Below are 57,671 nucleotides of genomic sequence, written 5' to 3'. Positions count from 1 at the left end.
ATTTCATTGAAAATCATGAATATTTCAAAAGAAAATCTCCCTATAAAGATGAAGCAAATGAATGGTTTGAAGATAATGATGAAAGGGCTGTTTTCTTTACCAAAGGGGTTTTAGAAACAATAAAAAAATTAAATTGGATACCTGATATCATTCATTTACATGGATGGATGGCCAGCTTTTTACCAATTTATTTGAAAACAAATTATGCTAATGATGCATTCTTCAGTGATATAAAAGTTATCACTTCGGTTTATAACCAAGGAAGTAACGGGATTTTTAGCAATAATCTTAAAGATATTTTGGAATTTGATAATATAGATACAAGTAAATTAAATTACTTAACTGATAATAAATACGTAAGTATTATCAAAGAAGCCATGAAAGGATCCGACACTATTGTAAAAGGCGAAGAAGTTTTAATTGACGAATTGGAAGACATGTTTAAACAATCAAGCAATCCTAAATTTGATTTTATTCAAAATGAAGATGTCAAAGAAATTTATCACGTCACCAGCGAAATAAAGATCCAAGAGTAAAACAACTATGAAAATATTTAAGTCTCAAGTAAAGTTATTAGCTCTAACTTTACTTCCAACCTTTTTTTTATTAAGTTGTGAAAACGATACAACAGATATTGGAGCTAACCTAATACCTGATAAATTAGAAGGAAATAAAACATTTGTTGATCTGGTTGCGTATAATATTTCTAACAACGATACTATTCGAGCAGATTATAACACTCTAGGAAGTGGTTTGATCGGCATTTATGAAGATAATACTTTTGGGAAATCAAAAGCCTCTTTTAATATTCAAGTAAGACTAAGTACAGCCGATGAAATCAAGGGGACTATCCAGCAAGTCGATTCTGTTGTATTAAGCCTTAATCCGGCATTCAATTCCTCTTCTTACAAAGAAAAGAAAATCATTTTAAATCCTGGAAGTACCAGTGGTGTCGATACTATAAAATACGTTAAAAAATATACATTAGCTTCCTATTTAGGTAAAGCAGGTAATTCCATGGAAGTTAATGTAAATAGGATTAATACATTTTTGGAATCAACTTCTTCTAAGTTTTATTCCAATAAAACAGTTGATGTTGGCGATAAATTAGGAAATGCACTGTTAGGTGATTCACTGACCAGTATATCGGTAAAAACAAGTGATGGAAAAGTTATTTCAGAACCTACTGCTGCTGGATATAGAATAAAATTATATCCCGATTATTTCTACCAATATTTTTTCAGTAAAAAAGGAAGTGCAGATATTAGTGATAATTCACGATTTATTCAGTATTTTAAAGGAATTAAAATACAACCGGTCGATGAAAATTCTAAATTCATGTTCAATTTCCCGGTAAGCAAAATGACCTTAATTGCTTATTATAGATATAAAGATCAATCATCAGATAATTTTACACCTGCAACTTATTCATTTACCATGAATTCGGCTTATAATTCAATGGTAGGAGAATATAACTTTTATAATCGTAATACTGCCAGTTCCCAATTTAAGCAGCAAATGCAGAATCCGGATAAGCTGTCAGGTGAATCCATTTTATTTTTACAAGGTATGGGAGGGCCTTCCATTCATCTTAAATTAGATGATTCACAATTAGAAGCTATAAAAGATTCGGTACAAAATCACAATTGGGCTATTACCGGAGCAAAATTGAAATTTTATCTTACAGAAAACGTACAGTCAAAACCTGATTATATATACGGATATAATTATACTCAAAAGAAGTTTTTGCCTGATTTAACTTTTTATTCCGGTTTAGCGGGTTATTTCTTCAATCCAAAGTACGATTTTGAAACTAATCCCCAATATTATACACTGAATGTAACCAAACAAATCAAAGATATTGTAGAAAAAAATAAACCTAATGATGAAATACTTGTAGAAATGGGTAATTTTATAACTCGTTCTACCAACAGTAATGAATATTTAGGATATTCAAAGACGACAAGAGCTTATGAACCTTTCCGATTAACTTTTTATGGTAATAAAAATTCAGGAGATAAAAAGTTAAGATTAGAAATATTGTATACCAAAAATTAAATATATATTTAATATAAAAAAATATAAAAACATTAAATTATGTGTGGAATAACTGGATATATTGGAAATAAAAAAGCCTTACCCATAATATTAAACGGTCTAAAAAGGTTAGAATATAGAGGTTATGATAGTGCGGGCATAGTTTTAAATGAAAACGGAGCCTTTAAATTAAGAAAAACAAAAGGTTCAGTATCCGATTTAATAGCTAAATGTAAAGATTTAAACTCAGAAGCAACTGTAGGAATAGGCCATACAAGATGGGCTACCCATGGAGTTCCCAGTGATATAAATGCACACCCTCATATATCAAATAACGGAAAATTAGCAATTATTCACAACGGTATTATTGAGAATTATGGAACTTTAAAAATAATGCTTACCTCTAAAGGATATACATTTAAAAGTGAAACCGATACAGAAGTATTAGTGAACTTGATACAGTATATGCAAGAGACACAAAACGTAGATTTATCAACAGCTGTCAGATATGCTTTAAATGAAGTTGTAGGTGCTTATTCCATAGCAGTTATGGAAGTAGATCAACCGCAAGAAATCGTTGTAGCAAGATTAAGTAGTCCTTTAGCAATTGGTATAGGTGAAAATGAATACTTCGTAGCATCAGATGCCTCTCCTTTCATTGAATTTACCAATGAAGTCGTTTATCTTGAAGACGGAGAAATGGCGACCATAACTCTAAAAGGAGTAGATGTATATAAAATAAAAGATAATTCTAAAGTAAATCCACAAATTCATGAACTAAAAACGAGTTTAGAGAAGATTGAAAAAGGAGGTTATGAACATTTCATGCTAAAAGAAATCCATGAACAACCCAGATCTATTATGGATACCATGCGTGGAAGGCTATTAGTAGATGAAGACATAATTCAAATGGCGGGAATATGGGATTATCAAGAAAAATTTTTAAATGCAGAAAGGATAATAATTATTTCATGTGGAACTTCTTGGCATGCTGGTTTGGTTGGAGAATATCTTATTGAAGATTTAGCCAGAATACCGGTTGAAGTAGAATATGCCTCTGAGTTTAGATACAGAAATCCGATAATAACAGATAAAGATATCGTTATTGCAATATCTCAATCAGGAGAAACAGCAGATTCAATTGCTGCATTAAAATTAGCAAAAGAAAAAGGGGCATTTATTTATGGTATTTGTAATGTTATCGACTCTTCAATAGCACGTTTAACTGATGCCGGTTCCTATACTCATGCAGGACCGGAAATTGGTGTTGCTTCCACCAAAGCATTTACTGCTCAACTTGCCCTTTTGGCAATGATAGCACTTAAATTAGCTAAACATAAAGGTACTATAAGTAAAGAGCGATTCAATAGTCTAATCATAGAGTTGGAGACTATACCGGAAAGGGTAGCAGAAGTGATTAAAAATACAGAAAATCAAATTAAAAAGATTGCAGAGCAATACGTTGGAGCAGGAAACTTCTTATATTTAGGTAGAGGTTATAACTATCCTATCGCTTTAGAAGGTGCTTTAAAATTAAAAGAAATATCCTATATCCATGCAGAAGGATATCCGGCAGCAGAAATGAAACACGGACCTATAGCATTAATTGATGAAAATATGCCGGTTGTTGTCATTGCACCTAAAAAAGGATATTATGAAAAGATTGTAAGTAATATACAGGAAATTAATTCAAGAAAAGGAAAAGTAATTGCAATTGTTACCCAAGGCGATACCGTAGTTAAAGATATGGTAACCGAATCCATTGAAATTCCTGATGTTTCAGAATGCTTTACACCGCTATTATCCGTTATACCTTTACAATTGTTAGCATATTACATAGCTGTATTGCGAGGGGTTAATGTAGATCAGCCTAGAAATTTAGCAAAATCTGTTACCGTTGAATAAACACTAGATCATGAATTATTAAATATATAAAAGACTTGATTACCAAGTCTTTTTTTATTAGAAAAAAGAATGGATTATCGATATATATTCAACAAAAATCATAAAAATTCAGTAACTTTAAAATTAAAAATACGCATAAAAATAGATTAATTTTACAAAAAATAATAAATTATGAATAAAAAAGTAATCTTAATGATTCTGGATGGATGGGGAATAGCCACAGATAAAAGTGTATCTGCTATTGACCATGCTCATACACCTTTTATGGACAGCTGTTTTCAAAAATATTCCAATACCACCTTAGTAACTTATGGATTGGATGTTGGATTACCTAAAGGTCAAATGGGAAATTCAGAAGTTGGGCATATGAATTTAGGTGCAGGAAGAGTGGTTTATCAAAATTTGACGAAGATAAATTTAGCCGTAGAAAACGGAACCTTAGGAAATGAAGAAGAATTAAAAAAAGCATTTGAGTATGCTAAACAAAATAATAAACCGGTACACTTCATCGGGTTAGTATCCAACGGAGGTGTTCACTCACATATAAGCCATTTAAAAGCACTAGTAGAAGCGGCAAACTCTTCGAATGTGCCTAATGTTTTTGTACACGCTTTTACCGATGGGAGAGATTGCGATCCGCAAAGTGGTAAAGGTTTTATAAAAGATACGATCGAATTTTGCAAAGATAACAATGCAAAATTAGCTTCTATTGTAGGCAGATACTATGCTATGGATAGAGACAAACGTTGGGAAAGAGTTAAAATAGCATATGATGTAATGGTAAATGCTGAAGGAAATAAAACAGAAGATCCTTTACAAGCTATACAGCAATCGTATGAAGACGGAATTACCGATGAATTTCTTATGCCTATCGTTGTAACTGAAAATAATAATCCGGTAGCCAAAATACAAGAAGGAGATGTGGTGATCTGTTTTAATTTCCGTACCGACAGACCGAGAGAAATAGTGGATGTTTTATCTCAACATGACCATCCGGAAGTTGGAATTAAAAAATTGGATTTATATTTCGTTACTATGACGGAATATGATGAAACATTCAAAAACATTCATGTCATATTCAAAGAAGATACGATTAAAAATACAATCGGTGAAGTGATAGCAAATGCTGCTCTAAAACAAATCAGAATTGCCGAAACCGAAAAGTATCCACATGTGACATTCTTTTTTTCAGGAGGAGAAGAAAAAGTATTTGAAAATGAAAAAAGAATTTTAGCCCCATCTCCTAAAGATGTGCCAACATATGATTTAAAACCACAAATGGCTGCATATGATATAAGAGATGCTATTATTCCCGAATTAGAAAAAAAAGAAGTGGATTTTGTATGCCTCAATTTTGCCAATGCGGATATGGTAGGTCATACCGGAGTATTTGAAGCAGCAGTTAAAGCAGCAGAAGTAGTAGATGAATGTGCCGGAGATATTTGTAAAGCAGCGTTAGAAAATGGATATACAACTCTGATTATTGCAGATCACGGAAATTCTGATAAAATGAAGAACGAAGACGGCTCACCTAATACTCAACATACTACTAATTTAGTCCCTTTAATTGTAGTTGATAATCAAAAATACAATTTAAAACAAGGTAAACTAGGAGATATAGCTCCTACCATTTTAACATTAATGGGCTTACCTATTCCATCAGAAATGACAGGAAATGTTTTAATTGAGAAATAATTAGGAAAAATTTAAATTATAAAAAAAAGAGATATTTATAATATCTCTTTTTTTATTGTTATAAATAGTTGCTAAAATATAGAACAGTATGAGAATTAATTTCCGTTTATTTTTATTAAATAGAGATAAAGTTTGTCAAAATAGGACTATTTATTTTTAACAAGCATTTAACTAATGTAAAAATACTATCTACTTTCAAATACGTAAATTTGTAAAATTTGAAAAATTCACTAAAAATCATTATTATTATGTCATTTAGAGCACGATTAGAGGTAGCCGGAAGAAAATATAATATTATAAATGTAAATTATTCATTAGCGCAAGAAACAGATCCAACCGGGCGACCATCAGCACAAATTAGAGGAGGAAGAATTGAGATAACTCTAAGATCAACTAATGAAACTCGTTTTTTTGAATGGATGACTAATAGCTATGAAAAGAAAAATGGCAAAGTAGTCTTTACAAAAAAGGATTCTAACACCCCCTTAAAAGAATTAAATTTTACAGACGGTTATGTAGTAAAATATAAAGAAAAATTTGATTCCTTAGGATTAGGTAGATCCTCGATTACAGAAACATTTACCATATCAGCAAAGGCTATAAGTATGGGATTAGGGGAACATGTCAATGAATGGATAGGATAAAATCCATGCTTATTTTATACATATACAAATAAAAAAAAGCAAATCAATAAGCCGGATTTTGTCATTTTCATTACTGAAAAGCCTTGTTATTTATCTAGAATAAGAATTACTCCTTATTTCAATCTGCTTACCCCCCGGCATCGGACGGATAGCCCTTATCAATCCGGTATACATAGCATTGCACCTCACAGAGTTTACCTGATTTCACTACAGCCGAACTGTACTTCCTTTCTGTTGCACTGGTCCTCATCTTACGATGGACGGGCATTACCCGCTGTGATATCCTTTGGTGTCCGGACTTTCCTCTTCTATAAAAAATAGAAGCAACAAGGTTGATTTGCTTTTTACAAAATTACGATATTTTTCAATATTCAAAAATGGACTTAAAATATTAGTTGTTTATATTTGCTTTTAAATTTAGGAATGAATGGATTTAGACGAATTACTGGAAGGTAAAATATTTTTAATAGATAAGCCGTTAGATTGGACTTCATTTGATATAGTAAATAAAATTAAATGGAAAATAAAAAAGCAATTTAATTTAAAGAAAATCAAAGTAGGTCATGCGGGAACATTAGATCCCAAAGCAACCGGTTTATTAATTGTATGCGTTGGTAAAGCAACCAAACAAATACAACAAATTCAAGATGCATCCAAGATCTATTCCGGAGAAATTAAATTAGGAGTAGAAACTCCTTCCTATGACCTAGAAACAGAAGAGTTTAATCCCAAAGAATACAATCATTTAAAAATTAAAGATATTGAAGAGGCAGTACAGGATTTCATAGGGGAATCCATTAGTCAAAAACCTCCGGTATTTTCTGCTTTAAAAAAAGATGGGAAAAGATTGTATGAATTTGCAAGGAAAGGAATAGCTATTGAAGTTCCCTCTCGTGAAATTTCCATTTACGATTTTAAAATCACTAACATTAATCTGCCTTATGTGGAATTTTTAGTCCATTGCAGTAAAGGGACCTATATCCGTTCATTAGCTCACGATTTTGGACAAAGCTTAGGAGTTGGAGGGTATTTGACTAAATTGCGAAGAGAGAAAATTGGAGATTATGATGTCAAAGATTCAGATAATTCCATAATAACTTAACTTAACTTTTTGATAGTAAAGTCGATTTATTTTATCGTGCAATAACAACTTCAATACCTAAATCTTCGAATCTTTCAACATCTCTTTTTTTAATGCCTTCATCGGTAATTAAGACATGTATTTTATCCAAATCAGTTATTTTACCAAATCCCCTTTTACTAATTTTAGTAGAATCTGCTAAAACAATAACCTTTTCGGAATTTTGAATCATCAATTGATTCATTTTAGCCTCCATAGTACTTGAAGTAGAAAGTCCAAAATCAAAATCGACCCCATCGCCGCCAATAAAAAGTTTACTGCAAGAATAATTACTGATCATTAATTCCGCATAAGGCCCCATAACAGACCCGGACTTAGTTCGAACGTCTCCTCCCAGTTGTATTACATCAAAATTTGGATTACCGTATAATAGCATAGCCGATTTTAAAGAAGAGGTAAGAATGGTTAACTTAGTATAATTATTTTCAATTACCTGAGCAACCATCTGTGTGGTAGTTCCTGATGAAATCGTAATAAAATCATTATCTTCAATAAAATTAAGAGCCGCTTTGGCTATTTTTGATTTCTCTTCAACCTGTAGCGTTTCCTTTTTATTAACATGTCTTTCCTTAACAATAAAAGATTCTCGAGTTGCTCCGCCGTGGGTTCTGTATAATTTACCGATCTTCTCCAGATGAGTCAAATCTTTTCTAATGGTAACGGCAGACACATTTAATTTTTTACATAATTCAGTTACAGAAACATAATGATTGAAATTTAATTCTTCTAAAATTTCCTGTTGTCTTATATTATTTATGTTATTGTTCTTCATAGGTAGATATATAATGACATGGATGAAATTAAATGTAATACTTTATGATTCAAATTTACGAAAATATTTGAATTGTCAGAAGAATGTAACATAATTAGTTTCGATATTGAAAATAATTAAATTAATATATAAATAATTGTTAATCAATAACAAAGATAATAAATTAATTCTATTTAACCTATTTTTATACTAAAATTATTTTAATATTTATAAAAAAAAATTTTGTTTTATTATTGTTTAGTTTCGATTTAGTAAATACATTTGTTACGTTTTAATTATATAAAACACGAAGCTCAAAAAAATAAAATTACAAATCAAAACTAAATTAAAGATTATGGATTCAGTCATTGCAACAAAATTTATAGGAGAATTACTAGGTTCTTTTTCATTAATTGCCTTAGGATGTGGGATTAGCATGAATCTTACCTTAGACAAATCATACGGAGAAGGTAATAAGGCAGCATTAAGCGGGCCACTTGGCTGGGGTTTTGCTGTAGCTATGTCGGTAATTATTTCTTCACCATTTGATACGGGTGGGCATTTCAATCCGGCAGTTACCATAGCACAATGGACTGCAGGAGTTTTAGATCCTAAATTTGTTCTTCCGTATATAACAGCGCAATTTATCGGTTGTTTTTTAGGGGCTCTGCTTGTTTCATTTGTATATAGAGGTCATTTAACTGCTACTTCTTCAGATTCAAGTAAACTTTTAAGCGTTTTTGCAACCAATGCGTCTATTAGAAAAAATAACTCAATTCAGAATTTCTCGGCTGAAGCAATAGGTACTTTTTTCTTAGTATTTATAGGACTATCCATGAGTGCTAATCACGGAGGAGTAATTATTGAAAATTCAACAGGTATTCCTCAATTTACTCATTCGATGGTAGGATTTGGATCTTTAGGAGCATTACCTGCCGGATTTATGATATTTGCAATCGGTATGGCTTACGGAGGGGTTACCGGATGGTCTTTAAACCCTGCCAGAGATCTAATGCCTAGATTAGTTCATCAAATCCTCCCTTTAAAAGGCAAAGGAGATAGTGATTGGGGATATGGAATTGTGTACGCTTCCATTGCTCCAATAGTAGGGGGATTACTTGCTGCAGGACTGTACTTATTAGTTAAAGATTATTTTAATTAAAATAAAAACCTGACAATATGTTTTAAAACAATCAAATCAATTATAAAACCATAAAAAATAAAAAAATGAAATTTTTCATTGATACAGCAGATTTAGAGCAAATTAAAAAAGCTCAGGATCTAGGAGTTCTTGATGGAGTTACCACAAATCCCTCCATTATGGCAAAAGTTGGAATAACCGGAAAGGACAGCATATATGCTCATTATAAAGCAATATGTGAAATCGTAAATGGAGATGTAAGTGCAGAAGTACTTTCAACCGATTACGAAGGAATCATTAAAGAAGGAAAAGAATTAGCAGAAATTGACAAGCAAATAACTGTTAAAGTTCCTATGATCCATGATGGGATAAGAGCCATTAAATATTTTTCAAGTAAAGGAATTAAAACTAATTGTACCTTAGTTTTCTCACCCGGTCAGGCACTTCTTGCGGCAAAAGCAGGAGCTACCTATGTATCTCCCTTTATAGGAAGATTAGATGATATATCAACAGACGGTTTAAACCTGATAGCTGAAATAAGAGAAATATATGATAACTACGGTTATTCTACCCAAATACTAGCCGCATCCATACGATCTTCCATGCACATTATCAATTGTGCGAAAATAGGAGCTGATGTAATTACTTCTCCTTTAGCTCCCATACTTGATTTACTAAAACACCCATTAACTGATATTGGATTAGCCAAGTTTTTAGAAGACTCTAAAAAACTTTAAACTTAAATAAGAGACCATATCAATCACAAACCACAAAAAATAAAAAATAAAATGTCTAAAGAAAGCATTAAATCAGCTTTAAAACAAGCTACTGAAACAAAGTTTCTAGAAATAGAATCCAATATCTTAAAGGATGTACCGCAAATATTTAAGGAACAATTTCCCGGAAAAAAAGCAATTATTATAGCAGATCCTAATACCTATAGAGTAGCAGGAAAAAAAGTTCATGAGGCATTACATAAAGCCGGATTGGAAGGAGAAGAACCGTATATTTTAGATGATCCTAATTTATATGCAGATTATATATTTGTAGAGAAAATAAGAGATTATTTAAAAGATAAAGACGTAACACCTATTGCGGTTGGTTCAGGAGTTATAAACGATCTTACGAAACGAGCAAGTTCCGAACTAAAACGACCGTATATGTGTGTTGCTACTGCCGCATCCATGGATGGATATTCTTCGGCAGGAGCATCCATAACCAACAAAGGAGCAAAAATCACTCATGCCTGTGAAGCTCCCCAAGCCTTAGTAGCTGATATTGATATTATTGCTGCTGCTCCCCCTTTGATGACCGCTTCCGGATATGCAGATTTATATGCTAAAGTAGTATCCGGAGCAGATTGGATTTTAGCTGCAGAATTAGCCGATCCCAATCATCCTAAAAAAGGTATTGAGCCCATGACTAGTGCATGGAATATAGTACAAGATGGATTGGCTGAGGCATTGCAAGATCCGGCAGGAGCAAAAAATGGAAATCCAAAAGCCATTGAATTATTAACAGAAGGATTAATGCTAGGCGGTTTCGCCATGCAATCCATGGAATCATGGGGGGCAGGAGTAAGCCGTCCGGCATCCGGTTCTGAACATCAATTCAGCCATCTTTGGGATATGGAGCATCACACATTCAAAGGAGAAATGGCTAAAAAATTCGGTTTATATCCTAATCAAGATGAACAAGCCCCTTCTCATGGATTTAAAGTAGGCATTGGCACATTGGCAATTACCGCTTTGTATGAAGTAATGTTAAAAGAATCTATAGACCGGCTTGATGTTGAAGCGGCAGTTGAAAAATGGCCGTCCCTGGAAGCTCAATTAAAAGAGATAGACGAAATGTTTGCAGGGACAGAAATACATCCCTTTGCTGTTGCCCAAACTACAGATAAATACGTTACCAAAGAGGAATTAAGGGAGCAGTTAAATAAAATTAAAAAGAATTGGCCGCAATTAAAAGAAAAACTAAGAAATCAAGTTATACCTTTTGAGGAAACAAAAAAACGATTGGCAGCCGTAGGAGCACCTGTTGAACCGGAAGAAATCGGTATTACCAGAAAAAGACTCAAAGATAGTTTTTACAGAGCACATAAAATCCGAAGCAGATATACAATTTTAGATTTTGCTTACAGAGCAGGATATTTTGATCTATGGATTGAAGAATTATTCAGCGAAAAAGGAGCATTAAAAGGAAAATAAATTAAAAGGATATTCATGTAATAGAAAAATTACATGCTTATACTTTATATCTTTTAAATATAAATTGTATGAATAATTATATCACAGATATAAAAAAGACTTCAAATGTTCTTTTAGAAAAAGTAAAAAAGCTGAAGCATGTAGCTTTGGATATGGATGGAACGATTTACAATGGCTCAACCCTATTTCCCTATACAGTAAGCTTTTTAAATCAGCTTAAAAGATTAGGCATAAGCTATTCATTTCTTACCAATAATCCGTCTAAAAGTATTTCAGACTACCTGCAAAAATTAGAAGGATTAGGAATTGATGCTTCAGAAGAAGAAATGTACTCATCCGCAGTAGCAACCATAGATTACTTAAAAGCGAAACATCCACAAATTAAAAAATTATTCATATTGGGAACCCCCAGTATGATCAAGCAATTCAATAAGGCAGGATATATATCTACTGAAGACTCAGCACAAGATGAGCCCGATGCGTTAATTGTTGCTTTTGATATGACCTTAAATTATGAAAGATTATGCAGAGCAGCTTGGTGGGCGAAACAAGGAAAAATTTATATAGCAACCAATCCCGATAAAGTTTGTCCGACCGACAAACCGGTAGTTTTAGTTGATTGTGCTTCTATATGTTCATCTATAGAAACCGCTACGGGAAGAAAACCGGATATAGTGTTGGGTAAACCACAAAAAGAAATGTTAGACGGCATATTGTCAGCGAAAAATTTAGAGCCGGATGAAGTGGCTATGGTAGGAGATCGCATTTACACAGATATGATGATGGCTCATAATGCCGGAGCTTTTGGAGTATTAGTACTAACCGGAGAAGCTACGTTGGAAGATGCAGAAAAAGCTGATCCTGAATTGGATATTGTCTTGCCGAGCATAGAGGTATTAGGCAACCTGATAGAATATTCACATATAAAATAAAGCTATGAAAAAATATGCTCAAATAAAAGAAGAAGCATTCGAAGGCAATAAATTATTACCCCAATTGAATTTAGTTTTATTTACCTGGGGTAACGTAAGTGTCGCAGATCACAATCAAGGAGTTTTTGCTATTAAACCTAGCGGAGTGCCCTATGATAAGTTAAAGGTCGATGACATGGTGCTGGTTGATTTTGACGGTAAAGTGGTCGAAGGTAAACTTAGACCATCATCAGACACACCCACCCATGCCGTTTTATACAAGCATTGGAAAGACGTTAACTCAATTGTACACACCCACAGTACCTATGCTACCGCTTGGGCGCAATCTTTATTGGATATTCCCATATTCGGTACAACCCATGCAGATCATACCATTTCTGATATACCTTGTGCTCCGCCTATGAGTGATGAGATGATCCTAGGAGACTATGAATACCAAACAGGTTTCCAGATTCTCAATATTCTTAAAGAAAAAAAATTAAGTCATAAAGAGATGGAAATGGTATTGGTAGGAAGCCATGCGCCCTTCACCTGGGGTAAAACAGCTGAAAAAGCAGTTTACAACAGCGCGGTTTTAGAAAATGTAGCGAAAATGGCTTATTTAACAAGGCAAATAAATCCCCAAGCCCCGAGATTGAAAGAAGCATTGATCCATAAACATTACGAAAGAAAACATGGAGCGAATGCTTATTATGGACAAGAAAAAAACAAATAATTACTATAAACCAACTGAATAAACAAAAAAATGATGAGCATTTCAAACAATTTAGTAATCGGTGTTGATTACGGAACTGATTCAGCAAGAGCCATATTAATGGATGCTGAAACCGGCGAAGAATTAGCACTCTCAGTAAAAGAATATCCGAGATGGAAAAAAGGTATGTACTGCGATCCGGTAAATTACCAATTCAGGCACCATCCCTTAGACTATGTTGAAGTATTAGAATATATAATTAATGAAGTAGTCAGTACAGTTCCGGTAGCAAAAGAAAGAGTTAAAGCATTAGCAATAGATGTTACCTGCTCTACTCCGGTAGTAGTAGATAAAGAAGGTACACCCTTAGCATTACGAGAAGACTTTTTAGATGATCCCAACGGGATGTTTATCTTATGGAAAGATCATACAGGAATAAAAGATTGCGAACATATCAACGAATTTTCCAAAAAATGGCATACCGATTATACCCGATATTCAGGAGGAGGTGGAAATTACTCTGCAGAACATTTTTGGGCTAAAGCTCTTCACATATTCAGAAAAGATCCCAAAATAAAAGAAATCGGGCATTCTTTTGTAGATGCCTGTGATTGGCTCTCCAATTTAATTATAGGGCTAAAAAAACCGGAAGACTTGAAAAGAAACATATGTACAGCCGGATTTAAAGTGTTGTGGAATAAAGAATGGGGAGGATATCCACCTAATGAATTCTTTAAAGAATTAGATCCCGTTTTAGATGGAATTGTAGACACCTTTTCAAAAAAAGTGTATACCTGTGTAGAAACGATAGGAAATTTATCAGAAGAATGGGCTAACCGATTAGGATTAACCACAGCAGTTAAAGTAGCTGCCGGAAATATTGATGCTCATGCAGGAGGAATTGGAGCAGGAGTAAAAAATAAAGCTATTGTTCAAATTATCGGGACATCCACATGCGATATTATTGTAGGACCTAAAAGTGAAAATAATCCGTTAATTCCGGGGATATCCGGTCAGGCAGATGATTCCATAATTCCCGGAATGGTAGGTTACGAAGCAGGACAATCCGTTTACGGGGATTATTATGCTTGGTTTAAAAGGGTTTTAATGTGGCCGTTGAGGGAAATATTTGCAAAAATCGAATATATAGATAAAGAAACCAAAGATAAAGTAATTCAGGAAGTTTATGATAAAATGATTCCTGAATTGGCCAGACAAGCAAAGCTCATACCGGCAAAAGACAGCCATATTATAGCCACTGACTGGATAAATGGAAGAAGGACTCCCAATGTTGATTATGAATTGAAAGGTACTATCACAGGGTTGGCATTATCCAGCAGTACTCCTTTACTGTATAAATCCATAGTAGAAGCAACCGCATACGGGTCAAGGGCCATTGTAGAACAATTTATAAACAATGGAATTGAAATAGAGGAAATTATCGCAGTAGGAGGAATTTCTCAAAAGTCTCCTTATGTAATGCAAATTTTATCAGATGTTTTAGGCAAGCCTATAAAAGTTATCGCAACCAGAGAAGCATGTGCCTTAGGAGTGGCGATGTGTGCAGCTGTAACCGCCGGAATTTATTCTAAATTGGAACATGCTCAAGAAAAAATGGGAATGGGAATTTCAACAATTTACTATCCTAACGAACAAAATCACCAACATTACAATGTTGAATATGAAAAATACAAACGGTTAGAAAAAGTAAAAGAGCTAACCGGAAAACCATAATATTTCGGAGACGGAGGATAGTAAAAAAATAATGATCGCCGTCTCCAATCAAACGAAACTTCAAACTAAACCCAAAAAAATGCAATTATCCAATAATTTAGTAATAGGATTAGATTATGGTACAGATTCCGGAAGAGCAATTTTAATGGATGCAGAAACCGGAAAAGAATTAGCCTTATCAATCAAAGAATATCCAAGATGGAAAAAAGGATTATATTGTAATCCTGTAAAGACCCAATTTAGACAACACCCTTTAGATTATCTCGAAGTTCTCGAATATATCGTTAAAGATGTTTTATATAAAGTGCCGGGAGCAGCCGCTCGCGTGAAAGCCATCAGTACGGATATGACCGGTTCAACCCCGGTAGCGGTAAATAAAGAAGGTACCCCGTTGTCTTTGTTGCCTGAATTTGCCGAAAATCCTGATGCCATGTTTATTTTATGGAAAGATCACACAGGGCAAAAAGAAAATGAATATCTGAATGACTTTGCGAAAAAATGGCATATAGACTATACTAAGTCTGCCGGTTGTGGAGATTATTCCACAGAACACTTTTGGACCAAAGCATTACATATATTTAAGATCCGCGAAATAAGACAAGCCGCCTATTCTTTCGTCGAGTCCAGTGATTGGTTGCCTGCCATACTTTGTGGGTTAACTAAGCCCGAAGAGATCAAAAGAGGAATGGGCATAGCCGGATCTCGGGTAATGTGGAACAAAGAATGGGGGGGATATCCTCCCAATGAATTCTTTAAATCATTGGATCCGTCTTTAGATGGCTTAGTAGATACGTTTAACAAAGAAGCATATACTTGCGATCAAGTCGCGGGAACGATCACCAAAGAGTGGGCTAATAAATTAGGTCTTCCGGAACATGTACTTATTGCCGTTGGTAATTTAGATTGTCATGCAGGTGCAGTTGGTGCGGGAGTAAAAGATAAAGCTATGGTGGAGATAGTGGGGACTTCCACTTGTGCCATTACCGTAGGACCTAAGAGCTTAGGGAATAAATTAGTACCGGGAATTCCTCAACAAGCTGATGATATTATTCTTCCCGGTATGGTAGGTTTTGAAGCAGGTCAATCGGCTTTTGGAGATTTATATGCCTGGTTTAAGAGATTGCTAATGTGGCCTTTAGATAACATAATGCTAAAATCGAATATTGGAGATCCGGAGACACGACAAAGTTTAAGAGATGAAGTTTATGCTGAAATGATTCCTAATTTGGCCAGACAAGCGAAAATCATTCCTCCCAAAGACAGTCAGATTGTATCTACCGATTGGATTAATGGCAGAAGATCTCCTAATGTAGATTATGAATTAAAAGGAACGATAACAGGAATAGCTTTATCCAGTGTAGCTCCTTTAGTTTATAAATCTTTAGTGGAAGCAACTGCTTACGGGGCTAAAAATATTATTGACCGTTTTATTGACAACGGAATAAAACTTAAAGAAATTATTGCCGTTGGGGGAATATCTCAAAAATCACCATACGTAATGCAAGTCATGTCGGATGTTATTGGAATGCCTATTAAAGTTATTGCAACCCGTGAGGCGTGCGCTTTGGGAGTTGCCATGTGTGCTGCTGTAGTTGCGGGAGTATATAAAAATTTACCCGAAGCACAGAGTAAAATGGGAATGGAAATTTCAAATATCTATTATCCTAACCAAGAATATAATAAACATTATAATCAGGAATTTAATAAATATTTGAGTTTAGAAAATATCAAAGAGATCATATAAATTAGTTTTCAAGGGTATTGGAGGATCTGTCTCTATGAGCATATAGAGACAGAACTCACCCTTAAAAAATTATATAAAAGAATAATAATAATTCAATAATCAAATTTTTCACAATATTGCTCTGAATAATTGAAGTAAGTGCAATTAAAGCGTAAATTTGAAATCCAAAATTTTATAAAGTACAATGACTGATATTAAAACATTAAATAGAGCAGCAGACAATATTAGAATATTAGCTGCATCAATGGTAGAAAAAGCAAAATCAGGCCATCCTGGAGGAGCCATGGGGGGTGCTGATTTCATTAATATATTATATTCGGAGTTTTTGGAATATGATCCCAAAAATCCTAGATGGGAAGGAAGGGACCGATTTTTTATGGATCCGGGACATATGTCGCCCATGTTATATTCAGTTTTGGCATTGGCCGGAAAATACTCGATGGATGACCTTAAGAACTTTCGTCAATGGGGAAGTGTTACTCCGGGACATCCTGAGTTAGATGTTGAAAGAGGAGTTGAAAATACTTCCGGACCTTTAGGACAAGGTCATGCTTATGCCGTGGGAGCGGCAATAGCTGCAAAGTTTTTGAAAGCTCGATTAGGAAATTTAATGAATCAAACCATCTATGCCTTTATTTCTGACGGAGGAATTCAAGAAGAAGTTTCACAAGGGGCAGGAAGGATAGCCGGACATTTAGGATTGGATAATCTGATTATGTTTTATGATTCCAATGGAATACAACTTTCTACTCAAGTAAAAGAAGTTAATCAAGAAAATGTAGCTGCAAAATATGAAGCCTGGGGTTGGAAAGTAATTACTATAAAAGGAAATGATGCTTCAGAAATACGTAAAGCCTTACATGAAGCAAAAGCAGTTAACGACAGGCCTACTCTTATCATAGGAAATACTATCATGGGAAAAGGAGCCGTGGATGCCAATGGGCAATCCTTTGAAAATAAAGTATCCACACACGGTCAACCATTAGGGGAAGCCGGAGGTAGTTTAGCAAAAACCATTGAAAATTTAGGAGGTGATCCGAATAACCCATTTATTATTTTTCCTGAAGTTCAGGCATTATATGCAAATAGAGCCAAAGAATTAGAAGAAATAGTAAAAAATAAAAAAGAAATAAAAGATCAATGGGTAAAAGAAAATCCTGAATTAGCCGAAAAAATGGAAAAATGGTTTTCGGGTGCTGCACCAAATATCAATTGGTCTGAAATTACACAAAAACCCAATGCCGCTACAAGAGCAGCATCTTCAACGGTGTTGGAAACTTTAGCTAAACAAGTTGACAACATGATTGTATCTTCTGCCGACTTGTCAAATTCAGATAAAACGGATGGCTTCTTAAAGCATACCCATCCATTTACCAAAAACGATTTTTCAGGAGCATTTTTACAAGCAGGGGTAGCTGAATTTACTATGGCTTGTTTATGTGTGGGAATGAGTCTTCATGGAGGTGTAATTCCTGCGTGTGCCACCTTTTTCGTTTTTTCTGATTATATGAAACCTGTAGTTAGGGTTGCCGCATTAATGGAACAGCCGGTTAAATTCATTTGGACTCACGATGCTTTCAGAGTGGGAGAGGATGGGCCCACTCATGAACCTGTGGAGCAAGAAGCACAAATACGTTTGATGGAAAAACTGCAAAACCATAAAGGTAAAAATTCCATGCTAGTCTTAAGACCGGCAGACGTTCAGGAAACAACTGTTTCTTGGAAATTAGCAATGGAGAATACACATACTCCAACAGCTTTGATTTTGTCTAGACAAAACATTAAGGATTTACCGACTAAACAAGATCGATTTAATGAATCCTTACAAACTTCTAAAGGAGCTTACATAGTACAGGAAGATGAGGGATATGAAATAATTTTACTGGCTTCCGGTTCAGAAGTTTCCACTCTGGTGGAAGGAGCTGAATTACTAAAAAAAGACGGTATAAAAACAAGAGTTGTATCCGTACCATCAGAGGGATTATTCAGATCACAACCTAAAGACTATCAAGAGTTGGTTTTACCTAAAAATAAAAAGAAATTCGGATTAACTGCAGGGCTTCCCGTTACTCTTGAAGGATTGGTTGGAGAAAATGGAAAAATCTGGGGAATGAATTCTTTTGGATATTCTGCTCCGGCTGCTGTTTTAGATCAAAAATTAGGATTTACCCCTGAAAATGTATATAAACAGGTAAAAGAAATTTTGGGTTAATTAGGTAATTAGTACCTATGTTGTAATCATACTAACTCTATGAATTCAAGAAAGGAGAATTAATATTTTAATTCTCCTTTTTTCTATATAAAAAAAATCAGAATAATTTATGTAAACTAGTTAAATATTAGGGTTTATGTGTGATAATAGAACAAAATAAATTAAAATATATATTATATAAAATAATTATATTCTTTTTTACGTTATTTTAATTATATTGATTATCTTAATATGATAAGACATACATTAGGTGCTTATTATTGTTTATATAAATTTTAGTTATGATTTAAATGTGGATATTTTTAATCAAGACACCAGGTATTAATTAAAAAAAGTAATTTTAACAAATAATCTAAAATTATAAAAAATGAATCTTAAAAAGTGTGTATTATCCGGTATTCTTTCCGGATTTATTCTTAGTAGAATTTTTTAATCATGTAGCAGCGACGATATTGCTGATTCTAATATTAATTTTTTTGTTCCGTACGATTTCTAAACAAGTTAGATAAGGGGATATCTGTAAAGCCTAACAGGTGAAACAGATATCGATGAAAAACGATGTTCCACGTAAGGAAAATGAAATTAATTTTAGGAGATAAGTTTTCAAAAGCGGATTTAATGAAAGGAACAATAATTGAAAAAGCGATTTTATATCCCGGATCTTTATTAAGAGGAGAGTCATTTGTTAACGGAAACTATGAACCATTAATCCTAACGAATTCTTTTAATGTGGTTATTATTATATCTTACGATCAATGGGGTCAAAGTAAGTATTAAAAAAGATGCTTTACCTAAGGAAAGTGAAGTTTCACAAGCTCTAACCTAAGTAAAAACTTGTAATTCCGGTTATTTTTCTGAGAATTATATTCCGGCTAATTATACGTAAAATAGTGAGAGAGTTACTACGGTTGATAGTTTTAAGAAAATTATCAATTTACATGTAAAATCTAATTTTTCATCCCTTGTAAATTCCACTTTTGATTACTATTATAATAATTCCGTTTTAAAAGCATCCAGCTATTTTTTGGTAAAAACTAAGACAAACAGTTTATTCAGCGGGTATAGATCTTGTTAATTGGACGAATTAGGTAGAAGGTAATATAAAAGCATAGGAAATTGGTTTGTATGAACCGGTATATATCAGCAATATAGATTATGGTAGGGTAGCTTATTTATTAATTGAAACAAATAAGTCAGCGAAGAATACCGGTATAATGGTAAAAGGTGCAGTTGATTACAAGATAGGAAAATTAACATCAGGAGAGAATTATTTAAAGAATGAAGAATTGAAAAAACTGTTTAATACAAAAATATGAATGTCTCCGTGTTAGGTGGGCCTTCCAATTGAGTCATTTCCTATGACGAATTTATTAATTATATGAATTTATATGGAAAAGATGTCATCATTTCCTCTTCTGCACCAATTTCATATATTTTTCGTCGTTTGAAAGACAATACAAAGGTCGAAATCGTGAATAATTACGAAGAAGTCAGAAAAGAACTCCAACAATTATGCACCAAGTTTAAATTTTAGCTTCAATACTTTTCGTGGTATTGAGGCTAATTTTAATAAGGAGTATTTGTTTTGTTATAAGGTAAATATTCGTATTATCATCCAACTATGATTTTTGCCTTGATATTTTATGGTTTGGAAGTGTTTCCACATGTTTAATGCGAAATTAAAATTCTCTTTTTTATATAAATTATTATATAACAAAATATTTAATATATATTGATTTATCTAGTATTTGTTGCGTTAATAGAACAAAACAAAATAAATTTTAGTTAATTGTAAAATAATTTATTAAAATCTACGTTAATACAGTATTAATTAAAAATAAAAACTAGCTATGAAAAAATTAATGCTTTTGTTTTTGCTAATGGTTATTATATATTCATGCAGCGATTCTGATACTAATGATTTAAATCTAACTACAGATCAAAACCTAATTGAAAATCCAACATTTTCAATAAAATTTGTCAAAGCTTCCAATGGATCAACCATGAATAATCTTCAGGTAGGAGATTCTCTTGTATTAACTTATAAAATTACTGGTGCCACTATTAAACCGGATGAAGCATTTACTATCATGCCTCAACCAGGAGGTCCTATTTCTCATCAAATGTTAGGAGAAGATTATGATCTATATTTTAAAAATAAAAAGGTCGATAATATTTATACAGTTGAAAACGAAGGTAAATTTACTCTATATATTAAAAAAGCAGGTAATTTTAGTCATACCTATTGTGCTTTTATTGTAAATGCTAAAAATAATGAAATTCCTAAAAAATTGATTTCGAAGAGTGAACTATTTTTTAACTCTGTGAGAATTGTTGCATATAATTATGAAATCAGGCTTAGGAAATCGTCTACTTGGCATCATTCTTTAAATGGTGTATTTCATAAACTTTATATAGATACAGGAAATGAAGTGTATGATAAATATCTTGAGAATCTAAGCTATAACGTATATTATAATTCGCGAAGTTTCGAACAATCTAATTTTCGCAATAAAGAGAACAGAGATTTTTATGATGTTCAAAAAGTTGAAGGAGGAAAAAGAGCATACATAATAAATACTATTGATAAAATTATTTTCAAAAAAGATGTAAATGGGATAATAACCAATATCGAATACAAAAATATTCCTGTAGTATCCTATGGAAGGAAAGATGATTGGGGAACAGAAGGAAATAATAATCTTTAATAATAATAATCTAAAACTATACAGAAATGACTTTAAAAAAAAATTTAGTATCCGTTCTGATTTTAGGATTTATCCTTGGTAGTGTGTTTAACTCTTGTAGTAGCGACGATGATGCGGTTTCCGGTAGTAGGGGATTGCGTGAAGTGAAATTTCATTCCGAACCGGATATGGAAATATCTACAAAATTTACAGGAAATACAAGTATAGATGCTGATGGTGTACCTCGTAAAGAATACGAAATCGTTACGCGTCGTTACAACGAATTTTCGGTTGCAGATCTCATGAGTGAAGCAAATATTGAAAAAACAATCTTATACCCGGGAAGCATACTTAGAGGAGAATCTTTTTTAAACGGAAAGTATGATCCGGTAGTTCTTCATAATTCATTTAATCCGGTTACCTTGTTTCTAACAATTAATGGATCTAACAGAGAAATTAAAAAAAATGTCGTTCCTAAAGGTAGTGAAGTTTTTCAAGCATTGACGGACTTAACATTAGGAAATTCAGCCTTTTTCTCATCTAAATATATTCCGGCAAATTATACATATGAAAGTGAAAAAGTTACAACGGAGGAAAGTTTTAAAAAGACAATAAATCTGCATATAAAAGCAAGTTTTGCCGGTATAGCAAATTCTTCTTTTGACTATGATTATAATAAATCAAATGTGAAATCATCAAGTTATATCTTGGTTAAGTTAAGACAAACCGTATATTCTGCAGGTATAGATCCGGTGCACTGGTCAAACTGGGTACAAGGAGATATTAGTCTTTTAGATAGCGGTCCTTACGAACCGGTATATATCAGCAGTATAGATTATGGTCGAGTAGCCTATTTGCTGATTGAAACTAAAAAGTCTTCACAAGAAACCAGTAATATGGTTAAAGGAGCTGTAGACTTTAAAATTGGTAGAATTTCTGTAGGCGGGAATTATCAAAAGAATGAGGAATTTAAAAAGTTGTTTAACTCCAATAAAATAAAAGTTTCTGTGTTGGGGGGTCCTTCAAAAATTGTCACCAATTATAATCAATTCATGGATTATATGGAGCTATTTGGAGAAGAAAATGCAATTTCTTCATCTGCGCCTATTTCATACACCATACGACGTTTAAAAGACAATACTCAAGTGGATATTGTTAATACATATGAAGAGGTTAAAAAAGAATACAGATAAAATAATTTATTAGCATTTAAATTTAGCTTCAATAATGTTTAGAGTATTGAAGCTAAATTTTTTTTAAAAAAAAGCATTTTATTAAATTGAAAGCATATTGGCCTATTGAAAAATTTTCTTCATTTTTCTTTAATCAATTTAATCTATTGATAATTATATAACTAAAAAAAACATATTGCTTAAAAGATACAACATAGATAAACCTTTATTTTTAACATCTTTTCCGATAAATTATATAATTTAAAAACCTTTGTTAAATTTATAGCTTAAATCAATTTAATAGATTAAAATCCATATAAAGGAAATTTTATTGAAATTAAATTTATTATTAATTTAATTGATAAATTTTTTTATATTTGGAAACAAGATATAAATAATAATTATGATTAGGATTTATTACGATAATTTCTATAAATTGATTCAATTTATAGATTTAATTATATTAAATTCATTATAATATATGTTTCTTTATTTTAAATAATAACAAAATTGATAAAATATTGAAAATAAAGCTACAATTTCTATAAAATAAATACATAATACATATAAGATTATCTTTATTTTGTAACCAATTTTTTGAACTATATACATCATATGAAAATAAAAAAAATTACTCTCACATTGCTGACTTTGATGACTCTATATGGATCATTAGAAGCACAAAATAGAACACAGGTAGAAAGACCCAAGTTAGTAGTTGGTATCATTGTAGACCAAATGCGATGGGATTACCTATATCGATTATATGACAGATATGGAAATGCAGGTTTTAAAAGACTCTTAAATGAAGGATTTTCATTTGAGAATTGCATGGTAAATTATGTTCCATCATTTACAGCCATAGGACACAGTACGGTTTATACCGGATCGGTTCCTTCCATACATGGAATTGCAGGAAATGATTATATAGAGCAAAACACCGGCAGGAGCATTTATTGCACAGAAGACTCCAAAGTAAAAGGGGTAGGATTGGATGATCCGGAAAACAAAGTAGGGAAAATGTCTCCGTATAATTTAAAAGTATCAACAGTTACCGACCAGCTTAAATATGCTACCAATTCAAGATCAAAAGTAATAGGTATTTCTTTAAAAGACAGAGGAAGTATATTACCTGCAGGACATGCAGCAGATGCCGCCTATTGGTTTGATGCAAAAAGCGGAAGATGGATAACCAGTACCTACTATATGAAAGAATTACCGAAATGGTTAAAAGAATATAATTCTAAAAATATGCCGGAAAAATATTTAAGTAAAGATTGGAATCCAACATATCCCATTTCAACTTACATACAAAGTCCGGATATCAAAATGCTGGGTAAATATGAAGTAGGATTTAAAGGATATGAAACTCCATCTTTTCCAATGAAGACTTCCCAAATGATGAAAACATTAGGTGTAAGCTTGATTCAATACACACCCTATGGAAACACGACCACGACAGATATAGCTAAGTTGGCGATTGATCATGAAAATTTAGGAAATAACAAAACAGGAGATACCGATTTTTTAGCAATAAGTTATTCTTCTCCCGATAAAATGGCTCACCATTATTCAATCAATTCAATACTAACGGAGGATTCCTATATAAAATTGGATCAAGAATTAGCAGATTTGTTTAGCCATTTAGACAGTAAAGTAGGAAAAGGAAATTACCTGGTTTTTCTAAGTGCCGATCATGCAGGAATACCTAATGCAAATTTTATGAATGACAATAAAATGGCCGGTGCACTTCGAAGATTAACTCCGTACGAAAAGAAAATCAATGAATATTTGAAATCAAAATACGGAAGAGACGATTTAGTTAGAAGTTTTAATAACTATCAAGTAAATTTCAACTATACTGCAATCAAACAAGCCTCAATAAATTTAGAAGATCTTAAACAAACCTGTATTGATTATCTTCAAACCCTGGAAGGGGTCTTATATGCCGTTGATATGAAAAAAGCATCCATAGCAACAGTTCCTCAATATATTAAAGAAAAAATCATTAACGGGTATAACAGAGAATATTCCGGAGAAATACAGATTATTTTAGATGGAGGATCTTATGATTTTGAATACTATGATCCAACCAAAGGAGGTACGCATGGTACTTGGGGACCGGATGATGCGCACATACCTTTTATTTTAATGGGCTGGAAAATTCCTCACGGAAGCACTACAAAAGAAGTTTATATGACAGATATTGCTCCTACCATATCTGCATTATTAAAAATACAAATGCCTAACGGTGCCATAGGTAAACCCGTTGATTACATAATGAAGTAATATTAATTAAGTTTATTTCCTCTGAATTAATTAAACAATCTACAAATGTTCAGAGGAAATATTTTGAAGTTCTTGCAATTATGAATAGAAAAAATTTAATTGGTCTGTTATTTCTTATCGTTTTAGTTAGTTCTGTTAAAGCTCAAACACTCGAAATAAAAACAGGAACGAATACTGAGGATAATATAAAAATAACCATGGGAGGTCGAATAGCTTTTGACGGAGCTGTTTATTTTGATGATAAAACACCATTGGGTAACGGAATGACTATATCTGATGTGCGATTAACCTCCAAAATGCGATATAAAAAATGGGATGCAAAAATAGATTTTGGTTTTTCCGATAAAAAAGTAAATACCAAAGACATCCATTTAATTTATAATATTAATGAAAATTCCTGGGTTAAGTTGGGATATGCCGGAGAGCAACTCGGGTTGGAAAACTGGGAAAGTTCTGCATGGCTAAAATTTATGACGGCAGCAGCTAGTTCACAAGTTTTTGGTTCGGGGCGACAGCTGGGTTTTACCTATGTAAAATGGAATAAAAGAATATATTATAGCGGTGGCTTTTATACAGATAGCGATGCAATAACTAACAGCAAAGAAGGAAATCAAGGATATGCTTTTGTAGGTAAATTTTCAGTTGATCCTGTCAGTACTAATGATAAATTAGTTCATATAGGAATATCAGGAGAGTATAGAAACGGTAATCGTGATGGTTTGGATGATAATAAAAAAACCAAACGGATTATGAGTTACTCCGGAAATTTAAATACAAATGTTGAAAAAAAGAAACCCTTAGACATAACCATCACTAACGTTAAAGATCAGTACAGATGGGTGACGGAATTATTAGCGACTGCCGGACCTGCTTTTTTGCAAGGCGAATATTATTCGATTCATATCAATAGAAAAGCAAATAATCATTCGTATAACGCCGATGGCTTTTACGTGCAATCGGGTTTTTTAATACTTGGAGACAAAACCTATAAATATAATTTAGGGGACAGACGATTGAAAAAACCGGGAGATCATACTTTGGAAATGGCTATTAGATATGATTATACAGATCTTAATGATGGGATTTATAATGGGGAAATTTTAAAAGGGGGGAGAATGAGTGATTTATCATTAGCAGTAAATTACTATCTAAATAAATACATAGGTTTTAAAGTTAATTATTCCTACATTAATTTAGGACCTTATAACAATTATGGAACCAATAAAGAAAACATTAACTTAATTCAAGGAAGGGTTATGGTTGTGTTTTAAAAGTTTCCTAAAAACTATCAAATGATACTGTCATTGAATTTATTAATGGTAAAATCATAGCCTTGAAGGTTTCCAATATATTTAAAATTATTTGAAACATATCAATCTATAAATATTTATTTTTTAGATAAAATAGTATCAGTATAAAATAAAGTATAAAGCTAACTAGTAAATACCACAAAAAAAGCAATTACTATGATAATGAGAACGAATTAAGCTTTATCCAACTTTATAAGTTGGCAATAATTATAGATTCTAAATCTTTTTCAATAAGTAATTGCTCTTTAAATAAAACCTTACTTCCATTTTTATAAAAAACGGTTGCAGGTATACTTCCTTCCCATAGTGGATCAATAGCAGGAATCCATTGATCCATATTTTCGAGATCATTTAGAAGATAAACTTCGGTTGAAATGGAATATTTACGTATAAACTTTTTAACAAATTCAATATTTTTAACAGGATTTAAATTTATTAAGATCATTTTATAACCAACGTTATCCTTAAACCTTTCATTTACTTTCATAAAGGAAGGGATTTCAACAACGCAAGGCATACACCATGTAGCCCAAAAGTTAACGACTAAAAATTTATCATTCTCTTTCTCAATAATATTTTTAAAATCTGAAAAAGTGATTACTTTAATATCCTTGATTACATCTGTCGACGTCTTAGGCTGAGCTTTACCAATAATCGTAAATACTAGTAAAAATAAGCAGATATATATTTTTTTTATCATAAATTTATTAGAAAAGACGTAACATATCCTTTACAAATTTAATTATATCTGCACTTCAGTACATTACTTATTTATTCATTTCATCATATTGAGATTCATGAATAGGAAGAGACATGGGATTAGTTTCATCATAATAAATAGACAAAGAATCACCCACCTTACTTTTATCTTCAGGCATTTTCTTTATAATGGTTGAATGTAAATTACCTTTGTCATCTCTGTAAACGATATTCCAAACATTAATTTTTTCGTTAGCAATGGATACACCGCTTTGTTCTCCGGTAATTTCTGCCTTAGCTTTTTTTGAAGCAGCAACATTCATTACATTTTCAGGTGCAATAATAGTTGCCGATTCTTTTTTGTTTAATTTTGAACAGCTGTAACAAGCTAACAGAACTAAAATAATAGTAAAATAACTGATTTTTTTCATTTTTTTGTGATCATTTAATTATTCAATTTCAAAAGTTGTTCCTTCTTTTCCATCTTTAAGATTAATACCGGCTTCCGACAAACGATTACGGATCTCGTCAGAAAGAGCCCAATCCTTCTCAAGTCTTGCTTTATTTCTTAAATCAATAAGAACTTTCATGGCTTGATCCAGTTTACCGGTATCTTTCATAGTATCAGATAAAAGTTCCAATCCTAGAATATCATAGAAGAAAACATGAATAGCAGTATTTAACTTTTTTAAATCAGTAGCAGTTAGTGTTTCTTTTTTTAAATCTAAATTATTTATAAGTTTAACTATATCAAATAAATGTGAAATTAATACCGGAGTATTAAAATCATCGTTTAATGCTTCATAACAAGTATCAATCCATTCCTGAATGTTATAACTTGAAGTTTCAGAAGCAGCAATATATGGGAGTTTTTCAATCGCGGAAGTTAAGCGGAAATATCCTTTTTCGGCAGCAATAATAGCATCGTTGGATAAATCTAAGACACTTCTATAATGAGCTTGTAAAAAGAAAAAACGAACAATGATCGGATGAAAAGGTTTTTCAATAAAACTATTTTCACCGCTAAATAATTCTTCAGGTAAAATGGTATTGCCCGTAGATTTACTCATTTTTTGTCCGTTTAAAGTAAGCATATTCGTATGAACCCAATAATTTACGGGTTCTTCACCAAAAGATCCTTTAGCTTGGGCAATTTCACATTCATGATGCGGAAATTTTAGATCCATACCCCCTCCATGAATATCAAACTTTTTGCCTAAATATTTGGTACTCATTGCGGTACACTCCAAATGCCAACCCGGAAATCCGTTTCCCCAAGGAGAAGGCCATCTCATGATATGTTCAGGAGACGCATTTTTCCACAATGCAAAATCTTGAGGATTCCTTTTTTCTCCTTGTCCGTCTAAATCACGAGTATTGGCAATCATATCTTCTATTTTTCTGCCGCTTAATTCACCGTAATTGCCTCCTTCTAAATCAAATTTATTTACATCGAAATAAACAGAGCCGTTAACTTCATAAGCCAAACCTTTATGCAATAGTTTCTTAATTAGCTCTATTTGCTCTACAATATGGCCGGTAGCTGTAGGCTCGATATCGGGAGGGAGCATATTAAATTGATCTAAGACCTTGTGAAAATTAAGGGAATATTTTTGTACGACTTCCATGGGCTCTATTCTTTCCAGGCGAGCCCGCGTTGAAATTTTATCCTCAGAATTGTCATCGGTAAGATGTCCGGCATCGGTAATATTACGAACATATCTTACTTTATATCCTAAATGACGCAAGTATCTGTTAATAACATCAAAAGATAAAAAAGTTCGGCAATTACCCAAATGCACTTTGTTATATACTGTTGGACCGCACACATACATTCCTACAAAACCTTCATGCAAAGGGGTAAATACTTCTTTTTTACCGTGTAAAGAATTATATAATTTTATTTGATTGTTCAGATAGCTGCGCATATTTAAATTTTGAAATGGGAGTCAATACCAATATAATGTAAAAATTCTTTTCTTGTTGTAGGATTGTTTAAAAACAAGCCACTTAATTCAGCAGTAACCGTACTGCTTTCCGTATCTTGTATGCCTCTCGAATTAACACATAAATGTTTAGCATCAATCACACAAGCCACATCATTAGTATTTAATACTTCTTTAATAGCTTCAACAATTTGTCTGGTGAGCCGTTCTTGAACCTGAGGCCTTCTGGAATAATAATTTACGATTCGGTTAATTTTAGACAGTCCGATAACTTTTCCATTTGAAAAGTAAGCAACGTGTGCCCTTCCGATTATAGGCAGGAAGTGATGTTCACAAGTTGAATAAACCGTAATATCTTTTTCAATCAGCATTTGACGATACTTGTAACTATTTTTGAAAGTAGACACTTCCGGTTTATTTTCGGGAAGAAGTCCTCCAAAAATTTCATTTACATACATTTTAGCAACTCTTTTAGGAGTATCTTTTAAACTATCATCATTCAAATCTAATCCAAGAATATGCATAATTTTACTAAAATGCTCTTGAATTGCTTTTTGTTTTTCTTCAGGAGATAAAACAAAGGCATCCGAACGAATAGGAGTATATTCTGTATGTGTGAAATGGTCTAGTTCTTCGTCTTCTTTATTAAACATAATAAAAAACATCTAAATTTCTACAAAAATAAGTTTTTTTTAGTTGAAAACCATTACAATATTCAAAAGCAAATAATCAATTATAAAAGAATATTTTAAAATAAAATTGTATCTTCGCATAGAATTAATCTAAATAGTTAACTAGTTGTGAATATTTATCTTCAATATGCGTTTATAGCCTTAACTTTACTAGTAGCTGTCTGGTATTTGATTAAATTATTTAAAGAAACTTTTTTTTCCAAAAAGAAAAAATGCGGAGGAGGTGTCAATTGCAAATGCGGCAGAGAGTAATATTTGGAATAGAAATTGAAATTAGCTAATCAATCAAGTAGTTAAAAAAATGAAAGTAAAACATTTAGTAGGTGCAGTATCTAAAGATAAATCATTTATTTCCAAAATTCCTGTTTTATTTAGAATGTTAAGGGCTTCTCTAAAGGGGCAATATAAACCGGGAATTAAAAATCTTTTTATTTTCACCTTTTTAATTATTTATGTATTATCTCCCATTGACCTCATCCCTGACTTTTTAGTAGGCATAGGTTTTCTTGATGATTTAACTATTGCCTTTTTTGCATTTTCCAAATTATTCAAAGAAGTTGATAAGTATGTAGCATGGGAAAAGCAAAAACATAATACTATTGTCATTGAATAAAAATCCAAAAATTTTATGGTCTATAGTAGGACCTACAGGAATAGGAAAGACGGCTTTATCTATTGAACTGGCAAAATATTTAAAAACAGAGATAATATCCTGTGACAGCAGACAATTCTATAAAGAATTAAAGATTGGAACTGCTGCTCCTTCATCGGAAGAATTATCTTTAGTTCCTCACCATTTTATAGGAAATTTAAGTATTGCTCAAGATTATTCAGTAGGCAATTTCGAAAAAGACGCATTAAGAAAGATAAACGAGCTTTTTAATAAATATGATCAACTCATTATGGTAGGAGGGTCCGGTCTATATGAAAAAGCGGTTAATGAAGGGTTAGATAATTTTCCCGATATAGATTCTAAAGTCAGAAAGGATTTAATGGTCGAAATACAGGAAAAGGGACTATCCTATTTACAAGAAGAACTAAAAAAGAACGATCCCGAATATTATTCTCAAGTGGATTATAATAATCCGCAGCGAGTAATGAGAGCGTTGGAAATTTTTAGAGGAACCGGAAAACCTTACAGTTCATTTAGAAAAAATCTGGTAGAAAAAAGAAATTTTACATCCGTTAAAATCGGTTTAACAGCTTCTCGTGATCTTATTTACGATAGGATAAATAAACGAGTGGACTTAATGATGGAAAAAGGATTATTAGAAGAAGTTATTTCTTTGCAACCATATAGACATAAAAACGCGTTACAGACCGTTGGGTATAAAGAACTTTTTGACTATCTCGATGGAAATTCTTCCTTAGAATTTGCCATAGATGAAATTAAAAAGAATTCACGCAGATATGCTAAAAGACAATTAACTTGGTATCGAAGAGATGAGTCAGTTAACTGGTTCGATTATCAGAGTACTCAGGAAATTGTAGATTTTGTTATGGAAAAGATTAGGTAATAATCATACGCTATCAAGTTTATAATAAATATAATTTTTAAGCAATAAAAAATCAGGATAGGAAACTATCCTAATTTATAAGACGGAATTCTAAATTAATTTTCTATTTTCTTAATTCTAATATTTTCTTAACCTCTTGGGATTTAATATTTTGATGTTCACCCAATTGCCAACCTCTTTTTTCTATTCGTTCAGAAATTCGGTTTATAGCTTCCTCTCCTAAATTATAATCAGAAAGTCTGGTTTTACAATTCATGCTATGGAAAAAGGATTCAACTGCACTAATAGTATCTTTGATCAGTTCGTCAATAGAATCGGCTTGTAAAGAAAAAACCTCTCTTCCCAATCGAAGAATTTTATCTTTTTTCTCTTCTTTTAATACTTCCATTACTCCGGGCAATACAATTGCCAGTGTTTGCGCATGATCTATTTCGTAGAAAGCGGTTAATTCATGTCCTATCATATGTGTAGACCAATCCTGAGGTACACCGCAAGCAATCCAACCATTTAAAGCCCAAGTTGAAGCCCACATCAGATTAGCTCGAACATCATAATTTTTAGGATCTTTTAAAGCTTTAGGTCCTTCAATGATTAAGGTCTTTAGAATAGATTCAGACATGAAATCTTGTAATAAACCGTTTACAGGATACGTTAGATATTGTTCAATAACATGCACAAAGGCATCGATAACCCCATTACAGGTTTGAACCGGAGGTAAACTATAGGTTACACTTGGATCTAATACAGAAAATTTTGGATAGACTATTGGTGAGCTGAAAGATAATTTTTCTTGGGTTTCATTTTTTGTAATGACAGAATAGGTATTCATTTCTGATCCGGTGGCAGAAATAGTCAAAATAGTACCAAAAGGAAGTGCTTTTTTTATAACCACAGTAGGATCTGCAAGAATTCGCCAAGGATCTCCCTCATCGAAACAAGCTGCTGCAACAATAAATTTGGTCGCATCAATAACCGAACCGCCTCCCACAGCTAATACATATTCAATATTTTTCTGTTTAATAAATTCAACGGCACGCATACAAGTTTCATAGTGAGGATTCGGTTCAATGCCTGAAAATTCAAACCATTGGTACCCTTTTAATGCATTAATTACTTGTTCATATACACCATTTTTTTTGATGCTCCCTCCACCATAGATGACCAATATATTAGTTTGTAAAGGTATTTCTTTAGTAATCTCGGAAATCATACCTTTTCCGAATAAAATTTTTACAGGATTTACAAAGGCAAAATTATTCATTATTTAATTTTTTAATAGGTTTAATAATGCTCTTTATCCCTCAAAATTTGAACCAAACCCGGATAAAAATAAAAAAGGTTACGTTTATAGTAACCTTTTTTTATATAGATTATAATTTTAAAATCTTAATTTTCTAAGGCTTGAGCTCCACTTACAATTTCAATTAATTCATTGGTTATGGATGCTTGACGAGCTTTATTATACGATATGGATAGTTGATTTTTTAATGCTTTAGCATTGTCTGTGGCAGCCTGCATAGCAGACATTCTTGCTCCATGTTCTGCAGCATTTGAGTCCAATATCGCTTTAAAAAGCTGAGTTTTTAATGAAGTAGGAATAAGATGTGTTAAAATACTTTCCTTAGAGGGTTCATAAATATAATCGCTAACTAAGGAAGAGTTATTGGTATTTTTAGAAAGTTCAATTGGTAGAAATTGCTCGACTTGTAAAAGCTGAACCACCGCATTTTTAAATCGATTATATACCAATTCAATTTGATCATATTCACCATTTAAAAACAACTGCATAAGTTCTTCAGATATTTTAGAAGAATTTTCATAGGTTGGCGCATCCCATAGAGAACTGCAATTTTTATATATAGATACAGATTTTTTTAAATTTTCATATCCATTTTTTCCTATTGTTAAAAGGTCAACTTGAGTATTTTTATAATCATTTTCCAATAGATTTTTAACAGCTTTAACTATAGTAGAGTTAAAGGCCCCGGCAAGTCCTTTATTGGAAGTAATGACAACTAATAAAACCTTTTTAAGTTCTCTCTTTTTAGCATATTCTGCACCACCGGAATCAGAGTCAAGAAAAGGACTAACATTTGATAATAATTCTTGCATTTTTTCTGAATAGGGGCGTAATCTTACAATAGCATCTTGCGCTCTTTTCAGTTTAGATGAAGAAACCATCATCATTGCACTTGTAATTTGCATAGTCGAATTTACAGAGGCAATTCGGTTTCGTATTTCTTTTAATGTTGCCATTTTCTAGAATATTCTTTTTTATTTATGAATAATTTTTTACAACTCCGGCTATTATCGTATCTAAAGAAGAAGTAATGGAATCATCTATTTTACCTTCTTTTAAACTTTTTAATAAATCGGCATGTTGAGTTCGTAATGTTTCCGTTAAATTTCTTTTAAAATCTTGAACTTTATTGACAGGAACTTCACGTAATAAATTTTGAGTTCCTGCATATATAATAGCAATTTGTTCTTCAACAGGCATAGGTGAGTTAACGGACTGTTTTAATATTTCAACGTTTCTCTCTCCTTTTGCAATAACAGCGGCAGTAGCCGGATCTAAATCGGAACCAAATTTTGCAAATGCTTCCAATTCGCGGAATTGCGCTTGGTCAATCTTAAGTGTTCCGGATACCTTTTTCATAGGTTTAATCTGAGCAGCTCCACCTACACGTGATACAGAAATACCAACGTTGATCGCAGGTCTTACCCCGGAATTAAATAAATCCGATTCTAAAAATATTTGTCCGTCTGTAATGGATATTACATTAGTAGGAATATACGCAGAAACGTCTCCTGCTTGAGTTTCAATGATTGGCAGAGCTGTTAATGATCCCCCTCCTTTAACTTTACCTTTTAAAGATTCCGGTAAATCGTTCATCGTTGAAGCAACTTCATCATTATCAATAATTTTAGCGGCTCTTTCTAACAAACGGGAGTGCAAATAAAATACGTCACCCGGATACGCTTCACGTCCCGGAGGTCTTCTTAATAATAAGGAAACCTCACGATAAGCAACTGCTTGTTTAGATAGATCGTCGTAAATAATTAATGCAGATCTACCGGTATCGCGTAAAAATTCTCCGATGGAAGCTCCTGCAAATGGAGCATAAACCTGCATAGGAGCAGGGTCAGAAGCGTTAGCGGCAACCACAACCGTATAAGCCATTGCTCCTTTGTCTTCTAATGTTTTAACAATTTGCGCAACTGTAGATGCTTTTTGGGCAATAGCAACGTAAATACAATATACGGGTCTGCCTTGATCATAAAATTCTTTTTGATTTAGAATAGTGTCAATGGCTACTGTAGATTTTCCGGTCTGACGGTCACCAATAATTAATTCCCTTTGGCCTCTACCGATAGGAATCATAGAGTCTATTGCTATAATACCGGTTTGCAAAGGTTCATTTACGGGTTGGCGAAATAATACACCGGGTGCTTTTCTTTCCAAAGGCATTCTGTATAATTCTCCGGAAATCGGACCTTTACCATCTATTGGAACACCTAAAGTATCGACAACTCTTCCTATCATTCCTTCACCCACATCGATAGATGCAATCGTTTTAGTTCTTTTAACGATATCTCCTTCTTTTATGCCATTGGATTTACCCAAAAGTATCACCCCTACATTATCTTCTTCTAAATTTTGAACCATTCCTTCTAATCCATTGGAAAACTTTACAAGCTCTCCTTGTTCTGCATTACTTAGTCCATATATACGGGCAATACCATCTCCAACCTGTAAAACAGTTCCCACTTCTTCTAAGGAAATATTTTGATCGAAATTTGATAATTGCTGTTTTAAAATTGCAGAAACTTCTGCTGGTTTTATATCTGCCATTGTGGTCTTTTTATTTATAAGTTATAGCTAAAAAATTAAAATATTTTATTACTTAATTTTTTTTGAATATTAGTTAGTTCGGATTTTACGCTTGCATCGATTTGTTGATCATCCATACGTAAAATATATCCTCCAATAAGAGATGCATCTATTTTATTTTCAATAATTGCTTTTTCTTGGTTAATTTTTGGGAATGAATTTAAAATTTTGCTTACGGTTTCTTGATCTAATGGTACAGCAGAAATAATTTCAACGCGTTGTATGCCATTATATACATCGTATAATTCCAAGACTTGTTGTGCTATTTCCAATAAATCATTTTCTCTCTTATGCCTTACTACTAAAGTAATAAAATTACGAGAAGTAGGAGAGAAGGATTTGAAAATTTCGTTTACAATATTAATTTTTTTATGGGTTTCAATTATAGGGGATTTTAAAAAGAATTGAAAATCTTTATTTTGATTTATTATATCAATTAAAGATTTCATTTCTTTAACGATAGTTTCACTTTCATGTAAAGATAGGGCATACTCCCATAAACCCGTTGCATAGCGCTTAGCAAGTCTAACTACTGACATTTTAGTTTAATTTTGCTTGGTTTACTAATGAATCAATAAGCTTTTTTTGTTCTTCAGGAGAAGATAGTTCTTTTTGAAGAACTTTTTTTGCTATATCAACGGATAAATCTGCCACTTCACTTTTTATTTGATTGATCGCAGATATTCTTTCCGCATTAATAGTTTCTTTAGCTGATTGAATAATTTTATTGCTTTCTGCAGTAGCAGCATCTTTAGCATCGTTGATAATTTTATCTTTAATTTCACGGGCTTCTTTAAGAATGGCTTCGCGCTCCATACGAGCTTCTTTTAAAATTTGCTCATTTTGAGAGGTTAACTTAGCCATCGCTTCACGCGCATTTTTAGCTTCATCTAAAGATTTCTGTATTGAGTTTTCTCTATTTTCTAAGGCTTTTAAAATAGGTTTCCAGGCATATTTTCCTAAAATTATTAATAAAACTATAAAGGAAATAGTCATCCAAAATATTAAACCAATTGAAGGAGTTAATAAATCCATATTTTATATCTTTTTTAACTTTTTATAATAAGAGTTTAAATAAATGCTTTTTTAATTAAAAGAAAACTCGAATAACCAACCGTTATCATTTCGAGTTTTCTGTTATTTTTCTTCTTATTTAATCAAAGATACCACAATTGCAAATAAAGCAACTGCTTCAACTAATGCAGCTAAGATTAATGCAGAAGCCTGAATTTTTCCTTGAGCTTCAGGTTGTCTTGCAATAGCCTCCATCGCTTTTCCACCGATAAGACCAATTCCAATTCCTGCTCCAATAGCAGCTAAACCTGCTCCAATTACTGACATTCCCATGTTTACTATATATTAAAAATTAATGTTCTTCGTGATTATCTTCTGTTGCCATACCGAAATATAGTGCAGAAAGAGTTGTGAATATATATGCTTGTAAAGCAGTTACTAAAATTTCAATTACACTTATAAAGACTACTGCAATTATAGATACAGGAGCTACAAAATAAGATTTAAATATAAAAATTAAAGAAACTAAACTGATAATAATGATGTGTCCGGCGGTTATATTAGCAAATAATCGAACCATTAATGAAAAGGGTTTGGTAAAAATACCGATAACTTCAATGGGTGCTAAGAATAATTTCATCGGTACAGGTACGCCGGGTGTCCAAAATATATGTTTCCAGTAATTTTTATTTCCACTAATATTAGTAATTATAAAAGTGATAACAGCCAATGTAAAAGTAACAGCTATATTTCCTGTCAGGTTAGCTCCAAATGGAAAAAATGGAATTAATCCCATAACATTGTTTAACCATATAAAGAAAAATACAGTTAACAAATAAGGCATATATTTTTTATATTTTTTTTCTCCGATATTTGGTATAGCTATTTCATCTCTTACAAATACAATCAAAGGTTCAACAACGGCAGCTACACCTTTAGGAACTCCTGTATAAGATTTCGATTTATAATATCTGGCTGCTGAAATAAATACAAATAATAAAATCCCAAGGGAAAGCCACATAGAAAATATATTTTTAGTAATTGAAAAATCCCAAGGAGCTTTATTGATAGGATGATGTTGATCGTCCAAGTGAACAATTTGGGATGATTCTGTTATATATTCCCCCGATGCATTTTTTTTGGTATTAGCATAATATATTTTTTCATGAAATTTAATAAATCTCATTCCATTTTTCTCTACCACTACTTCTCCATCATCATTTCCTTTAAATTCTTTAGAAGAAAACAGTACTAATCCATTATCAGTCCAGAGGATTACAGGCAAATAGAGAGTAACATCATCGCCCCATATTTCAAATTGATGAGAATCCTTAACATGGTGCATGGCAGTTTCAGTAGGATTAAATGTTTCTGAATCATTACTTTTAGTAGTACCCTCAGCAAAAGTGAAATTAAAGGTAAAAATTAAGACTAAAAAGCTAAATGCAAATTTTATCATATTTTTCTGATTCATGTATATGCAAATATAAATATTTTTAAAACACATTCCATGTGTATGATTTTTATCATATTTTAATGTTTGCTACCCAAGAAAATATGATTTATATTATTTTTGTTTTCTTAATACTTGGCGGATGATATTGATGAGTCCGATTCCTATTCCTAATAAGCTGAAAATTATTATAAATAAAGGTTTCATAGAAAGATATTTTTCATCTAGATAATAACCAATTCCCGTGAAAATTAATATGGTTACCATGAGTTGAAAACCTAACCCTGAATAAAATGCATAATCTTTCATTGATAATTATTCTCTAACAAATTTATAAATTTTCAAAAGAATAATTATAAATATATACTAATAATAAATAAATTAGATAAATTTATTTTTATATACATTATATGGCAGTTTAACTAAATATCTTACATCCAATTAAAAATAAATTAAAAATTTGTAGTTTTAATAACTAATACTTAACTTTGCAAACCATATTTATGGAAAGGTTACGCAATTATGATATTTTATTTTCATCATTAAAGCTTGGAAGCCATAGCTTTAAGATGAGTATTGAGCAACCATTTTTTGAATTGTTTGATTTCATACAGGAGTTTAAAAGTCCTAAAATTGAGGTTGACATTGAAATTATAAAACATTCTTCTTTTTTAGAATTAAAGGTAAAAACAGAAGGTGTTGTAGTTTTAGAATGTGATATTTCCGGAGAAGAATATGAACAAGCCGTTAAAAATGAAATCAAAACATTAGTTAAGTTTGGAGAATCTTATGATGATAGTAATGAAGAAGTTTTAATTTTACCTTTAGGTTCTCATAGTATAAATGTGTCTCAATTAATTTATGAAAGTGTGCTTTTATCCATACCTATGAAACATGTTCATCCTAAATATTCCGAAGGATATGAGGACGAACATACCCATTTACTTGAAAAGTATGGCCTGTCTGATGAAGAAGGCGAATAAAATATAAAATAAAAAAATATTTAAGGAAGAATTATGGCACATCCTAAAAGACGTCAGTCATCTACAAGAAGAGATAAAAGAAGAACTCACTATAAAGCGTCAGTTCCTCAATTAGCTAAATGTTCAACAACCGGAGAATTGCACCTGTTCCATCGTGCATACTGGCATGAAGGAAAATTATACTACAGAGGAAAAGTAGTTATGGAAAAGGCTGTTGAAGAAGTTGAAGAGTAAATCTAAGTTAGTTAGAATCTAAAAATATAATACCATTTAATTTATTAGTTAAATGGTTTTTTTCTGTATAAAATTAATTTATTTCCTTTACATTTGGGAAAATTTAAATAAAAGCTCTAGCTCATGGACATTAAAGACATTCAAAATTTAATTAAATTTGTATCTAAATCAGATGTTGCAGAAGTAACATATAAGACAGAAGAATTTGAGATTTCCATTAAAACCAAAAGTGGTTCAGTAGTATATACACCGGAAGTTTCCCAACCAATACAAGCTGTGACAAATCATCCGGTAGCTTCTTTGCCAACTGTAACTAACCAATCAGTAGCTACCCAGAACGATGAAGATACATCTAAGTATGTAACTATAAAATCTCCAATGATTGGTACATTCTACAGAAAACCTTCCCCTGATAAAGAAGCATTTGTTAATATAGGAGACACTGTTAGTGCAGGTAGTATAGTTTGTGTGATAGAAGCAATGAAATTATTCAATGAAATAGAATCAGAAGTTTCAGGAAAAATTGTTAAATTTTTAGTTGATGATGCTTCACCCGTTGAATTTGACCAACCTTTATTCTTAGTAGATCCATCTTAAATAATCAAAATTAAAAGTTAAAGTGTATGTTTAAAAAAATTTTGATTGCTAATAGAGGAGAAATCGCTATGCGAATTCTTAGAACAGCAAAAGAAATGGGTATTAAAACGGTTGCTGTTTACTCTACGGCAGATGCTAAGAGCTTACATTTACGATTTGCAGATGAAGCAGTATGTATTGGACCTTCATCAAGTAAAGACTCCTACCTAAAACAATTGAATATTTTAGCAGCTGCAGAAGTTACTAACGCAGACGCTATTCATCCGGGATATGGTTTCCTTTCTGAAAATGCTAATTTTTCAAGATCTTGCCAAAAGATGGGAATTAAATTCATCGGTGGTACTCCTGAAAATATAGAAAGAATGGGAGATAAGGCTTCTGCAAAAGCAACCATGAAAGAGGCGGGAGTTCCCACTGTACCGGGTTCAGACGGTTTAATAAAATCGTATGAAGATGCTGTTAAAATTGCTAAAGAAATAGGATATCCTGTTATGCTTAAAGCAACAGCCGGAGGTGGCGGAAAAGGAATGAGAGCTATCTGGAAAGAGGAAAACCTTAAAAGTTCTTGGGAATCTGCAGTTCAAGAAGCCGAAGCTGCTTTTGGGAATGGGGGTATGTATATGGAAAAGCTTATTGAAGAACCCAGACATATTGAAATTCAAATAGCCGGAGATAAATATGGTAAGGCTATCCATCTTTCTGAAAGAGATTGTTCAGTTCAAAGACGTCATCAAAAATTAGCTGAAGAAACGCCTTCTCCATTTGTTTCAGAAGAATTACGTAAAAAAATGGGTGAAGCAGCTGTAAAAGCAGCAGAATATATAGGATATGAAGGAGTAGGTACAATTGAATTCTTAGTTGATAAATATGGAAATTTCTATTTTATGGAAATGAATACGAGAATTCAAGTTGAACATCCGATCACTGAACAAATTACCGACTTAGACTTATTAAAACTTCAAATAGAGTTAGCAGCAGGTGCTAAAGTTCCTAAAAATAATTTTTATCCGCAAAGACACTCCATAGAATGTAGAATTAATGCAGAAGATGTTTACAGTGATTTTCGTCCATCACCCGGAAAAATAGTTACCTTGAATATTCCCGGTGGTAATGGAGTAAGAGTTGATACACATGTTTATTCAGGATATACAATTCCACCTTTTTATGATTCTATGATTGCTAAATTAATAGTAACAGCTCCTACACGAAGTGAAGCTATTATTAAAATGAAGAGAGCATTAGATGAATTTTATATTGAGGGGGTTAAAACTACTATTCCTTTACACAGACAGCTTATGGATGATCCAAATTTCTTGAAGGGAGATTATACGACCAAATTTATGGAAGATTTTGTTTTGGATAGAAAATACGAATACGATTTATAAGCTATATTATTAGTTAATTAATATACGGAATTTATATGTGAAAATTTATAAATTTAAAAGAAAAAGGAAATTAAATTTTATTTAATTTCCTTTTTTAGTTTCTATAATTCATCCTCGTCTAGAAGTTCGTCATCATTATACGAATCATCATCATCGTCGTCATAGGAATCATCATCGTCGTCAAATTTAATATTCATGTCAACATCACCCACATCACTGAAATCGTCAATATTTGATGGTGAAGTAAACTTTTTATCAGGTGCTTTTAAAGGCATTTTACCAAAACGATACACCGTTAACGGATAAACACCTATCGCTTTTCTATCAATAATTTCTAACAATTCTACGTAAAAAGACCACATTTTCATAAAGTCATAAACAAATAACATTTTATCTCCGACTTTTGTAAAAACTTCTTTAATATATACGTCTGACATGGTCTCACCCTCGCCATCTTCATTCATATCTTCTAAAGGAATCTCTGTGCCTTGAGTCCAATTATCATCAGACTTATAAAATGAAGCTAACTCGTCACCTTGTAGACTAAAAGCACTTTTAATGCCTTCATATAAATTCCACAATGTTTGCAAATCCTTAATCTCAATGTCTCGAAAAACGTCCCCTTCTGTTTCAAGAATTACTCTAATCTTATAAATCATATAGTCTAGTTTTTACGTTTTAAATTTAATTTTTTTCCTAATTGTAACATATAGTTGTATGAGTTTTTATAGTCGTTTGTAATAGTGCCTTCTAATATACCTTCTTTAATTGCTTCCTTAATTGTTCCAATTTGTTTTCCTTCTATAATTTCGAAAGCTTCCATAATATCATGTCCGGTAATAGGCGGTTGAAAATTTCTTATTTTATCTTTTTCTTCTACTTCCTTTATTTTTTCTTCAACGTAATCAAAATTTTGCTTGAAACGTGTTTGTTTCTTTATATTCTTTGTTGTGATGTCAGCTTTGCAAAGTAAAAATAAATCTTCCAAATCATCACCCATATCAAATAATAATCTTCTCAAAGCACTGTCCGATGCATCATCTGTAATAAGTGATATGGGACGCGAGCTATTCTGAACTAGTTTTTGAACATATTTTAAGGGATCGCCCAGAGGTAATTTTAATCTTTTAAATAGGGAAAGAACCATCTTACTACCCACAAATTCATGAGAATGAAATGTCCAACCTATTTTTTTATCAAATTTTTTAGTTCGAGCTTTACCGATATCATGTAATAAAGCAGCCCATCTTAACCATAAATTGTTTGTAGTTTTACTAATATTGTCAACTACTTCAAGAGTATGAAAAAAGTTATCTTTATGTTTTTGTCCCTCAACTTCTTCAATACCCTGCAAATCGGTTAGTTCCGGTAAAAATCGTTGTAAAAGATTTGCTTCATATAACAATTTCAGACCAATACTAGGTTGAGGAGACATCATAATTTTATTAAACTCATCCATAATTCTTTCCTTTGATAAAATATCAAATCGTTCAGCATTTTCTTTAATCGCAAGAAAAGAAGACGATTCAATGATAAAATTTAGCTGAGTTGCAAATCGTATGGCTCTAATCATTCGTAAGGGATCGTCTGAATAGGTAATTTCAGGATCTAAAGGCGTACGAATGATTTTTCTTTTTAAATCTTCTAATCCATTAAATGGATCGACCAATTCTCCAAAACTTTCCTCATTTAAGCTTATCGCTAATGTGTTAATAGTAAAATCCCTTCTATTCTGATCGTCTTCTATAGTACCCGTTTCAACAAATGGTTTCCGGCTATCGAAAGAATAACTTTCTTTTCTCGCACCCACAAATTCAACATCATAATCCTTAACATGGATCATAGCGGTACCAAAACGTTTAAAAACGGATACTTTTGGTTTGGAATGTAGTTTATCTGCAACGGATAAAGCTAATTCAATACCGCTACCTTCAGTTACAATATCAATATCTTTAACTTTCGGTCTTTCCAAAAGGAGATCACGAACAAAGCCTCCGATAACAAAAGTTTGTTGTTTTTTGTCCGAAACAACATGAGTTATCAGTTTAAAAATAGGATTTTGTATTGCGTGGCTTAAATTCATTTAGTATCTATTCTCTAATTACTTTAATTCGTCCATCCTCAGATAGTTGTATTATGGAAGAAGATGCAAATTGCATATTTTCTTCGTGGCGCAAATTTATTATATAATCCACACCTTCCAAAATTTTGCAAGAAATTGATGAAAAATTTTCCGGAGATGGTTCACCACTGATGTTTGCTGAGGTCGACACCAAGGGTTTATTAAGTTTTGAAATTAATTTTTTACAAAAGGGATCCTGCGTTAAACGAATTCCTATAGTATTTTCGTCAGAAATCAATAGAGCAGGCAAGTTTTGTGGTTTATCATATATTATGGTTAATGGCTTGTTTGATAAATCAATCAAATCCCAAGCCAATGAAGAAACATTAACATATTCTTGAAGCCTTCTTTCAGATTCTACTAAAATAATTAAATTTTTAGATTTATCCCTATTTTTTAATTTGAAAACTTTTTCAATGGCTTCCTCATTGGTTGCATCACATCCAATCCCCCAGATAGTATCGGTGGGATATAGAATAGTTCCTCCTTTTTTTAAAATTTCAACTGCTTTTTCAATTTCTTCCTTTTCCATAATTGTTTAAAATACAAATATAAAACGGCAAGGTTTTATAAAAATAATTTTTACACTTTTTATTTATAAGTTTATTTTAAAATTTTATGCATATTATTGAATGTATTTATTTTAATGAGCAAAAAAATATATAAATAATTGCCAGTCATCAAATAGACTGTTATATTTGCAAACCAAATAAAAATACATTATTTATAATTAAAACTTACCAATGAAAGGAAAAGGACTTGTTAAATTTTTTGCAATTGTTCTTGGGTTAATATGTTTGGCGGAATTATTCCCAACATTATATGTTAACCGTATAGAATCTAAAGCAAACAGTTTATCTAACGGAACGGAGGCGAGTAAAAAAGCTGAGCTTGATAAATTAGCTAAAGATACTTTGAATCTCGGAATAGTTAAGATGAATTATTATGATGCCAAGAAGAATGAAATGAAGTTAGGATTGGATCTTAAAGGCGGATTAAATCTATTATTAGAAATTTCCGAAAAAGATCTATTGTTGGATTTGGCAGATAATTCAGAAAATCCGGTATTTAGAAAAGCTTTAGATATAGCTACTTCGGAGGAAGTGAAATCCAGAGATACCTATACAGCTAATTTTTTTAAAGCATTTCAAACAGCTAAATCAGAATTAAATCAGCCGGATTTAAAATTATCCAGTCCTGATGTTTTTGGTACTAGAGATTTATCCAATCAAATTCAACATAACACAACAGACGAGCAAGTTGAAAAATATATCTCCGGAGTTATTGAATCCAAAGTTACTAAAGCAATAGATGTAATAAGAGCCCGTATCAAAAAACTAAACATTGATGAACCCAATATTGCACGAGTACCCGGTACCGGTAGAATATTAGTGGAATTACCGGGAGTTACTGATGCTGATCGTGTAAAAAAATTACTTCAGACTTCTGCGAGATTAGAGTTTTGGGAAGTGTATGATCAACCTACCGCCTGGTCCTATCTAATGGATGTTAATATAAAGGTTGCTAATAACAAATTAACTCCTTTATTGAAACCTTCTAATCGATCTAATGCGTTAGCAGTTGCTAAATTATCTGATACAGCAGCAATCAATAAAGTTATATATTCAGATAAAGCTAAAAAATTATTACCGATTGGTTTACGATATATAAAATTATTATGGGCTTCTAAACCGGATTCCCAATCTAACAACGAGTTAGAATTATATGCCATTCGTGGAACTAAAAATAACAAAGCTCCTTTAGTCGGAGCAGTTACTGAAGCAGGTTTAACTTTCGACCAATTCAACAGAATACAAATAAGTATGCAAATGGGACCGGAAAGTGCTTTGGTTTGGAAAAATATGACTGAAAAAAATATTGGTAAACCCATTGCAGTTGTTCTAGATGATGTAGTTTATACTGCTCCTAATGTCAATTCAGTAATTCCTAACGGTCAATCAGTTATTAGCGGTAATTTTACAGAAAGAGAAGCTAACGATTTGGTTGATGTTTTAAAATCCGGTAATCTACCGGCGAAAGCAAAAATTATCCAATCAGAAATTGTAGGTCCAACCTTGGGTCAACAATCTATAAACAATGGATTGATATCTATAGTTGTTTCCTACTTGTTTATTTTAGGATGGATGATATTTTATTATGGAAAAGCAGGTTTATACGCGAATATAGCTCTTATATTAAATTTATTTTATTTAATAGGTATTATGGCTTCCACGGGTGCTGTTTTAACTCTTCCCGGAATAGCAGGTATAGTACTTTCTATGGCAATGGCTGTTGATGCTAATATTATTATTTTTGAAAGAGTTAAAGAAGAGTTGAGACGAGGAAGACCTCTAAAACAAGCATTTATTGAAGGACAAAAACATGCTTTGGCAGCAATTATTGATGGTAACTTAACTACATTAATTGTGGGTATTGTGCTTTTATTTAGCACTGGACCGATCAAAGGTTTTGCGGTTACCTTAGTTATAGGTATTTTCTGTACCCTATTTACTGCAATATTTATAACCAGTATGCTTATTTATGGTTCTATGGAAAAAGGTAAAAACTTTTCTTTAGCTACAAGCATAACTAAAAACTGGTTTACCAACGTTCATTTTAAATGGATGGAAAAAAGAAAATATGCTTATATTTTCTCATTGGTTATAATGGTTATTGCCTTGGTTTCCATGTTCACCAAAGGTTTTGATAAAGGGGTAGATTACACGGGAGGAAGAACTTATGTAATTAAACTGGAAAAAAATATTTATCCGGAAGAAGTAACCGAATCATTAGAAAAATTATTTACTACTGATGGAGAATCTTCGAATATTAATGCTAAAAAATATGGAGAAGGTAATCAAGTAAGAATAACTACTAAATATGGAATGGATAGTAATGATCCGAATATTGATGTAGTAATTCGTGAAAAATTATATACAGGATTAAAAAATTATCTTCCGGCTAATTATTCTAAAGAAAGTTTTGTAAAAGGTACCCCTTATGGAATTCAATCAAGTTCAGAAGTGGGTCCTACAGTAGCCAGTGGGATCGTTAGAAATGGAGTTATTGCCGTATCTATTGCATTAGCTGGTATTTTCATTTATATTTTGGTACGATTTAGAAATTGGCAAATGTCGACCGGTGCGGTTGCAGCCTTATTACATGACTCGATAGTTGTAATGGGTGCATTTTCCGTGTTAAGTTGGCTAAAAATCATACCTTTTTCCGTGGAAATAGATCAATCCTTTATTGCTGCTATTTTAACCATTATCGGTTATTCAATTAATGATACCGTAATTGTATTTGATAGGATTAGAGAAAATAAGAAAAATAATGCGCACCACTTAATGACTTTAGAGGAATTATATAACGATGCAATTAATCATACTTTAGGAAGAACTATTAATACGGGTGTTTCTACAATTATGGTAACAGTTATTATATTCTTCTTCGGAGGTGAAACTTTACAAGGATTTATGTTTGCACTATTTTTAGGATTTACATTTGGTATGTATTCATCTATATACATAGCATCTTCTTTATCTTATGATTTAACTAAATATAATTATGATAAAGAACATTCAAATACGAAAGTATCCACTATAAAATAATATTTTATGTTGTAATAAAAAAAGGTCTTGGATTTCAAGACCTTTTTTTATAAACAATATGTATAGAGTAAGTGAATTTTGAATTTTACAGGATTGTTAGGCTTAAAATGATATTTCACACATAAAAATTCTCATTTATTATTTAAAATAATTATTACAAGCAGTTATTAGAATATAATTAATATGAATACGTTAAATTCACTTAAAATCGGACAATACATATGAGAAAGTTGTAAATTTGTAAAAAATAAATGTAGATACCGTGAGTTTTGGAGAAATTATAGTTATACTTTTAGTAGTGGTCTTATTATTTGGACCTGATAAGATTCCCGAAATAGCAAGAGGGTTAGGTCAGGGGTTACGTGCCATGAAAGATGCCACCGATAATATTAAAAGAGAAATCATGTCTCAAGTTGATGACAACGGATCAGTTAAGGAAATAGAAGATGAAATAAATGAGGCCAAAAAAAGTATGGATCAAAAGGTAAGTGAGGCTACTGATCATTTAAATGATTTTATGGATGATACGTTCGACGGTCCTGTAAAAAGAAGTTAATGGATAAAATTATAAAATGGGATGAAGAATTATTTTTATATTTAAATAATTTAGGAAGCCCAAAATTTGATGCTTTTTGGTTATTTATAACTAATGAATACTATTGGATCCCTACATATTTTTTTATATTTTTAGTTATTTTAGAAAAATATGGATGGAAAAAAGTTCTTTTAATAGGTTTAAGTATTGCTTTAATGATTTCTTTAACCGATTCTTTATCCTCATTAGTTAAAAATTGGATTCAGCGACCAAGACCTTGTAGAAATCCGGAATTAGAAGGGGTTTTTAGGCTAGTGATTGAAAAATGTAGGGGATCCTATTGCTATTTTTCCGCACATGCTGCCAATTCTTTTAGTTTAGCTACCTATTTAACTTTTCTTTTTAAAAAAGAATATAAATATTCATCTATTTTATTATTCTCTTGGGCTATTTTGGTATCTTATAGCAGAATATATGTAGGAGTACATTTTCCTCTGGATGTTCTTTCAGGAGCATTTGTTGGAGTTTTAATAGGTTGGATATTTACTAAAACGCAAAAATATATTCTTTAATAAAAATATTTTTAATTGAACATTTTTAAAATATTTAATTCTTACGAAGATTTTTTAGGGTTAAATACAAATGGAAAAATGATAAAAATTGTTAGAGAATAAGCTGCAAAAGTAAACCAAACATATGGCCAATTGGTAATGCCATTGACTGTAAAATGCTCAACCACCCATCCACTACCATAGCTTCCTAAAATAGCACCCAGTCCGTTCGTCATAATCATAAATAACCCTTGAGCGCTGGAACGCATACTTTTATCAGTTTCTTTATCTACAAACAAAGATCCTGAAATATTGAAAAAATCGAAAGCCATTCCATATACAATCATGGATAAAATTAAAAGATAAATTTTATTAGCCGGATTTCCTAATCCAAACAGTCCGAAACGTAGAAACCATGCAAACATACTTATCATAATCACCTTTTTGATTCCAAATTTTTGTAAAAAGAATGGTATTAGCAAAATACATAAAGTTTCAGAAATTTGTGATATAGATAGTAATAAGTTAGGGTGTTTAACGCCAAATGAATCGGGATATGTGGATTTAAAACTATCTAAAAAAGGACCTCCGAAAGCATTGGTTATTTGGAGTGAACAACCTAACAGCATGCAAAAAAAGAAAAATATAGCCATTTTCCTATTTTTCAATAAAACAAAAGCATCCAGGCCTAGTGCATGTACTAATCCTTTCTTATCAACATTTTTAGTTGGTGGTGTAGCCGGCATCGTAAAGGAATATAAGGCCATAATAATTCCGGCTCCCGCGCTAATAAAAAGTTGAACAGAACTTCTGGCAAAACCTAAGAAATCAACCGTCCACATAGCTGCAATAAAACCAATGGTTCCCCAAACTCGTATAGGAGGAAAATCGGTAACTGAATTTAAACCATTTTTTTCAAGAGCATTATAAGAAACAGAATTAGTCAATGATATGGTTGGCATATAAAAGCATGTATGCAGGAATAGCAAAAGATAAAATATATGGTATTCTTTAACTTGAGAAGCCATGAAAATAAATATGGCAGCTAGAATATGGCTTATACCTAATAATTTTTCAGCATTTATCCATCGGTCGGCAACTATACCCAATAAGCCGGGCATAAAAAGAGAAGTAAATCCCATAGTTGCAAATAAACTTCCAATTTGGATTCCGGTAAATCCTAAACCACCCTCAGTTATAGGTAATCCGGCATATCCTCCTAAGGATATTAACCAAGAACCCCAAATATAATATTGAAGAAAAACAAGAATAATTAGCCGCAATTTTATGCTCATTTTGTTTAGTATTTTGATCAGTAGCTAATATAGTAATTATTTTTTTTGATTAAGATAAATAAGAGTATGATATTTTGATTCATAATTGATGAACAAAAAGTATAATTATACTTCTTTTAAATAGCTTTAATTAAAAACTTTTAAATTAATATATCATTAGTGTTATCTTTTATATAAAAGGATAATTTGATGCAAAAGAAATTTAAAATAATATGTATTAAATTTAGTGAAAATTGACTTAAATTAATTATTCAATTGATGAAATTAAAATAGTAAACTTTATAAATCCTTTTCTTGAAATTTTTATATTAATAATTATCAATTAATAAATAATCTTCATCAAATTTCAAAAAGATAAAATAATATATAGCACCTAATGTTGTAAAATAAGATTATTTTTACTTGAAATCAGTATTTATTTTTAATATAATGATTCAAAAAGTGCTGTAAAAAAATATTATTCATAAAAGCCTTATAATTTTGTATTATTTATAAAAAGTTATACTTTTGCACCGGCAAGTCCTGCACAACCAGCTCCTGTGAATCCTCCAGGGTGGGAACGCAGCAAAGGTAAACGGTTGTAGCGGTGTGATGCAGGTAGCTTGCCTTTTTTTATTGGTACTGACTGAACTATTCTAAACTATATAAACTAAATTTTTTCAAAACTTTAAAATTATGTCTGACCAATCTTCTCCAAAGTATATATTTGTTACAGGTGGTGTTACTTCTTCACTTGGAAAGGGAATTGTCGCTGCATCTTTAGGAATGCTTTTAAAAGCCAGAGGGTACAAAGTAACCATTCAAAAACTCGATCCATATATTAATATTGATCCTGGAACTCTAAATCCCTATGAGCATGGAGAATGCTATGTTACTGAAGATGGAGCTGAAACTGATTTAGATTTAGGGCACTATGAAAGATTCTTAAATAGTCCTACCAGCAAAGACAACAATGTTACTACCGGAAAAATTTACCAAACAGTTATTGATAAAGAAAGAAGAGGAGACTTTTTAGGAAAAACGGTACAGGTAATCCCTCATATTACTAATGAGATAAAAAGAAGAATTAAAATATTAGGCAAAAAAGGAGATTTTGACATCATTATTACTGAAATAGGAGGAACGGTAGGAGATATTGAATCTTTACCTTATGTTGAAAGCGTACGTCAATTACGCTGGGAATTAGGATATCAAAATTCGATTGTTGTACACCTAACATTAATTCCATATTTAGCAGCCAGTGGAGAATTAAAAACTAAACCTTCTCAACATTCCGTACGTCAACTTATGGAATATGGAGTACAAACCAATTTTCTGGTATGTAGGACAGAATGCTCAATATCTAAAGAAGTACGCTCAAAATTAGCATTATTCTGTAACCTTAATATTGATAATGTAATTGAAAGTAAAGATCTTCCTACCATCTATGAAGTTCCTTTATATCTGCAAAATCAGAATTTTGATGCATTAGTGTTAAAAGAACTAGGTTTATCCACAGATAAAAAACCGGATTTAAAACAATGGAATGATTTCCTGGATAAATATAAAAATCCAAAGAGTAATGTTGAAATAGCCTTAGTAGGAAAATATGTATCTCTTCAAGATTCCTATAAATCTATTGTAGAAGCTTTAATACATGCAGGCGCTACTTTAGAAACTAAAGTAAATATTCGTTGGATATACAGCGGAGATCTTACTTATGAAAATATTTCCGATTATTTAAAAGGTGTGGATGGAGTTATAATAGCTCCCGGATTCGGAGATCGAGCAATTGAAGGAAAAATTATAGCCTGTCAATACGCAAGAGTTAATAAAATACCTGTATTAGGAATCTGTCTAGGTATGCAAATTGCGGTCATAGAATTTGCTAGAAATGTACTTGGATATAAAGATGCAGATAGTGTTGAATTTAACTTACATACCTCAGCTCCGGTTATCTGTTTAATGGAAGAACAAAAAAATGTCACCAATAAAGGAGGCACTATGAGACTGGGAGCATGGGCATGTAAACTTAAAAAAGGCTCTATAGCAGAAAAAATCTACAATGCACAAAATATAGAAGAACGACACAGACATAGATACGAGCTTAACAATGAATATATAAGTGAGTTTGAAAACAATGGTTTAGAAGCCATTGGAACTAATCCTGATACAGGATTGGTGGAAGTTATACAAGTAAAAGATCATCCATTCTTTATAGGTGTACAATACCATCCGGAATATAAAAGTACGGTAGCTTCTCCCCACCCATTATTTTTAGCATTAGTTAAAGCATCTCAAAATTATCAGATAAACAAAGTAAAGAATGCAACAGGAAAGCAAATTTGATAAAAACCAGCTGATTGGTTTTATTCTTATAGGGATTATTTTAATTGGATTTTTGGTTTATTCTAATAACCAACAAAAACAGGCAATAGATGAAGCCCAAAAATCCGAACAGCAACAAATCAAATCTGAAAATATCTCTCAGAATACCAATGATAAGTCAGCACCCGTAAAGTTAGATTCACTTGCTCAGGCTAAGGTAGAATTATTACCTTTTTCAAATGATGAAATAGAAGTTAAAGTCAGCACACAAGGAGCTCAACTACGTGAAGTACGTTTAAAAAAATGGACGGCTTATGATAAGGATACAACCATTCACAAAAAACCTTTATATCTTGTAAATAATGAAAATACCGATTTCAATATTTCATTTAAAGATAAGGCAGGTAAAATAATTAATACAAGAGATTTAGTTTTTACACCATTAACGGAAGGAAATGTAGCCGTTTTAACTGCGAATTTAGATAATACGAGTTTTATTCAATTTCGTTATGCACTGAAAGGAAAATATTCTTTAGATTTTCAAGTAGTATCGAAAGGATTATCAAAAATTACATCCCAGCATGATGCTGAATTATACTGGAATCAAAATGCGATCGCTCTTGAAAAAGGAAAATCACAAGAAACTACCTATACGGAGTTTAGATACAGTTTAAACGATTATTCACAAACTGATTACGATACAAACGGATTTACAGAAGATAAAGACAAAATAGATTGGATTAGTGTTAAACAACAATTCTTTGCAACTATTTTAGAAGCACAGAACGGATTTTACAAATCCAAAGGTACACAAGAAGCAGAAAGAGATAACCCTGATTATCTTAAGAATTTTACGTTTACAAGTATAGTTCCTATCCAACAAGGAGAAATTAATCAAAAATATACTTGGAATTTTCTACCCTTAGATTATGATCTATTGAAATCTTACAAAGCAGATAACGGAGATAGTAAACAGTTTTCATACAACATTCCATTTGGATGGATGAAATGGCTTTGTATATTTTATTTATGGACTTATGAATTTTTATCAAAATTCGGTATTGCAGCAGGTTGGATAATTTTCTTAATGACTATCGTGGTAAAATTAGTTACCTCTCCTATTATGTATAAACAATACATTCAAGGAGCAAAAATGCGAATTTTAAAACCGGAAATTGACGAATTAAACGAAAAACACAAAAATTCAGATCCGATTAAAAAGCAACAAGCTACGATGGAATTATATAGAAAAGTAGGGGTTAATCCTTTAGCAGGATGCTTACCGGCATTAATACAAATACCTATTTTCTATTCATTATTTAGATTTTTCCCGAATAATATAGCTTTAAGAGGACAGTCCTTCCTTTGGGCAGATGATCTGACCGCTTATGATTCTATTTATGAATGGACAACACATATTCCGATTTTATCAAGTATTTACGGAAATCACATAAGTCTGTTTACGATATTATACTGTTTAGTATTATTAATTTACACTAAAATGTCAACCTCTACCATGCAAGCACCTACACAAGAAGGAATGCCGGATATGAGGTTTATGATGTATTTGATGCCAGTTATGTTTATATTTTGGTTAAATTCTTATGCGTCAGGTCTCTCTTGGTATTATTTAGTATCCAATGCTATAAATATACTTTTAATCTTATTGATTAAAAACTTTATGATCAATGAAGAAAAGTTGCATGCTAAGATGCAAGAGAATAAAACAAAGCCGGGTAAGAAAAAAAGTAAATGGCAGCAAAAAATGCAATCCATGTTGGAGCAAGCCCAAGAGCAACAAAAACAGATTCAAGAACAAAAAATGAATCAAAATAAAAATAAGAAAAAGTAAATCAATCCTATAATAGAAGTAATAAAATCAGCCTTTTTGGCTGATTTTTTATTTTTGTATGATTTTTGAAATATTCATATAAAATAAAAAAACGTAACCATGAATTACCGTATAGAGAAAGATACTATGGGAGAAGTACAAGTTCCCGCTGACAAATATTGGGGTGCCCAAACTGAAAGATCAAGAAATAATTTTAAGATTGGACCGGAGGCATCAATGCCCAAAGAAATAATTGAAGCATTTGCCTATCTAAAAAAAGCGGCCGCATATGCTAATACTGATTTAGGAGTATTACCTTCAGAAAAAAGGGATTTAATAGCCAAAGTATGTGATGAAATCAGTAAAGGAGAATTAAATGACCAATTCCCGCTTGTTATATGGCAAACCGGTTCAGGAACTCAATCCAATATGAATGTCAATGAAGTAATATCTAATCGAGCATTGGTATTAGGTGGAGGTAAACTAGGTGAAAAGAGTCCCATTCATCCTAATGACGATGTAAATAAATCCCAATCATCTAACGATACCTTCCCAACAGCAATGCATATTGCAGCCTATAAAAAGGTAGTAACACATACCTTACCGGCAGTTGAAAAATTAAGAGATACATTGTTAAAAAAATCAGAGAAATTTAAAGATGTAGTAAAAATAGGTAGGACCCATTTAATGGATGCCACCCCCTTAACTTTAGGACAAGAGTTTTCCGGGTACGTAGCTCAATTGGATCATGCCATTAAAGCTATAAAAAATACCCTGACGCATTTATCAGAATTAGCTTTAGGAGGAACAGCTGTAGGGACAGGATTGAACACTCCTAAAGGTTATGATGTCAAAGTTGCAGAATATATATCTAAATTTACCGGATTGCCATTTGTTACTTCTCCTAACAAATTTGAAGCATTAGCAGCTCATGATGCAATAGTTGAAACACACGGAGCATTAAAACAATTAGCCGTTTCACTTTTTAAAATAGCTCAAGACATACGACTATTAGCATCCGGACCTAGAAGCGGAATAGGAGAATTATTTATACCTGAAAATGAACCCGGATCTTCCATTATGCCGGGCAAAGTAAACCCTACACAAAATGAAGCAATGACCATGGTATGTGCTCAAGTATTGGGTAATGATACAACTATCTCTTTTTCCGGTACACAAGGAAACTATGAACTCAATGTTTTTAAACCGGTTATGGCCCATAATTTTTTACAATCAGCCCAACTATTGGGAGATGCTTGTAAATCATTCAACGATCATTGTGCCATCGGAATTGAGCCTAATTACACAAGAATAAAAGAACTCGTTAATAATTCCCTAATGTTGGTGACAGCCTTAAATACACATATAGGGTATGAAAATGCTGCCAAAATTGCTAAAACAGCACATAAAAACGGAACAACACTAAAAGAAGAAGCAATTAAATTAGGTTTAGTAACTGCCGAACAATTTGATCAATGGGTTAGACCGGAAGATATGGTAGGAAGTTTAAAATAATTAATAAAAAATTTATGAAAATCAGCATAAATGATTTCTTATTTTACGACTACGAAGCTGTATAAATGTTGTATTATAAAGGAATATGGTATTATTTTTGATATATAAAATTGTAAATTATCAATACAATTTATTTTACTAATAACTTCCTAATATATCTAATTTAAAATGTGGATATAAAATAAATAAGTTACCTTATAATTAAAGGTGATAGCTACAAAATTAAGAAAAAATTAATTTTAATTCAATATAAAATAACATGATATATATTTTATTATACATGTCCTTTTCTTAATGCATAATCCACAAATGATTAGTATATTTGTATGATCTTAGAATGTAAAAATCTATATAAAAAACATGTCTAAAAACACAAATAAAATTAAGAAAATAGGTGTCTTAACCTCAGGAGGAGATTCTCCCGGGATGAATGCTGCCATAAGATCAGTTGTAAGAGCAGCTAATTATTATGGAATAGAATGCTGTGGAATACGAATGGGATATGATGGGTTGATTAATGATATGGTTGTTGATTTAGGTCCTCGTTCAGTAAGAAATTTAATAAATAGAGGAGGAACTGAGCTCAAATCTGCACGTTCCGATGAATTTAGAACTATTGAAGGAAGAAATAAAGCAGCAGAAACAGTAAAAAAACATAATATAGATGCATTAGTAGTAATCGGAGGAGATGGATCATTTACGGGTGGAACTATTTTCCAAAAAGAACAAGGAGTACCCTTTATTGGAATTCCCGGAACTATCGATAACGATATATTCGGTACAGATTTTACCTTAGGCTATGATACCGCATTAAATACCGTCGTTGATGCAATCGATAAAATCCGAGATACAGCAACTTCGCATAATAGAGTTTTCTTTGTAGAAGTTATGGGAAGGGATGCCGGGTTTATAGCTTTAAACAGCGGTATAGCTACCGGAGCATTGGATATACTTATACCTGAACAAAAAGATAGTATTGAAGATTTATTTTCTTCTTTTGACAATGCAAAACAAAAAGGAAAAACATCCAGTATTGTAGTAGTAGCTGAAGGAGAAAAATTAGGAGGAGTATATGATTTGGCTAAATTTACTAAAATGAAATACCCTGAATTTGACGTTAAAGTTACCGTTTTAGGTCATATTCAAAGAGGAGGATCTCCTACAGTTGCCGACAGAGTATTGGCTTCAAGGTTAGGTGTTGCTGCAGTTGAAGGATTAATGGCGGGTAGATCTAATGTAATGGCAGGAATGCAATCAAGCAAGATCGTTTTTACTCCTATAGAAGAAGCAATTAAAAAACACAATGAAATAGATAAGGATCTAATAAAAGTAGCAGATATCTTATCTACATAGATAAAATAAAAAAATTAATTTAGAAACAAACTTAAAAAAGTAAAGTATTATGTCAAAAATTAAAATTGGTATCAATGGTTTTGGTCGTATAGGACGATTAGTATTTCGTGCGGCTCAACATAATGAAAATATTGAAGTTGTAGGAATTAATGACCTTATTGATGTTGAATATATGGCTTATATGCTAAAATATGATACTGTTCATGGTAAATTCGATGGAACGATTGAAATTAAAGATGGTAAATTAGTAGTAAATGGAAATGCAATTAGAGTAACTGCTGAAAAAAATCCTGCAGATCTTAGATGGGGTGATATCGGAGCAGAATATATAGTAGAATCAACAGGTTTATTCCTTACAAAAGATAAAGCACAAGGTCACATCGATGCCGGAGCAAAATATGTAGTAATGTCTGCTCCATCTAAAGATGATACCCCTATGTTTGTATGCGGAGTAAACGATAATACCTATGTAAAAGGTACTCAATTTATTTCTAACGCATCTTGTACAACAAACTGTATATCTCCGGTAGTTAAAGTATTACATGAAAAATTTGGTATTTTAGAAGGATTAATGACTACAGTACATGCTACTACTGCTACTCAAAAAACAGTTGACGGACCATCAGCAAAAGATTGGAGAGGAGGTAGAGCAGCAGCAGGAAATATAATTCCATCTTCAACTGGAGCTGCTAAAGCAGTTGGAAAAGTAATTCCTTCTTTGAACGGAAAATTAACAGGTATGGCATTCCGTGTACCAACCTTAGACGTTTCAGTAGTTGACTTAACAGTAAATTTAGCTAAAGAAACAACTTATGATGAAATCTGTAAAGCAATGAAAGAAGCATCAGAAGGTGAATTAAAAGGAATTTTAGGATATACCGATGAAGAAGTTGTTTCTTCTGACTTTATTACAGATCCACGTACATCAATCTTTGATGCAAAAGCAGGGATACAATTAAGCCCTAAATTTGTTAAAGTAGTAAGTTGGTATGATAATGAGTGGGGATATTCTAACAAAGTTGTTGAATTGATTCAAAGAATTGCTAAAATTAACGGGTAATATTCATATTACTACTTTATAATGAATTGAAAAAAGCTATCATTAATGATAGCTTTTTTTATTGATAAGTATAAAATTGATTTCACGATAACAAAATATAAATTACCTTAATATAAAAGAACCAATCAAAATTTATTCTTTCTTGACAGAATATATAAAAATATCAACTAAGAAAAAGTTTATTATATAGTAATATATGTCATTTAAAGTTAAGAAATAACCTACAATAACCTTGTTTATGACTATAAACCTATAACTACCTTACGGTTACACCTAAAATTTTTTCACAAAAAAACAATTAAAAGTAGGAATATAAAAAATAAATGCTATCTTTGCAACCTCGAAAAAGATTAACGAATATAAAGATATAAGATAACAACCGATGAAACGTACATTTCAACCTTCAGAAAGAAAGAAAAGAAACAAGCATGGTTTTCGTGAAAGAATGGCATCAGCTAACGGAAGAAAAGTCTTAGCAAGACGTAGAGCAAAAGGAAGAAAGCAATTAACTGTTAGCGAATACAGAGCTAAAAGATAATCTGCTAGAACATATCTGAAAAATTAAAAAGACTGCTATGATAAATAAGCAGTCTTTTTGTTATATATAGTTAATATATCTTTTTAGGTTTAATTTTATATATTAGTTTATTTAGTAAAAGATTTAATAACTTGTTCGATATATATTATTATAAACTACAAAACAAAAAGCTATTCAGTAAAAGTATTAATAGTAAAGCGTACTATCTACCTATATATATAAAAAAAGTACTTGAATAAA

Annotated in this window: 52 protein-coding genes and 2 other RNA genes (1 of these 54 running past the window's edge); 36 read left to right on the top strand and 18 right to left on the bottom strand. The window is 32.0% G+C overall.

Annotation, left to right across the window (positions count from 1 at the left end):
* The 5 genes from GFU93_RS06840 to tssD form a co-directional block, all read left to right on the top strand.
* A protein-coding gene (locus tag GFU93_RS06840; protein WP_160543046.1) for a glycogen/starch synthase crosses the window boundary here: on the top strand, positions 1 to 536 show its 3' portion. 274 nt of this gene lie to the left of the window's left edge; the window shows 536 of its 810 coding nt (coding positions 275–810); the start codon falls outside the window, past its left edge; it ends in the stop codon at positions 534 to 536.
* Positions 537 to 543: 7 nt separating this feature from the next.
* Positions 544 to 2,058 (top strand): DUF4270 family protein, encoded by a 1,515-nt coding sequence (locus GFU93_RS06835; RefSeq protein ID WP_160568241.1) that lies wholly within the window; start codon positions 544 to 546, stop codon positions 2,056 to 2,058.
* Between the two features lie 39 nt (positions 2,059 to 2,097).
* Positions 2,098 to 3,942: a glutamine--fructose-6-phosphate transaminase (isomerizing) gene (gene glmS, locus GFU93_RS06830; protein WP_105296950.1), complete on the top strand. Its 1,845-nt coding sequence runs from the start codon at positions 2,098 to 2,100 to the stop codon at positions 3,940 to 3,942.
* Positions 3,943 to 4,113: 171 nt separating this feature from the next.
* Positions 4,114 to 5,637 carry a 2,3-bisphosphoglycerate-independent phosphoglycerate mutase gene (gene gpmI / locus GFU93_RS06825; RefSeq protein WP_160568239.1) on the top strand — a complete coding sequence of 508 codons (1,524 nt, stop codon included), beginning with the start codon at positions 4,114 to 4,116 and terminating at the stop codon, positions 5,635 to 5,637.
* Positions 5,638 to 5,885: 248 nt separating this feature from the next.
* On the top strand, positions 5,886 to 6,281 hold the full coding sequence (tssD, locus tag GFU93_RS06820) for a type VI secretion system tube protein TssD (RefSeq protein ID WP_160543050.1): 396 nt from the start codon (positions 5,886 to 5,888) through the stop codon (positions 6,279 to 6,281).
* 31 nt (positions 6,282 to 6,312) lie between these two features.
* On the opposite strand, the gene rnpB is transcribed toward tssD, so the two are convergent.
* Positions 6,313 to 6,625, bottom strand: an RNA gene (rnpB, locus tag GFU93_RS06815) — RNase P RNA component class A.
* Between the two features lie 83 nt (positions 6,626 to 6,708).
* On the opposite strand from rnpB, the gene truB reads away from it, so the two are divergent.
* Positions 6,709 to 7,383 (top strand): tRNA pseudouridine(55) synthase TruB, encoded by a 675-nt coding sequence (truB, locus tag GFU93_RS06810; protein WP_160568236.1) that lies wholly within the window; start codon positions 6,709 to 6,711, stop codon positions 7,381 to 7,383.
* A 31-nt stretch (positions 7,384 to 7,414) separates the two neighbouring features.
* On the opposite strand, the gene GFU93_RS06805 is transcribed toward truB, so the two are convergent.
* Positions 7,415 to 8,194, bottom strand: a complete 780-nt coding sequence (locus tag GFU93_RS06805; protein ID WP_105296954.1) for a DeoR/GlpR family DNA-binding transcription regulator — start codon at positions 8,192 to 8,194, stop codon at positions 7,415 to 7,417.
* Between the two features lie 334 nt (positions 8,195 to 8,528).
* Between GFU93_RS06805 and GFU93_RS06800 the strand changes: the two genes are divergently transcribed.
* The 14 genes from GFU93_RS06800 to GFU93_RS06735 all read left to right on the top strand — a co-directional run bounded on the left by GFU93_RS06800 (position 8,529) and on the right by GFU93_RS06735 (position 26,259).
* Positions 8,529 to 9,335 carry an MIP/aquaporin family protein gene (locus GFU93_RS06800; RefSeq protein ID WP_185150484.1) on the top strand — a complete coding sequence of 269 codons (807 nt, stop codon included), beginning with the start codon at positions 8,529 to 8,531 and terminating at the stop codon, positions 9,333 to 9,335.
* Positions 9,336 to 9,400: 65 nt separating this feature from the next.
* Complete coding sequence (gene fsa, locus GFU93_RS06795; protein WP_160543052.1) at positions 9,401 to 10,051, top strand: fructose-6-phosphate aldolase; 651 nt, start codon at positions 9,401 to 9,403, stop codon at positions 10,049 to 10,051.
* A 51-nt stretch (positions 10,052 to 10,102) separates the two neighbouring features.
* The gene (locus tag GFU93_RS06790) at positions 10,103 to 11,524 is read left to right on the top strand and encodes a sn-glycerol-1-phosphate dehydrogenase (RefSeq protein WP_160568234.1); all 1,422 of its coding nucleotides are present in this window, start codon (positions 10,103 to 10,105) and stop codon (positions 11,522 to 11,524) included.
* A 68-nt stretch (positions 11,525 to 11,592) separates the two neighbouring features.
* Positions 11,593 to 12,456 (top strand): HAD-IIA family hydrolase, encoded by an 864-nt coding sequence (locus tag GFU93_RS06785; protein ID WP_160543054.1) that lies wholly within the window; start codon positions 11,593 to 11,595, stop codon positions 12,454 to 12,456.
* Positions 12,457 to 12,460: 4 nt separating this feature from the next.
* A complete protein-coding gene (locus tag GFU93_RS06780; RefSeq protein ID WP_160568232.1) occupies positions 12,461 to 13,171 on the top strand; it encodes an L-ribulose-5-phosphate 4-epimerase in 711 nt (236 codons plus the stop codon).
* A gap of 33 nt (positions 13,172 to 13,204) precedes the next feature.
* The gene (locus GFU93_RS06775) at positions 13,205 to 14,884 is read left to right on the top strand and encodes a ribulokinase (protein WP_160568231.1); all 1,680 of its coding nucleotides are present in this window, start codon (positions 13,205 to 13,207) and stop codon (positions 14,882 to 14,884) included.
* A gap of 31 nt (positions 14,885 to 14,915) precedes the next feature.
* The gene (locus GFU93_RS06770; protein ID WP_221411331.1) at positions 14,916 to 16,628 is read left to right on the top strand and encodes a ribulokinase; all 1,713 of its coding nucleotides are present in this window, start codon (positions 14,916 to 14,918) and stop codon (positions 16,626 to 16,628) included.
* Positions 16,629 to 16,812: 184 nt separating this feature from the next.
* Entirely contained in the window at positions 16,813 to 18,840 is a 2,028-nt protein-coding gene (locus GFU93_RS06765) for a transketolase (RefSeq protein ID WP_160568229.1), read from the top strand.
* A 576-nt stretch (positions 18,841 to 19,416) separates the two neighbouring features.
* Positions 19,417 to 19,617 carry a hypothetical protein gene (locus tag GFU93_RS06760; RefSeq protein WP_221411560.1) on the top strand — a complete coding sequence of 67 codons (201 nt, stop codon included), beginning with the start codon at positions 19,417 to 19,419 and terminating at the stop codon, positions 19,615 to 19,617.
* A gap of 344 nt (positions 19,618 to 19,961) precedes the next feature.
* Positions 19,962 to 20,156 carry a hypothetical protein gene (locus tag GFU93_RS06755; RefSeq protein ID WP_160568225.1) on the top strand — a complete coding sequence of 65 codons (195 nt, stop codon included), beginning with the start codon at positions 19,962 to 19,964 and terminating at the stop codon, positions 20,154 to 20,156.
* Positions 20,157 to 20,690: 534 nt separating this feature from the next.
* Positions 20,691 to 21,548 (top strand): hypothetical protein, encoded by an 858-nt coding sequence (locus tag GFU93_RS06750; RefSeq protein ID WP_160568223.1) that lies wholly within the window; start codon positions 20,691 to 20,693, stop codon positions 21,546 to 21,548.
* A gap of 26 nt (positions 21,549 to 21,574) precedes the next feature.
* Positions 21,575 to 22,720 carry a thiol-activated cytolysin family protein gene (locus tag GFU93_RS06745; protein ID WP_160568221.1) on the top strand — a complete coding sequence of 382 codons (1,146 nt, stop codon included), beginning with the start codon at positions 21,575 to 21,577 and terminating at the stop codon, positions 22,718 to 22,720.
* 594 nt (positions 22,721 to 23,314) lie between these two features.
* Positions 23,315 to 24,988 carry an alkaline phosphatase PafA gene (pafA, locus tag GFU93_RS06740; RefSeq protein WP_160568219.1) on the top strand — a complete coding sequence of 558 codons (1,674 nt, stop codon included), beginning with the start codon at positions 23,315 to 23,317 and terminating at the stop codon, positions 24,986 to 24,988.
* An 80-nt stretch (positions 24,989 to 25,068) separates the two neighbouring features.
* Complete coding sequence (locus GFU93_RS06735) at positions 25,069 to 26,259, top strand: OprO/OprP family phosphate-selective porin (RefSeq protein WP_160568217.1); 1,191 nt, start codon at positions 25,069 to 25,071, stop codon at positions 26,257 to 26,259.
* Between the two features lie 229 nt (positions 26,260 to 26,488).
* On the opposite strand, the gene GFU93_RS06730 is transcribed toward GFU93_RS06735, so the two are convergent.
* The 4 genes from GFU93_RS06730 to folE all read right to left on the bottom strand — a co-directional run bounded on the left by GFU93_RS06730 (position 26,489) and on the right by folE (position 29,596).
* Positions 26,489 to 26,998: a TlpA disulfide reductase family protein gene (locus tag GFU93_RS06730; RefSeq protein ID WP_160568215.1), complete on the bottom strand. Its 510-nt coding sequence runs from the start codon at positions 26,996 to 26,998 to the stop codon at positions 26,489 to 26,491.
* Positions 26,999 to 27,065: 67 nt separating this feature from the next.
* Positions 27,066 to 27,428: a hypothetical protein gene (locus tag GFU93_RS06725; protein ID WP_160568213.1), complete on the bottom strand. Its 363-nt coding sequence runs from the start codon at positions 27,426 to 27,428 to the stop codon at positions 27,066 to 27,068.
* 18 nt (positions 27,429 to 27,446) lie between these two features.
* The gene (cysS, locus tag GFU93_RS06720; RefSeq protein WP_105296970.1) at positions 27,447 to 28,925 is read right to left on the bottom strand and encodes a cysteine--tRNA ligase; all 1,479 of its coding nucleotides are present in this window, start codon (positions 28,923 to 28,925) and stop codon (positions 27,447 to 27,449) included.
* A gap of 2 nt (positions 28,926 to 28,927) precedes the next feature.
* A complete protein-coding gene (gene folE, locus GFU93_RS06715; RefSeq protein ID WP_160568211.1) occupies positions 28,928 to 29,596 on the bottom strand; it encodes a GTP cyclohydrolase I FolE in 669 nt (222 codons plus the stop codon).
* 340 nt (positions 29,597 to 29,936) lie between these two features.
* Between folE and GFU93_RS06705 the strand changes: the two genes are divergently transcribed.
* Positions 29,937 to 30,248, top strand: a complete 312-nt coding sequence (locus GFU93_RS06705) for a YkvA family protein (RefSeq protein WP_160543066.1) — start codon at positions 29,937 to 29,939, stop codon at positions 30,246 to 30,248.
* Entirely contained in the window at positions 30,235 to 31,152 is a 918-nt protein-coding gene (gene miaA / locus GFU93_RS06700) for a tRNA (adenosine(37)-N6)-dimethylallyltransferase MiaA (protein WP_255448660.1), read from the top strand. Before GFU93_RS06705 ends, miaA begins: the two co-directional genes overlap by 14 nt.
* A 103-nt stretch (positions 31,153 to 31,255) precedes the next feature.
* Here the strand turns inward: miaA and GFU93_RS06695 are convergent, their stop codons facing one another.
* The 8 genes from GFU93_RS06695 to GFU93_RS06660 all read right to left on the bottom strand — a co-directional run bounded on the left by GFU93_RS06695 (position 31,256) and on the right by GFU93_RS06660 (position 37,823).
* The gene (locus GFU93_RS06695) at positions 31,256 to 32,413 is read right to left on the bottom strand and encodes an iron-containing alcohol dehydrogenase (protein ID WP_160568209.1); all 1,158 of its coding nucleotides are present in this window, start codon (positions 32,411 to 32,413) and stop codon (positions 31,256 to 31,258) included.
* A 125-nt stretch (positions 32,414 to 32,538) separates the two neighbouring features.
* Entirely contained in the window at positions 32,539 to 33,408 is an 870-nt protein-coding gene (atpG, locus tag GFU93_RS06690; RefSeq protein ID WP_160568206.1) for an ATP synthase F1 subunit gamma, read from the bottom strand.
* 22 nt (positions 33,409 to 33,430) lie between these two features.
* Positions 33,431 to 35,008 (bottom strand): F0F1 ATP synthase subunit alpha, encoded by a 1,578-nt coding sequence (gene atpA / locus GFU93_RS06685; RefSeq protein ID WP_160568204.1) that lies wholly within the window; start codon positions 35,006 to 35,008, stop codon positions 33,431 to 33,433.
* Positions 35,009 to 35,043: 35 nt separating this feature from the next.
* Positions 35,044 to 35,586, bottom strand: a complete 543-nt coding sequence (atpH, locus tag GFU93_RS06680) for an ATP synthase F1 subunit delta (RefSeq protein ID WP_160568202.1) — start codon at positions 35,584 to 35,586, stop codon at positions 35,044 to 35,046.
* Between the two features lies 1 nt (position 35,587).
* Positions 35,588 to 36,082 (bottom strand): F0F1 ATP synthase subunit B, encoded by a 495-nt coding sequence (locus GFU93_RS06675; RefSeq protein ID WP_105296978.1) that lies wholly within the window; start codon positions 36,080 to 36,082, stop codon positions 35,588 to 35,590.
* 114 nt (positions 36,083 to 36,196) lie between these two features.
* Positions 36,197 to 36,394, bottom strand: coding sequence for an ATP synthase F0 subunit C (gene atpE / locus GFU93_RS06670; protein WP_055425716.1), 198 nt, complete (start codon positions 36,392 to 36,394; stop codon positions 36,197 to 36,199).
* Between the two features lie 19 nt (positions 36,395 to 36,413).
* Positions 36,414 to 37,520, bottom strand: a complete 1,107-nt coding sequence (gene atpB, locus GFU93_RS06665) for a F0F1 ATP synthase subunit A (RefSeq protein WP_160568200.1) — start codon at positions 37,518 to 37,520, stop codon at positions 36,414 to 36,416.
* A 108-nt stretch (positions 37,521 to 37,628) separates the two neighbouring features.
* Positions 37,629 to 37,823, bottom strand: coding sequence for an AtpZ/AtpI family protein (locus tag GFU93_RS06660; protein WP_160566776.1), 195 nt, complete (start codon positions 37,821 to 37,823; stop codon positions 37,629 to 37,631).
* A gap of 194 nt (positions 37,824 to 38,017) precedes the next feature.
* On the opposite strand from GFU93_RS06660, the gene GFU93_RS06655 reads away from it, so the two are divergent.
* The 4 genes from GFU93_RS06655 to accC all read left to right on the top strand — a co-directional run bounded on the left by GFU93_RS06655 (position 38,018) and on the right by accC (position 40,713).
* Positions 38,018 to 38,497 (top strand): DUF177 domain-containing protein, encoded by a 480-nt coding sequence (locus GFU93_RS06655; RefSeq protein WP_160566773.1) that lies wholly within the window; start codon positions 38,018 to 38,020, stop codon positions 38,495 to 38,497.
* A gap of 33 nt (positions 38,498 to 38,530) precedes the next feature.
* Positions 38,531 to 38,731, top strand: a complete 201-nt coding sequence (gene rpmF, locus GFU93_RS06650) for a 50S ribosomal protein L32 (protein ID WP_055425712.1) — start codon at positions 38,531 to 38,533, stop codon at positions 38,729 to 38,731.
* 123 nt (positions 38,732 to 38,854) lie between these two features.
* Positions 38,855 to 39,328 (top strand): acetyl-CoA carboxylase biotin carboxyl carrier protein, encoded by a 474-nt coding sequence (accB, locus tag GFU93_RS06645; RefSeq protein ID WP_160543074.1) that lies wholly within the window; start codon positions 38,855 to 38,857, stop codon positions 39,326 to 39,328.
* A 26-nt stretch (positions 39,329 to 39,354) separates the two neighbouring features.
* Complete coding sequence (accC, locus tag GFU93_RS06640) at positions 39,355 to 40,713, top strand: acetyl-CoA carboxylase biotin carboxylase subunit (protein ID WP_105296983.1); 1,359 nt, start codon at positions 39,355 to 39,357, stop codon at positions 40,711 to 40,713.
* 101 nt (positions 40,714 to 40,814) lie between these two features.
* Here accC and GFU93_RS06635 read toward each other — a convergent pair whose 3' ends face one another.
* Genes GFU93_RS06635 through GFU93_RS06625 form a run of 3 tightly spaced genes read right to left on the bottom strand, consistent with a single transcriptional unit; the run spans position 40,815 to position 43,367 of the window.
* Entirely contained in the window at positions 40,815 to 41,372 is a 558-nt protein-coding gene (locus GFU93_RS06635) for a plasmid pRiA4b ORF-3 family protein (protein WP_160568197.1), read from the bottom strand.
* A gap of 5 nt (positions 41,373 to 41,377) precedes the next feature.
* A complete protein-coding gene (locus GFU93_RS06630) occupies positions 41,378 to 42,796 on the bottom strand; it encodes a CCA tRNA nucleotidyltransferase (protein ID WP_160543075.1) in 1,419 nt (472 codons plus the stop codon).
* Between the two features lie 7 nt (positions 42,797 to 42,803).
* Complete coding sequence (locus tag GFU93_RS06625) at positions 42,804 to 43,367, bottom strand: L-threonylcarbamoyladenylate synthase (protein ID WP_185150485.1); 564 nt, start codon at positions 43,365 to 43,367, stop codon at positions 42,804 to 42,806.
* Positions 43,368 to 43,578: 211 nt separating this feature from the next.
* On the opposite strand from GFU93_RS06625, the gene secD reads away from it, so the two are divergent.
* The 3 genes from secD to GFU93_RS06610 all read left to right on the top strand — a co-directional run bounded on the left by secD (position 43,579) and on the right by GFU93_RS06610 (position 47,553).
* On the top strand, positions 43,579 to 46,446 hold the full coding sequence (gene secD / locus GFU93_RS06620; RefSeq protein WP_160568195.1) for a protein translocase subunit SecD: 2,868 nt from the start codon (positions 43,579 to 43,581) through the stop codon (positions 46,444 to 46,446).
* A gap of 262 nt (positions 46,447 to 46,708) precedes the next feature.
* Positions 46,709 to 47,002, top strand: a complete 294-nt coding sequence (locus GFU93_RS06615; protein WP_370456883.1) for a twin-arginine translocase TatA/TatE family subunit — start codon at positions 46,709 to 46,711, stop codon at positions 47,000 to 47,002.
* Positions 47,002 to 47,553, top strand: coding sequence for a phosphatase PAP2 family protein (locus GFU93_RS06610; RefSeq protein WP_160568193.1), 552 nt, complete (start codon positions 47,002 to 47,004; stop codon positions 47,551 to 47,553). The genes GFU93_RS06615 and GFU93_RS06610 overlap by 1 nt, the downstream gene beginning before the upstream one ends.
* A 41-nt stretch (positions 47,554 to 47,594) precedes the next feature.
* Here GFU93_RS06610 and GFU93_RS06605 read toward each other — a convergent pair whose 3' ends face one another.
* Positions 47,595 to 48,827 (bottom strand): nucleoside permease, encoded by a 1,233-nt coding sequence (locus tag GFU93_RS06605; RefSeq protein ID WP_160566756.1) that lies wholly within the window; start codon positions 48,825 to 48,827, stop codon positions 47,595 to 47,597.
* A 513-nt stretch (positions 48,828 to 49,340) separates the two neighbouring features.
* Here GFU93_RS06605 and ffs point away from each other — a divergent pair.
* The 7 genes from ffs (at position 49,341) to rpmH (ending at position 57,431) form a co-directional block, all read left to right on the top strand.
* Positions 49,341 to 49,438, top strand: an RNA gene (gene ffs, locus GFU93_RS06600) — signal recognition particle sRNA small type.
* Between the two features lie 64 nt (positions 49,439 to 49,502).
* On the top strand, positions 49,503 to 51,155 hold the full coding sequence (locus GFU93_RS06595) for a CTP synthase (RefSeq protein WP_160543081.1): 1,653 nt from the start codon (positions 49,503 to 49,505) through the stop codon (positions 51,153 to 51,155).
* A complete protein-coding gene (gene yidC / locus GFU93_RS06590; RefSeq protein ID WP_160568191.1) occupies positions 51,133 to 52,986 on the top strand; it encodes a membrane protein insertase YidC in 1,854 nt (617 codons plus the stop codon). The genes GFU93_RS06595 and yidC overlap by 23 nt, the downstream gene beginning before the upstream one ends.
* A gap of 99 nt (positions 52,987 to 53,085) precedes the next feature.
* Positions 53,086 to 54,480: a class II fumarate hydratase gene (gene fumC, locus GFU93_RS06585; RefSeq protein WP_160568189.1), complete on the top strand. Its 1,395-nt coding sequence runs from the start codon at positions 53,086 to 53,088 to the stop codon at positions 54,478 to 54,480.
* 360 nt (positions 54,481 to 54,840) lie between these two features.
* On the top strand, positions 54,841 to 55,833 hold the full coding sequence (gene pfkA / locus GFU93_RS06580; RefSeq protein ID WP_160568187.1) for a 6-phosphofructokinase: 993 nt from the start codon (positions 54,841 to 54,843) through the stop codon (positions 55,831 to 55,833).
* A gap of 49 nt (positions 55,834 to 55,882) precedes the next feature.
* Positions 55,883 to 56,893 carry a type I glyceraldehyde-3-phosphate dehydrogenase gene (gene gap, locus GFU93_RS06575; protein ID WP_160568185.1) on the top strand — a complete coding sequence of 337 codons (1,011 nt, stop codon included), beginning with the start codon at positions 55,883 to 55,885 and terminating at the stop codon, positions 56,891 to 56,893.
* A gap of 382 nt (positions 56,894 to 57,275) precedes the next feature.
* A complete protein-coding gene (rpmH, locus tag GFU93_RS06570; RefSeq protein ID WP_055425699.1) occupies positions 57,276 to 57,431 on the top strand; it encodes a 50S ribosomal protein L34 in 156 nt (51 codons plus the stop codon).
* Positions 57,432 to 57,671: the final 240 nt, after the last annotated feature.

Source organism: Apibacter sp. B3546 (genome assembly GCF_009827885.1).
GTDB lineage: Bacteria > Bacteroidota > Bacteroidia > Flavobacteriales > Weeksellaceae > Apibacter.
The sequence above is the reverse complement of the archived record's forward strand: the minus strand, read 5'-3'. Positions and strand labels throughout refer to the sequence as shown.

Coding starts and splice junctions, on each gene's coding strand:
- GFU93_RS06745 (WP_160568221.1), top strand. CDS start 21,575: ATGACTTTAAAAAAAAATTTAGTATCCGTTCTGATTTTAGGATTTATC.
- atpG (WP_160568206.1), bottom strand. CDS start 33,408: ATGGCAACATTAAAAGAAATACGAAACCGAATTGCCTCTGTAAATTCG.
- GFU93_RS06735 (WP_160568217.1), top strand. CDS start 25,069: ATGAATAGAAAAAATTTAATTGGTCTGTTATTTCTTATCGTTTTAGTT.
- GFU93_RS06625 (WP_185150485.1), bottom strand. CDS start 43,367: ATGGAAAAGGAAGAAATTGAAAAAGCAGTTGAAATTTTAAAAAAAGGA.
- pfkA (WP_160568187.1), top strand. CDS start 54,841: ATGTCTAAAAACACAAATAAAATTAAGAAAATAGGTGTCTTAACCTCA.
- GFU93_RS06725 (WP_160568213.1), bottom strand. CDS start 27,428: ATGAAAAAAATCAGTTATTTTACTATTATTTTAGTTCTGTTAGCTTGT.
- GFU93_RS06835 (WP_160568241.1), top strand. CDS start 544: ATGAAAATATTTAAGTCTCAAGTAAAGTTATTAGCTCTAACTTTACTT.
- gap (WP_160568185.1), top strand. CDS start 55,883: ATGTCAAAAATTAAAATTGGTATCAATGGTTTTGGTCGTATAGGACGA.
- fumC (WP_160568189.1), top strand. CDS start 53,086: ATGAATTACCGTATAGAGAAAGATACTATGGGAGAAGTACAAGTTCCC.
- accB (WP_160543074.1), top strand. CDS start 38,855: ATGGACATTAAAGACATTCAAAATTTAATTAAATTTGTATCTAAATCA.
- rpmF (WP_055425712.1), top strand. CDS start 38,531: ATGGCACATCCTAAAAGACGTCAGTCATCTACAAGAAGAGATAAAAGA.
- gpmI (WP_160568239.1), top strand. CDS start 4,114: ATGAATAAAAAAGTAATCTTAATGATTCTGGATGGATGGGGAATAGCC.
- glmS (WP_105296950.1), top strand. CDS start 2,098: ATGTGTGGAATAACTGGATATATTGGAAATAAAAAAGCCTTACCCATA.
- GFU93_RS06595 (WP_160543081.1), top strand. CDS start 49,503: ATGTCTGACCAATCTTCTCCAAAGTATATATTTGTTACAGGTGGTGTT.
- tssD (WP_160543050.1), top strand. CDS start 5,886: ATGTCATTTAGAGCACGATTAGAGGTAGCCGGAAGAAAATATAATATT.
- truB (WP_160568236.1), top strand. CDS start 6,709: ATGGATTTAGACGAATTACTGGAAGGTAAAATATTTTTAATAGATAAG.
- pafA (WP_160568219.1), top strand. CDS start 23,315: ATGAAAATAAAAAAAATTACTCTCACATTGCTGACTTTGATGACTCTA.
- yidC (WP_160568191.1), top strand. CDS start 51,133: ATGCAACAGGAAAGCAAATTTGATAAAAACCAGCTGATTGGTTTTATT.
- GFU93_RS06695 (WP_160568209.1), bottom strand. CDS start 32,413: ATGAATAATTTTGCCTTTGTAAATCCTGTAAAAATTTTATTCGGAAAA.
- GFU93_RS06655 (WP_160566773.1), top strand. CDS start 38,018: ATGGAAAGGTTACGCAATTATGATATTTTATTTTCATCATTAAAGCTT.
- GFU93_RS06675 (WP_105296978.1), bottom strand. CDS start 36,082: ATGGATTTATTAACTCCTTCAATTGGTTTAATATTTTGGATGACTATT.
- GFU93_RS06780 (WP_160568232.1), top strand. CDS start 12,461: ATGAAAAAATATGCTCAAATAAAAGAAGAAGCATTCGAAGGCAATAAA.
- GFU93_RS06610 (WP_160568193.1), top strand. CDS start 47,002: ATGGATAAAATTATAAAATGGGATGAAGAATTATTTTTATATTTAAAT.
- atpE (WP_055425716.1), bottom strand. CDS start 36,394: ATGGGAATGTCAGTAATTGGAGCAGGTTTAGCTGCTATTGGAGCAGGA.
- GFU93_RS06790 (WP_160568234.1), top strand. CDS start 10,103: ATGTCTAAAGAAAGCATTAAATCAGCTTTAAAACAAGCTACTGAAACA.
- GFU93_RS06605 (WP_160566756.1), bottom strand. CDS start 48,827: ATGAGCATAAAATTGCGGCTAATTATTCTTGTTTTTCTTCAATATTAT.
- GFU93_RS06760 (WP_221411560.1), top strand. CDS start 19,417: ATGAAATTAATTTTAGGAGATAAGTTTTCAAAAGCGGATTTAATGAAA.
- GFU93_RS06800 (WP_185150484.1), top strand. CDS start 8,529: ATGGATTCAGTCATTGCAACAAAATTTATAGGAGAATTACTAGGTTCT.
- atpA (WP_160568204.1), bottom strand. CDS start 35,008: ATGGCAGATATAAAACCAGCAGAAGTTTCTGCAATTTTAAAACAGCAA.
- GFU93_RS06730 (WP_160568215.1), bottom strand. CDS start 26,998: ATGATAAAAAAAATATATATCTGCTTATTTTTACTAGTATTTACGATT.
- secD (WP_160568195.1), top strand. CDS start 43,579: ATGAAAGGAAAAGGACTTGTTAAATTTTTTGCAATTGTTCTTGGGTTA.
- GFU93_RS06705 (WP_160543066.1), top strand. CDS start 29,937: ATGAAAGTAAAACATTTAGTAGGTGCAGTATCTAAAGATAAATCATTT.
- rpmH (WP_055425699.1), top strand. CDS start 57,276: ATGAAACGTACATTTCAACCTTCAGAAAGAAAGAAAAGAAACAAGCAT.
- fsa (WP_160543052.1), top strand. CDS start 9,401: ATGAAATTTTTCATTGATACAGCAGATTTAGAGCAAATTAAAAAAGCT.
- GFU93_RS06635 (WP_160568197.1), bottom strand. CDS start 41,372: ATGATTTATAAGATTAGAGTAATTCTTGAAACAGAAGGGGACGTTTTT.
- atpB (WP_160568200.1), bottom strand. CDS start 37,520: ATGATAAAATTTGCATTTAGCTTTTTAGTCTTAATTTTTACCTTTAAT.
- GFU93_RS06775 (WP_160568231.1), top strand. CDS start 13,205: ATGAGCATTTCAAACAATTTAGTAATCGGTGTTGATTACGGAACTGAT.
- accC (WP_105296983.1), top strand. CDS start 39,355: ATGTTTAAAAAAATTTTGATTGCTAATAGAGGAGAAATCGCTATGCGA.
- GFU93_RS06765 (WP_160568229.1), top strand. CDS start 16,813: ATGACTGATATTAAAACATTAAATAGAGCAGCAGACAATATTAGAATA.
- GFU93_RS06630 (WP_160543075.1), bottom strand. CDS start 42,796: ATGAATTTAAGCCACGCAATACAAAATCCTATTTTTAAACTGATAACT.
- GFU93_RS06750 (WP_160568223.1), top strand. CDS start 20,691: ATGAAAAAATTAATGCTTTTGTTTTTGCTAATGGTTATTATATATTCA.
- GFU93_RS06785 (WP_160543054.1), top strand. CDS start 11,593: ATGAATAATTATATCACAGATATAAAAAAGACTTCAAATGTTCTTTTA.
- atpH (WP_160568202.1), bottom strand. CDS start 35,586: ATGTCAGTAGTTAGACTTGCTAAGCGCTATGCAACGGGTTTATGGGAG.
- GFU93_RS06805 (WP_105296954.1), bottom strand. CDS start 8,194: ATGAAGAACAATAACATAAATAATATAAGACAACAGGAAATTTTAGAA.
- GFU93_RS06660 (WP_160566776.1), bottom strand. CDS start 37,823: ATGAAAGATTATGCATTTTATTCAGGGTTAGGTTTTCAACTCATGGTA.
- folE (WP_160568211.1), bottom strand. CDS start 29,596: ATGTTTAATAAAGAAGACGAAGAACTAGACCATTTCACACATACAGAA.
- GFU93_RS06770 (WP_221411331.1), top strand. CDS start 14,916: ATGATCGCCGTCTCCAATCAAACGAAACTTCAAACTAAACCCAAAAAA.
- cysS (WP_105296970.1), bottom strand. CDS start 28,925: ATGCGCAGCTATCTGAACAATCAAATAAAATTATATAATTCTTTACAC.